Below are 46,605 nucleotides of genomic sequence, written 5' to 3'. Positions count from 1 at the left end.
GCTGGCGTACAGACGCGGCAGCTCGCGCAGGAAGGTGGTGTCGAAATACGACAGGCCGTTATTGACCTCGTCGATCACTGACAGCTTGGCGGTGCGCAGCATGCGCGTCTGCCACAGCGTGAGCACCGCGCGGCGCAGCGCCTCGTCGCTGGCTGCGGCCTCCTCGGGGGTGAGCTGCATACGGTCGCGCTCGTCGAGCAGGCGCGCGATCACGGTCTCGCAGTTGAGGATGCTCTTTCGTTGCACCTCGGTGGGGTGGGCGGTGAGCACCGGCGACACCAGCGCACCGTCGAAGAACGCGACCAGACCTGCAGCATCGGTCACGCCGCTGTCGAACACCGCCTGCAGCGCGTGCGGCAGGCTGCCCGCGCGCGGGGCCGAGCCCGCCACCAGGTGCGCGCGCGAGCGCCGGATGTGGTGCTGGTCCTCGGCGATGTTGGCCAGGTGCGAGAAGTAGCTGAAGGTGCGCACGACCTGGATCGTCTGGTCGCGCGACAGCACATCGAGGATGTCCTCGAGCTCGCGCCTGGCCGCAATGTCGTCGTCGCGGCGAAAGCGCACCGAGTTCTGGCGGATCTGTTCGATGCAGTCGAAGGTCGCATCGCCCTCCTGCTCGCGCACGGTGTCGCCCAGGACACGCCCGAGCAGGCGGATGTCCTCGCGCAATGGGTGGTCCTTGGTCAGCAGGGGGTCAGCGTGCATCGTGTTCTCCAGTGAATCAGGCAGATTCATGTTCAGGACTGGGCAAGGGCGCCCAGGCGCAGCACTGCCGCCACGTTACGCGCTGTCAGCTCGACGTTGGCGGCGGCTTCACCGAGCGCCTCATCCAGCGTGCATGGCCTGCTGAGCACGCTGAACACGGCATCGATGCCGTGTGCGTGGACCACACCGACATTGGCACCGAGCGAACCGGCGATGCCGATCACCGGCTTGCCGTGGCGCTTGGCGACGCGAGCGACCCCGATCGGGGTCTTGCCATGGACCGTCTGGAAGTCGATGCGGCCTTCGCCTGTGATCACCAGATCGGCATCGCGCACATGGGCATCGAGATCCACTGCGGCAGTGACGATCTCGATGCCGGGCTTCAGGCTGGCGCCGAAAAAGGCCAGCATCGCCGCCCCAGTGCCACCGGCTGCGCCCGCGCCAGGCACGCTATCGACCGCCACGCCGAGGTCGCGCTCGACGATGCGGGCCAGGTGGGCGAGGTTGGCGTCCAGGGTCTGCACCATCGCTGGCGTGGCGCCCTTCTGCGGGCCGAACACCGCCGAGGCACCGCGTGCACCGGTGAGCGGGTTATCCACGTCGCACGCAACCTCGATGCGGCACTCGGCCAGGCGGGGGTCGAGTGCGGAGACGTCGATGCGCGCGAGCGCGGCGAGCGCACCGCCGCCAGCGCCGATGTCCCGCCCCTGCGCATCGAGCAAGCGGGCGCCAAGCGCCTGCACCATGCCCGCACCACCGTCGTTGGTGGCACTGCCGCCGATGCCAAGGATGAAGCGGCGCGCGCCGGCGTCGAGCGCTGCGCGGATCAGCTCCCCGGTGCCGCGCGAGGTGGTGAGGCGGGGATCACGACGTGCCGGAGGCACCAGGGCGAGGCCGCTGGCCGCGGCCATCTCGATCACAGCGGTGTCGCCATCGCCGGTAAGGCCGTAAAAGGCTTCGACGCAATCACCGAGCGGCCCCGTGACGGTGACCTTCTCGCGGCGCCCATCGGTCGCGGCGACCATGGCATCGACCGTACCCTCACCGCCGTCGGCCACCGGCACCAGAACGTACTCGGCATCGGGAAAAACCTGGCGGAAGCCCGCCTCGACGGCGTGCGCCACTTCCAGCGCCGAAAGGCTCTCCTTGTACGAATCGGGGGCAATGACGATCTTGTTCATGGGCTGTCTCCGGTCACTGCGGCCTGGATGTCCGCTGACAGAGAGCTTAGTGGCTTTCACACACCCTCGCCTCCACTTAAATCACAATAAAAATGGTCTCATAAGAGTATAAATTGTGATTAATTACAAACTCAGGCTTCGATCGAGTTCGAGGCCGATGAACAGCAGCAGGCAATCGCCAAGGCGCGAGAGGTCTAGCCCAGTGAGCTCGCCAACCTTGCGCAGGCGGTAATCGAGCGTGTTTCGATGCACATGCAGCGCTGCCGCACTCGGTACTGCCTTCATGTCGTGGGCGAACCAGGTCGCGAGCGTGCGCCGCAGCTGGCCTTCGCGGTCATGTTCGGCCATCCTGCGCAGGGGTCGCTGCAGTTCCTCCGCGCGCCAGCCCTCGCCCAGGCCGGAAAGCAGGACGGGCAGTGTGAGCTCGTCGTAGCACAGTACGACGTCCTGCGGACGGTGGCGTCGACCTGCCTGAAGAGTGGCGCGCGCAGATTGCCAAGCGCGCGCCAAGCCCTCCCTACCGCCAAAATGGCCACCCAGGGCGAGGCGCACGGGGCCGCCAGCCTCATCCACCAGGCGCAGCTGTAGCTTATCGAGCAGCGCGCGTAACCCGTCCGGCTGCCTGTCGACGTCCGCCTGCGGCCACAGCACGGCCAGTTCGCGCAACGAGACGGCCGCACACAACAGCCCGGGCACGGCCGATGCCAGCACACGGCGAAGCCGCTGCTGACAGGCGAGCAAGCCATCCGCATCGAGCACTTCGTCGGCCAGCTCGACAAGTATTGCCGCCCGCGGCTGCGCAAGGTCGATGCGGAGCTGATGCGCCCACGCCTCCAGGCCTGCCGCAGCGGGTGCGACACCGATCAGTTGCAGCACGAGTTCGTCGCGCAAGCGCTCGTCACGCGCGAGCGTCTGCAGCCACTGCGCCTGTTCGAGCATGGTCTCGGCCGCCATGCGCACCAGCTCGGCATGCTCGCGCATTGCCGCCGGGTCACCGCTCAGGCCAACCACCCCGACGACCCGGCCTTCTGCGCGCAAGGGCAGGTTGATGCCTGCCCGTGCGTCCTGCAAGCGGCTCGCCATGGCCTCGTCGATCTCGATCGTGCGCGCCTGGGCGAGCACGAGCAGGGCGCCATCGTGGCGGGTACCGATTCGCGTGCGGTCGCCGCTGGCGATGATGAGGCCGCGCTCGTCCATCACATTGACGTTGGTGCGCAGGATCTGCATCGCGCGATCGACGATGGACTGCGCAAGTGACGCATCGAGCAGGAACATGGCTACAGGCCGGCAACTGATGAGCACCACATGCTGCCGCGCAGCGCGGGGACAGACAAGTAGCGATCGATCGCCTCAAGTCGGATCAACACACTTGCCTGGGACGCAGACATGAATCGGAATGTATTCCAGGCCGATGCACCGCGAAGCCATCCGGCGATGAGCCGAGATCCCGCCAGACATGCGTATCGGAGCCCATTCCAGAACGCCTCCCGCTGCCACCACGGGAAACAAATTGAAACGCTGCTCGGGAATTTCATGCGCTGCGGCTGTTCATACTGCTCGCATGAAACAGCATTCCGCCAAACGCCGTGCTGTTCTCCAACAACGCAAAGGAGGCAATCATGAAGATGCGAACCCTCATTCCCGCTGTACTGATCACCATTGCCGCAACCGGCTGTGCAACCTGGGATGGCATGTCCTCACGCGAGAAGAGCGCCGTGATCGGTGCAGGTGTGGGCGGTGTCGCCGGTGCGGTGGTCACCGACGGTGGCATCCTCGGCACGGTCGGTGGTGCCGCGATTGGCGGCGTGATCGGCGATCAGGTCGGCAAGCAGCGCTGAAGGACGAGGGCGGGCCATCGTGGTTCGCCCACCTGTACTTGATCTCCCTCGACCCCTCGCGGCTGGCGCCGCTCCCACACGGAAAGCCGCGCGGCGCGTAACCCTGCTGTAGTCGCGAGCTTCTGGGGCGGTGCCTCAGCCTCATCACCTTCAACTCGTCGCGGCTGGCGACACCCCATCTGCGTCGGAAGCTCCTGATTGCTTGGTAGAATTGCGCTTGTCCCGCCTCGCTCATCGCGCGCAGGCGGTTTTCTTTTCGCCGACGAGCCACGATGACCACCACCCCTTACCCGCCCGAGCTGCTGCGCGATGTCGAAAAGCGCCGCACCTTCGCCATCATTTCCCACCCCGACGCGGGCAAGACCACGCTGACCGAGAAGCTGCTGCTGTTCGGCGGCGCCATCCAGCTCGCCGGCACGGTGAAGGCGCGCAAGTCTGCCCGCCACGCCACATCGGACTGGATGGAGGTGGAGAAGCAGCGCGGCATCTCGGTGACCAGCTCGGTGATGCAGTTCGAGTACCAGGGCCATACCATCAACCTGCTCGACACCCCGGGCCACGAGGACTTCTCGGAAGACACCTACCGCGTGCTCACCGCGGTGGACGCCGCGGTGATGGTGATCGACGCCGCCAAGGGCGTCGAGGCGCAGACGATCAAGCTGCTCAACGTGTGCCGCCTGCGCAACACGCCGATCATCACCTTCGTAAATAAGCTCGACCGCGAAGTGCGCGAGCCCTTCGAGCTGCTCGCCGAGATCGAGGACGTGCTCAAGATCACCTGCGCGCCGGTGACCTGGCCGCTTGGCATGGGCAAGGCCTTCCGCGGCGTGTATCACCTGCTGCAGCAACAGGTGCTGACCTTCACCCCAGGCGAAGAGCGCCGCAGTGACGGCGAGATCATCAAGGGCCTGGACAATCCCGAACTCGACAAGCGCTTCCCGCTCGAGGTCGGCCAGTTGCGCGAGGACGTCGAGCTGATCGACGGCGCCTCGCCGCCCTTCGATCTCGACGACTTCCTTGCCGGCAAGCAGAGCCCGGTGTTCTTCGGCTCGGGCATCAACAACTTCGGCGTGCAGGAGATCCTGCAGTCGCTGATCGACTGGGCGCCGCCGCCGCAGGCGCGCGATGGTGGCACGCGCATGGTGCAGCCGGCCGAGCCCGCCTTCACCGGCTTCGTATTCAAGATCCAGGCCAACATGGATCCGAAACACCGCGACCGCATCGCCTTCTTCCGCATCTGCTCCGGCCGCTACAGCGCCGGCATGAAGGTCAAGCACGTGCGCGCAGGGCGCGACATGAAGCTCGCCAACGTGCTCACCTTCATGGCCAACGAGCGTGTGATCATGGAGGACGGCGTGGCCGGCGACATCGTCGGCATCCACAACCACGGCCAGCTGCAGATCGGCGACACCCTGACCGAAGGCGAGAACCTCGGCTTCAAGGGTATTCCGTACTTTTCCCCGGAAATGTTCCGTGCGGCCCGCCTGCGCGATCCGCTCAAGTCCAAGCAGCTGCAGAAGGGCCTGCAGGAGCTGGGCGAGGAGGGTGCGATCCAGGTCTTCGAACTCGAAGGAGGCCAGATGCTGCTCGGCGCGGTCGGCGTGCTGCAGTTCGAGATCGTCGCCCAGCGTCTGAAGGACGAGTACAAGGTCGATGCGATCTTCGAGCCCGCCGACATCCACACCGCGCGCTGGCTGACTTTCCCCGACGACGTCACCCGTCGCAACTTCGAGCGCGAGCAGGCGCTACGCCTGGGCAAGGACATCGACGGCAACCCGGTGTACCTCGCCACCAGCCGCTACAACCTGGAAGTGACCGCCGAGAAGTGGCCCAAGGTGATGTTCCACGCCACGCGCGAGCACGGCGAAGTGCTGGGCTGAAGCAACCGCCGCAGGGTGGCAGGCCAAGCCTGCCACCCCATCAGGCGATGAGCTTACGCGCGAAGCGCTCGACCTGCGCCCAGTCTGTGAAGTCGGTGACCGAGCGCGGGTCGGTCGGCCCGCCGGTCATCCACATGATCAGGCGAATCAGGCTGCGGTCGAATACCCCATAGCGCGGATACTCGATCTTGCCGCCGAACACCGCTACCCGTTGCGGCTTCCAGCCGATCTGGCGCAGGAACTTGCGCACATAGGGGTTGGTGTCTGCATCGCGCTTGTGCGGCTTGCGCGCCACCGCATTGACTGAGAAGAAGGCATTCGGCCGCCCCTCGAGCTCGGTTCGATAGCGCTCGATGAAGGTCTTCACTGCGGGACGGTGGGCGCCATAGCGGATGCTGGCACCGATCACGACGCAGTCGCAAGTCGCCACCTGCGTCGCCGACACCGACCCGATCTCGACCACCTCCGGCGTGTGGGCAGCCGCACGCGCGATGTCCGCGATGCGCTCGCAGATCTCGAGCGTATGGCCATCCACCGTCGAATAGGCTATCAGCAGCCGCATGGCCTTAGTTGCCGGCGATGATGCCCTCGACCACCTTCTTGCCCTCGGAATACAGCGCGACCTGGCCGTCCTCGAGCTCCACGTTCATGCAGCCGGTGTTGCCCTTGAGCTTGCCATCCAGCCATTCGCGGCAGTAGCGAGCCTCATCGTCGACCCACCAGCGCGCCTTGGCACCGGTGGTGTCGGTAAGCGTGCCATCGGTTCCGAACTTGAGTGTGTAGGCCGATTCGGTACGCAGATAGACGCCGATGAAGGTCGCTCCACTCAACAACTGCTCGACCTCTGCCTTGCTGGTGACGAAGTTCTGCGCCATCGCGCCGGCCGACATCGTCGATAACGCGAGAGCCATCGCCAGGGAGCGCCCCATCTTCAAGTGCTTGAGCTTCATGTCTGATCCTCAGGGTTTGTTCGGTTCTGCAAGAACCGGATTCTGCACCTTGCACGGCCACACACAATGAGCGGAATCAAACCTCGGTGAGTGAACAAACTGTGCACAGGCACTGGCGCGGATTGTGGATAACGATGGCTGTCATCGTTCGGGCGTTTTTCATCAACAAACCGTCCTAGCTTCACCGAGCGTCTGTGCACCTTCTTCTACATACTTCAAGCCATTGTTTAGTAAGTTTAAAAGTGGCTTATCAACAGAAAACGTCGGTACACTATGTTTACAGTCTTTATTTATATTTAAAAGCTGTGTACACCAACATCCGTATCCTCCATAAGCCCTTGAAGACCGCCTACAAACGAATCAGACCTGTTGTCTGCTTCGGAAACGACCAACCAGGCTCTTGAGGTTCTCGGCCTGTTGCAGCAACTCACCAGCCGCACCACTGCAGTCGCCGGCGTTGTCGTTGGTACGCCGCGTGACACCATCGATCTGCCCCAAGCCCACGTTGACCTCGTCAATCGACGATGACTGCTGCTGCGACGCGCCGGCAATACGGGAGATGAGTCCAGAAACGCGTTCTGCACTGAGCACGATATCGTTGAGCGTTGCTGCGGTGCGGGCGGCGATCTCGATACCGCGCTCGGTCTTGGCAGCCGACTCCCCGATCAGTGTTGCAGCCTGGCCAGCGGCTTCGGAACTGCGCGACGCGAGTTTGCGGACCTCGTCGGCGACCACTGCGAAGCCACGCCCCTGCTCGCCAGCCCGCGCCGCCTCGATTGCCGCGTTGAGGGCCAGCAGATTGGTCTGCATGGTGATCTCGTTGATGGCATTGATGATGTCGTTGATGCGCTCCCCCGCTGCACGAATCTCACTCATGGCCCCGGTCATCTCGGCCATGTGCTCGCTGCCTGCGCGCGCGGCAGCCTGGGATTCCTGAGAGTAGCGCTCGGCCTGCGTCGCATTCTGCGCATTAAGCTTGATCTGCTCGCTCATCTGCCCGATCGAGCCTGCGATCTCGGTTATCGATGCGGCCGAGCGAGCCGCTCCTTCGGACAGGGTCTTGCTGAGACCAGCCACCTTTCCTGCATTGCCGTTGATCCGCTCGGATCCTCCCTGCAACTCGAATACCAGGTTATTGAGGCCATTGAGCATCTGTCGCAAGGCCAAGCCCAGCTGGTCGCGCTCGGAGGCCAAGGGGACATTGAGGTCGAGATTGCCTTCACTGATCTGTTCCGCAAGCCTGGCCTTGGCGAGCAAACTCTGCGACATCTCGTCGAGCGCTGTCGCCAGTTGTCCGACTTCGTCCTTGGATTCATGCCTGAATCGGCGCGAGAAATCACCCGCCAGCACTGCGCGGGCAAAATCGGCAGCGGCGCGGATCGGGCGCGCGATGCTGCCGGCGACGAACCAGAGCAATGTGGTCGCCACCACGGTGACGACCAGCCCGACCATGATTTGCCAGATCGTGCTCGATTCGCCACGTTGCTGGATCTCCTGATCGAGCTGCTGGGCCTTGGCGAGCACTACCTCCTGCGGCACCGTCACCAGCACCGCCCAGGGCCGCTCAGTGCGCCCGAGCACGATCGGTGCAATGGCGCTCATGGTGCCGCCGCGTTCGTCGATCCAGCCCCTTGCACGGCCTTCCTTGACGTCCTTGAGCAGCCCGGCGTCGTCTGCATTGCTGCGCGCGAAGGCCTGGCCGATGCGATCCGGGTGTTCGCTGTCGGCAACGACAAGGCCGACATTGCTGATGATCGTGACTTCGCCCTGCCCGCCGAAGAGTTCGCGATCCGCCTGCTCGGCGAGTTTCTGCACAAAGTCGAGGTTGTAGTCGGTACCCGCAACGCCCATGAAGCGCTGGTCGACCATGATCGGGACCGATAGCGTCGTCAGCCAGACCGACTTGCCCTGCACGATGTAGGGGAAAGGATCGAGTACGCTTTCACGGTGGTTCTCGCGCGGTCCGATGTACCAGCCGCCCTTGAGCACGCCGTTCGGATGGCGGTCCATGGTGTCGTATTCGACCAGGGGCTGGACGGCGATCCGACCGTCCTGGCCACGGTTCCAGTACGGCGTGAAACGCCCGGTCTGGCGATTGTTGCCGTCCTCGCCGGTACGGAACATGGTATCCAGGCCATCGAGCGCGTCAGGCTCCCAGTTCGAGTAGGTGCCGTTGAACTCAGGGTTGTTGACGAGGACGTGGTACAGGACGGCGTTGATACCGTCACGATCCAGGGTGCCGGCCTTCTTGCCCACCTCGAAGACATGCGCCATGGTCCGCGCGGCGTCCAGCGCGAGGTCGAACTTGCTTTGAATGACGCCTGCGTGTGCCCAGGCCAGATTCTTGAGGCTTTCGGCAGTGTTTTCCTGGATCAGATCGCCAACGCGCGATGAGACCAGTTCGCGCGTATTGCGCTCTGAAACGACACCGTAGATCACCAGACTGATCGCCGTGCCCAACAGACAAGCGCTGCCGAGGGCGGCGATCCGCCCTTGTATCGATTTCATGAATTTGCTCCAAAACTGAGTTCCAGCTTGCCTGTGGCCCGAGCCCTGTTGCTCCTGCTGCTCCAGGAACGCGTCAGCGCTCGCCTTCAAGCTGCAGCAGCAGGAACCATGCCCAACTCACGCAAACCGGAGCCTCAGCCTGGAAGCGCCTTCATGAATCGTCCGGGGCAAGACTCAGAACGGAGGATCGTCTGCCGTCACGGCCGCCGGGGACGGAGCAGGAGCGAGGGAGGAATCGACCTGGGATTCGACCGCCATGTTCGCGAGTTCGCCGCCCAGGGCACGCACGACTGCAGGCAGCAGATGCACGAGCTCACCCGTCATGAGTGCGAACTCGGCGTTGAACAAGGCCTCGGCATCGTCAGCATCGCCATCGACCTGGTCGCGTACGATGTCCAGGAAATCCACGCGCTTGATCTCCAGCTTCTCGGTGAGCACGAAGCTGACGCGGTCATCGAAGGTCAGTGCAAGCCGGGTCGGCAGCTTGCCGGCTTCGAGGTGGCCCTTGACCTCGTCTCCCTCTAGGGTGTGGCGCACATAGCGCACTGCGGCCTTGTCCTCGCTGACCGAGCGCAGTTCGCAATCCTGGTCGATCGTGAACCCCTCGGGGGCTTCGCCGCCCGCCAGCCAGTCCGCCATCGCCGACATCGGCGAGAGCTCGGTGCGCAGGAGCGTGAGCGGGAAGCTGTCGAGGGTGTGGCGCAGTTGCTCGAGCATGTCTTCGGCCTTGCTCTGGCTGGCCGCATCGATGACCAGCCAGCCATTGACCGGGTCGATCCAGGCATACATGCGGCGGCGGCGGGTGAATGCGCGCGGCAACAGTTCCTGGGTGATCTGCTCGCGCAGTTCCTTCAGTTGCTTGCGGCCGAGCTTGTAGCCCTGCTGCTCGGCCAGTTCCTCTGCGCGCTCATCGGCCTCCTGCTTGACCACGGCCGAAGGCAGCAGGCGATGCTCGAAGCCCAGGCAGACCAGCCATTGCCCGCCCACGGCATGCACGAGGACTTCGTTGCCGAGCGGCGACAGCCAGCCGCGGCTTTCCATGTCCTGGCTGCCGCAGGGGTGGAAGGGCTTCTTGGCAAGCTGCGCTTCGAGGCGCTCGAGGCCAATGTCCCAGCCGGCAGGCAGGCGATAGATCTGCAGGTTCTTGAACCACATGAGGATGTTTCCTGTTGATGAGATGCAATGGAGTACCCGCTCCGGCCACGGCGCATGGCCATGGCGGAAGCGGATGGAAGTGAGGTCTGCGTGCAGCCGTGGTTCGGCTACTGCTCCAGGCCGCCCGACTCGGCGATCATGCGGATGACGCGCACGGTATCGACGTCGGAGCGGTGGTAGGCCGCACGTACGAATTCGGCGTAGCGTGCGTCCTCGCCGCCTTCGGGCAGGGTGGTCTGGTAGCGGAAACGCAGGAAGAGCGCGCCGGGCTGGGGCTCCTCGATGCTGATGGTGAGGCTGCCGCCGGCATGGTCCGCAGTGGCCTCGGACTCGAAGCAGATCCACTGCAGGGTCTCGAAGGTAACGCGGTCGCGGATGACGACCGCGCCGAAGTCGAGATCACGCACGAGCATGTCGTCGCGGCGCTCGACGATACGGCAGGCTTCCAGCCCGGGCAGGAAGGCACGCGCATCCTCGGCACGGCACAGCAGGCCGAACCACAGCGCTTCGCGCGTGAGCGGGTCCTGCAGGGGGTTGTTGAGGTCGTTGACCTCGATCAGGTGTTCGAACTTCACAGGCTTCTCCCGGGCGCCCGATTACATCGCGCGGGCAAGCCGGGAGTTTACCCGCTCGCGCCCCGAGCCGGGATACCATGCGCGCCATGCAACTCGAACGCCTACTCCATGCCCAGGGCTTCGGCAGCCGCAAGGAATGCCGCGCCCTCATCCGCGCCGGCCTAGTCAGTGTCGCCGGCACCCCGTGTGAAGACCCGCAGGCCGACTTCGACCCCGGCAGCCAGGATGGCTCGCCCGGACTCGAGTTCAGCGTCGATGAGGCGCCGTGGCGCTTTCGCGCCCAGGCCTACGTCGTGCTGCACAAGCCGGCCGGTTACGAATGCTCGCACAAGCCGACCTTCCACCCCTCGATCTTCACTCTGCTGCCACCGCAGCTGCTGACGCGCGGCGTGCAGTGCGTGGGCCGGCTGGACCAGGACACCACGGGCTTGCTGCTGCTGTCGGACGACGGCCAGTTCATCCACCAGTGGAGCTCGGGCAAGAAGCGCACGCCCAAGGTCTATGAGGTGACGCTCAAGCACGCGGTGGGCGAGGACTTTGTCGCGCAGCTGCTGGCTGGCGTCGAACTCCACGATGAACCCGCTCCCATTGCTGCCGCCGCCTGCGAACTCACCAGCCCGACCACGCTGCGGCTGACGATCTGCGAGGGCAAGTACCATCAGGTCAAGCGCATGATCGGCGCTGCCGGCAACAGGGTCGAAGCCTTGCACCGCAGCCGGGTCGGCGGCCTGGAGCTGGACGCGGCGCTGGCGCCCGGGCAGTGGCACTGGCTGGAAGCGGCCGACCTCGCGCAGCTCGCCGACTATGCCTGAAGGATCGCGGCCCGGGTCGTCGCGAGGACGATCCGGGCCGCTGCCGAATCCATGTGATCCGCGTGCAATGCCGGATCAGAAACGCATCTCGAGGTTGACGCCCGCCGCCCACGAGCGCTCGCGTTCGCGCTCCTCGCGCTGCGGCCAGAAATGGCCGACCAGAAACTCGCCGATCAGCCAGTCGCGATAGACCGGCTGTACCCACTTCATGCGTGCGCCGTATTCGCCGATGTTCTCCCGCTTGCCGGTCTCGCCGGTCACGAGCAGTTCGCCGGAAAGCATCCTGTCGTCACCGAAGCTACGGAACAGGCCGAGTGCGCTACCCCAGGCAAAGTCGTCGGTGATCTGAGAGATCGTCGCCGAGTTATTCCAGTGCAGCGACAACCTGGGGTTGAAGGCGTGTTCGTAATCAAGCGAAGTGGTGGAGCCAAACTTGTCGCGCGTGGTCCAGAACACGGTCTCGCGGAATTCGATCCTGTCGGCATCGCTCAGCGCCCACTGCTTGCGGTAACGCGCCTGCGCGTAGGCTTTCAGGCTGCCACGCACACCGACCCGAAAATCCAGGTTCTTGCGCAGTGCCACGCCCAATCCGGCAAAGCCCGTCTGGTCGTCTCGCCGACGCTCCAGCAGCAGCTGTTGCTCGCGCGTGAAGGTCTCGGACTGGTCGGTGACCAGCTCGCGCTCGTTCTGGCGACCGATGAACAGATAGGCGCGGTCCTTGAGGTTGGGCAATTCGAAGCGCGCACGGAAGCGTACCCCCGTATCCCAGCCATTGTCCTGGCGCCATAGCGTGCGCAGGCCCAGGCGGCCGTGTGTGACTTTGCCACCGTCCTCGAATGGCCGGTCACCAAACCAGTCGTTGACGGTTTCGCCCAGCCACAGTGAGAAGCCCCTGACGTGGTGACGACTGGTATCGAGCAACCCGTCCTCCGCATGCAGCGCGTCCGCGCCTGGCTTTATGCCGCTACCGGCAGCCTGGGCACCCGAGGAGAGCAGGCCGATCAGGAGCGGAATGGCGATTCGTTTGGTCAATGTCGGATCCTCTTGTGTTGCCTCCAGAACGGCGAAACCGTGCTGGGTACCTGCCTTGGCTGAATCGTTCCCGATTCTAACCGCAGGATGGTGCGAGGTCTGCATGCATTCCAACTGGATGGATTTCCGGGGGCCGGGACTTGCACGGTTGCTGGCGGCAGGGTGTAGGTTTGTTCTTTTGTTTTTATATTGATTTAAATAATAAAGAAGTTAACAGTAGAGCGAAATCTGTGGATAAATCGGCTGGTGCCAAGCACAGCAAGGGTGTTGCCGGTCTAACAAGGCGTTGAGAAATGCCTGTATGGGCTGTGGCTTCATTGTTCATCGATTCTGCTTGTTTTCCTTTTGCCCCGGTTGTTCACAAGCACGCCTCTTCTTACCCTCAGGATTGTTCAGCGCATGGATGTGAGATTGCAGCACGAGCGGCCGAAGTGGGAGATCTTCTGTCAGGTTGTGGATAACTTTGGGGATATCGGCGTTTGCCTGCGTCTTGCGCGCGATCTTGCCGATCGCGACGGCAAGCGGGTTCGTTTATGGGTGGATGATTGGGCCGTGCTCGGCCGGCTCTGCCCGGCTGCGGCCGCAGCCGATCCCGCGCGCGGAGTCGAAGTGGATGGGGTGGTGTTGCGCCACTGGGTGCAGCCTTTCCCGGACGTCGTGCCTGGCGAGATCGTCATCGAGGCGTTTGCCTGTGAGCTGCCCGAAGTACATCTGCAGGCGATGGCGAAACTCGCCGAGCGGCCGGCATGGATCAACCTCGAGTATCTGTCGGCCGAAGACTGGGTTGCGGGATGTCACGGCCTTGCCTCGCCGCATCCCCGCCTGCCTCTGGTCAAGCACTTCTTCTTCCCTGGTTTCGACGAGGCAAGCGGCGGCCTGCCGAGAGAGACCGGCCTGATCGGCCGCCGTGAGCGCTTCAGGTCCGATCCTGCGGGTATGGCGGCATGGCGCGCCGAGCGTGGATTGGGCAGCCTTGCGGATGACACGCTATGGATCTCGCTGTTCGCCTACGAGCAAGCTGCCCTGGCTGGCCTGCTCGAGGCCTGGCAACAGGGCACGCGCCCGGTCGCCCTGCTGGTGCCGGAGTCGCGCATCCTTGGCGATGTGGCCGCCGGCCTTGGGCTCGATGCGCTGCACGCCGGGCAGCGTATCGAGCGCGGCCGGCTCACGACATGTGTGCTGCCATTCACTGACCAGGCGGGTTACGACGCCTTGCTATGGAGCTGTGCGCTGAACTTCGTTCGCGGCGAGGACTCATTCGTACGCGCCCAATGGGCTGCAGTGCCGCTGGTGTGGCAGATCTATGCACAGCAGGATGACGCCCACCTCGTGAAGCTCGAGGCCTTCCTGGCGCGCTACTGTCATGGCCTGGAAGAAGGTGCAGCCGCTGCCCTCGGAGACTTCTGGCGGGCCTGGAACGGGGCTGACGACATCGCGCCTGGCCAAGCCTGGCACGCACTGGAGCAGGCCCTGCCCGTGATCGCAGGACATGCGCGGTGCTGGAGCGATCGGCTGGCATCGACAGCCGATCTCGCCAGCCGCTTGACAAAATTCTGTTTCCACATCCGCAGCGCCGCGAGGTAAAATCGCGGGCTAATTTTTTCAAGGACATGCGGCCGCGCGCCGCGTCGAACAATTCAGGAAACAGCATGAAAACCGCTCAGGAACTCCGCTCGGGCAACGTCATCATGGTCGGCAGCGACCCGCTGGTGGTGCAGAAGGCCGAATACAACAAGTCCGGCCGCAACGCCGCAGTCGTCAAGATGAAGCTCAAGAACCTGCTCACCGGCGCGCCGTCGGAGTCGGTTTACAAGGCTGACGACAAGTTCGAGGTGGTCGTGCTCGACCGCAAGGAAGTCACCTACTCCTACTTTGCCGACCCGATGTACGTGTTCATGGACGCCGAATACGAGCAGTACGAAGTCGAGGCCGAGAACATGACCGACGCCCTCAAGTACCTCGAGGACGGCCTGCAGTGCGAGGTGGTGTTCTACAACGGCAAGGCGATTTCGGTCGAGCTCCCCAACAGCGTGGTGCGCGAGGTCGTCTATACCGAACCCGCCGTCAAGGGCGATACCTCGGGCAAGGTCATGAAGCCGGCCAAGATCGGTACCGGTTTCGAGCTGCCCGTGCCTGCCTTCGTCGAGATCGGCGACAAGATCGAGATCGACACCCGTACCGACGAGTACAAGAACCGCGTCAAGTAAGCGCGTTTCATCGCTTCATCAAAATGGGCCCGCAAGGGCCCATTTTGCTTTCCGGATGTTGCAGTGTGCAATTTGCGCGTTGTCTTCCGTGTCGGAATGCGTAACCTCATCGATGCACCCTTCACTGTCCATCCTTGTCCTGCGAACACCATGAGCGTAATGCGTCCCCTCCTGTCCGTCCTTGGCATGAGCCTGCTGCTGGGCTGTGCCCCGGAACCTGTCGCACCTGAGGCTTCCAAGGCCCCTGAGGCGGTCGAGCCAGCTGCGGTTGCGGATCAGTCCAGGCCAGACGCCCGGGAGGCTGGGCGTGAAGCCGTCGAAGCTGCACGTGAGGCGGCTGCCAAGGCGGGAGAGGCGGCGAAGAAGCTCGGCGAAGCCGGTGCCGCGGCGGCCCAGGCCGTGGTCGAGTCCACCGAGGACAAGCTGCGCAAGGGGGCCGAGGCCGCGGCCGGCACTGAGCCGATGGTGCGCGATGCCAAGGAGGCTGCCGAGCAGGCGGCGCAGCGCATTGCCGACGCCACGCGAGATGCTGCGCAGCGCCTCAAGGAGGCTGGCAAGGGTGCGATCGACAGCGTGCGGCAGCGCTCCGGGACGGCTGCCGATGGCGAGGATAGCAACGCAGATGCCGTTACCGAACAGCAGCCGGCGCCCGTCGAGGAGCGCGATGTTGCGCGGCCTGTGGAGTCCGAAGCGCCGCGCTGAGCGGGGGCACGCCGGGTGGTAGGGAGCGCACCGAGTGGTCGCTTCCGTGCGATGAGTCGGCGGTCGTGTCGGGGTTCGACCTGGTATCGAGGATGACCTGTGCAGGGCTGAACCAGCGCGCCAGATGGCGGTCGTGGGTAACCAGCAGCACCGCGCTTTGTCGCGCTTCAGCGCTTCTCAGCAGCACCTCGAGGGTCTGCTGCTGGGTCAGCAGGTCGAGTCGGGAGGTCGGTTCGTCGGCGAAGATCAGTGACGGTTCGAGGAGCAGCGCGCGGGCAAGCGCCACACGCTGCAACTCGCCTCCGGAGACGCCGCCGGGCGGCCGTTCAAGCAGCCCGGCGCCCAGCCCCAGGTCTTCGAGCAGGCCGTCGAGCCGTGCCACGGGCTGGCGGTGCAGGGCGCACAGATCCCGCAGCGAGCGGCGCAGCGTCTGGCGCGGTGCAAAGGCGGCGACCGGGTCTTGATAGAGTTTCTGGAAACCGTGCGGCCGCATTTCGTGACGAATGATGCGCCCTTGGTCGGGCGGGAGCAGGCCCAGCAGCAGATTGCCCAGGGTGGTCTTGCCGCAGCCGCTGGGGCCGCTCACCGCGATGCGTTCGCCGGCTCGGATGGAAAGATCGAGGCCCTCGAAGAGGCGCTGGCCGCCGAGCGACTGCCCGAGGCCTTCGGCGGCCAGCAGCAGGCGAGCGGGCGCATTGGGCGGCAGCGGCGCCCAATGCTTGGGCTGGGCGGCGACCAGGGCTTGCGTGTAGGGGTGTCGTGGCTTGCTCAGGACCTGGGTACATGCGCCGGACTCCACCTGTTCGCCATTCTGCAGGACCTGAACCTGGCCGCCGAGGGCGGCGGCGACTTCGAGGTCGTGGGTAATGGTGAGCAGCGCGCAGCCTTCGAGCAGGGCTTCGCGCAGCAGGGTCACGACTTCATTGCGCATGGCCTCGTCGAGCCCCTTGGTGGGTTCGTCGGCGATCAGCAGGGGGGCGCCACCGGCGAGCACGGCAGCGAAGGCAACCCGTTGCGCCATGCCGCCGGAGAGCTGGTGGGGCAGGTGCCTTTCCTTGCCTTGCAGGCCGAGGCGGGCCAGCGCATCGCGGGCGAGGCGGGCCGGCGAGAGGGGGCCGGCGTCCTGGCGGACATAGCGGTAGGTCTCCTCGATCTGGCGCAGGACGGGCATGGTGGGGTCGAGGGCGAGCCAGGGTTCCTGGGGCAGCAGGCCAATGCGCCGGCCCCACAGGCCGCGCCGGGCGGCGACGTCCTCGGCGCGGCTGGACGCCGTGCCTATGGTGATCTCGCCGCCGGCACGCAAGGACGCAGGCAGGTTGCCCATGATGGCCTGGGCGATCAGCGACTTGCCGGCCCCGCTCTGGCCGATCAGGGTGAGCGCCTCACCCTCGTGCAGCGTGCAGCAGACATCGCGCAGCAGAGTCTGCCGGCCGGCATGGACGGAGAGGTCGCGAACGGTGAGCAAGGCACTCATGCAACTGCCTCCTGCGGGCGGATCAGCACCAGGCCGAGCAGAGTCAGCGTAAGGAGCAGCACCGGCGCGGCGATCAGCCAGGGCGCTTCCTGGTAGTAGGGCAGCAGTTCGATCATCATCACGCCGAGCTCGGGACGCGGTGGCTTGATGCCGACACCGACGAAGCCCAGCGCGGCCATCGCCAACACCGCCGCCGCCATGCCGAAGCTCGCCAGGGTGAGCAGCACGGGGCGCAGTTCCGGCCAGACGTGGCTGCGGACCAGGTAGAAGGTGCCGAATCCAAGCAGTCGCGAGGCCTCGACCGCAGGCGAGGCAAGGATGCTGCGCGCACTGGCACGCACGACACGGAAGTACTCGACCCAGAAAGCCAGGGCCAGACCCAGGTAGAGTGGCCAGAAGGCCCCTGGCGCGAGCGTCGCCAGGAGCAGCACTAGCAGCAGCCCTGGCAGGGCCAGCACGCTGTCGGCGAGGACCACGCAGGCCCGCTCCAGCCAGCCGCCGCGCCAGGCTGCGACGATACCGAGAAGGACACCGGGGATGGCGGCACTGAGCACGCTGAGTGCGGCCAACCCCAAGGACAGCTGCCCGGCATGGGCGAGACGGGCGACCATGCTGCGGCCCAGGTGGTCGGTACCCAGCCAGTGCTCCAGTCCGGGGGCGGAGAGGAAGTTCATCAGGTCCAGCACGCGCGGATCGCCGACCAGCGCCGGGCCGGCGGCGCAGAACAGCGCAATCGCAACGAGCAGGGCGGCGCCGATGCGCTGGCGCCGGGTCAGAGCGAGGTCTACGTTCATGTGCCCCGCCTCCGGCGCGGGTCGAGCAGCAGGCAGGCCAGGTCGACCGCTGCGTTGAGCAGCACGAAACACAGGCCCAGCATCAGGCAGGTGCCCTGAATCATCGGCACGTCGCGCCAGAACACCGCATGCACCAGGGCGTGGCCGATGCCCGGCCAGGCGAACAGGGTCTCCAGGATGACTACGCCCTCGATGACGAAGGCGAGCTGCACGCCCAGGTAGGCGATCACCGGCAGGGCGGCGTTGCGCACGCCGTGGCGCCACAGCGCAAGCCGGGGCGACAGACCCTTGGTCAGGGCGAAGGCATAGTAGTCGGAGGCCACCACCCGGGCCACCGACTCGCGCGCCACCCGCGAGGATGCCGCGGCCAGCCCGAGTGCCAGGGTCAGCGCCGGCAGCAGGAGGTTCCCCGCCTCGCCATGACCGGCTGCGGGGATGGCGTCGGACAGGTTGGCCGCGGCGATGACCAGCAGCAAACCGAGCAGGAAGGGCGGGAAGGCGCGCAGCGCGATCGCCGCGCCTTCGCCGAGGCGGTCCGCCCAGCCGCGTGGGCGCAGGCCGGCGGCGATCCCGAGCGGCAGGGCGATGACGACGGAGAGTGCGATTGCAGCGAAGGCCAGGCTCAGCGTGTGGCCGAGCTGGTGAGCGACCTCGTCGATGATGCGGTGGCCGGTGACCAGCGACTCACCCAGATCGAAACGCAGCAACTGCAGCCACCAGTCGGCCAGCGCCGTGTACCACGGCGCGTCCAGCCCCAGTTCGCGGCGCACTGCCTCAGCGGCTTCGGCGCTGACAAGATCGTAGCCGTAGCGACCGGCTGCGATGCGGTAGGCGAAGTCGCCGGGCAACCAGCGCATCATGAGGAAGCTCAGGGTGCTGACCAGCAGCGCCACCGCGCCGGCCTGGCCACTGCGGCGCAACGCGATGCCGAGCAACGCCCGGCTGTTGAAACGGGTGTCCTGCATCAGGCCTCTCCCCACGACAGGCGTTCGAGCCGGTAGGAGCGCTCCAGCGGGTCGAGCGTGAAGCCGCGCAGCGCCGGATGCACGGCTGCAGCCAGCAGATTCCAGGCAATCGGGATAACCGGCAACTCCTCGTGCAAGGTCCGGGTGACGGTACGCCGCAGGGCGTGGCGGTCGCGCTCGCGCAGCGGCCCTTGCAGGGCGGCCAGGGCGGCCGGCACGGTCTGGTTGCCCCAGTTCATCGCACCCCAGTCACCGCCTTCGGGCCCGAAATCCTGCAGCAGCGTCACCATCGGGTCGGCATAGATGCCGTAACCGCGCGCGCCGAGTGCGAGCTCCAGCGTACCCTGCCGGTGTGCAGCCGGCACATCGCTGGCGTTGCCGAGCAGCACTTCGACCGCGATGCCCACCTGGCGCAACTGTTCCTGGACGGCAGCGGCGATGATCGGCAGTTCCGGTCGATCCGGGAAGGTGCGCAGGGTCAGGGCCAGCCGCTCGCCCCCCTTGGCGCCCTGGCGCACGCGGATGCCGTCTGCTGCGGGCTGCCAGCCGGCGGCGGCCAGCAGCTGGCGGGCAACGGCGATGTCCTGCCCCATGGCGGGCAGATCCGCATCGTGCCACTGGGCCAGTGCGGGCGGCAGCAGCTGGCTGGCCGCGGCCTGCGGGTCGCGCAGGATCGCGTGGGCGATGCCGGCGCGGTCGATCGCCAGACTGATGGCCTGACGCAGCGGCAACTCGGCGAGCCAGCGATGTCCGGCATTGAGCTTGAGATAAATGGTGCGCGGCAGCGGCACGCTGTGCACCTGCAGGCGCGCGTGGCGCTTGAGGCGTTGCCAGCTGGCGGGATCGAGGCCATAGACGATGTCGGCCTGTCCGCTCTCGGCCAGCAGCGCACGGCTCTCACCGCGCCCCACCGCGAGGTAATCGACGGCGGCGATGGCCGGAGGAGGTCCATCCCAGTGGGGTGAGCGTGCCAGGCTGAAGCGTTGCGGCGGCTCGATGTCGGTCAGCTGATAGGGGCCGCTGCCGATCACCCGGCTGACACTGCCGCCCGTGCTGTAGCTCGCCGGCGCCAGGATCTGCGCACTGCTGTGGGCAAGCACCGCCGGCAGCGCGGCGAAGTCGGCGGCAAGGTGCACGTCCACGACGTCCGTGCCGGCGTCGATGGCTTCCAGCGGCACCAGCCCCATACCGCCCGGCTTGCGCCGGGCGAACTGCAGCGCGGCGGCGACGGCCTGCGGTGTAACCGGGCTGCCGTCGTGAAAGCGGGCTTGCGGGCGCAGATGGAAACGCCAGTGGCGCTGATCCGCCGAAACCTCCCAGTGCGTCGCCAGTGCGGGCGTCGGATTACCGTCCTCGGCGATGTCGAGCAGGGTTTCGCTCACGCCATGGCGTGAGAACAGATAACCGGCGCGCGACGGGTCGAGACCGGTTATTTCCCACGGGCTGACAACACGCAGCGCGCGCACGGACGGGCCGGCCTGCAGCCAGCGCGGCCATGCGGCGAGGCCGGACGAGACCAGCCCGGCCGCCAGCCAGCGCCGGCGCCCGGGCATGAAAAGGCTGCGGCCCATCAGAAGCGGGTCTGCATGCCGAGCGTGATGGTGCGCGGGTTGCCCGGCGTGATCCAGTACACGTCGTAGGAGCTGGCGTAGTAGGTCTTGTCGAACAGGTTGTCGATGTCGAGTGAGAAACGCAGCGTGTCGCTCGGTTTCCAGTACGCCATTGCACGTGCCACGGCGTATGCGGGCAGCTGGAAGCTGTCGGCGGCGTTGCCGCTGCGCCTGCCTACATAGGTGGCACCAGCTCCGATACCGAAACGGCTGCCGGCGAAGCTGTCTTCGTACATCAGCAGAGCGCTGCCGCTGTTGCGCGGCACGTTGAGTAGCGGGGCGCCGCGCAGGGCCGGGTTGTTGTCCTTGGTGATCTCGGCATCGATGAAGGCGTAGTTGGCGGTGATACGGATCCTGTCGGTCAGTTGTCCGGCCAGATCGATCTCCACGCCGCGGCTGCGCGCCGCTCCCGCTGCCACGGAGAAGTCTGGATTGCCCGGATCGCGGGTCAACACATTCTTCTTGTCGATCTCGAACACTGCGAGCGTCGCACCGAAGCCTTGGTCGGGTGCCTCGAACTTCAGCCCGATCTCCTTCGCACGCCCGCGCTCGGGCGAGAACGCAGCGCCGGCTGCATCGATGCCGCTGTTGGGGCGGAAGGACTCGCTCGCCAGCACGTAGGTGGAGAGCGTTGGCGCAAGCAGCCAGGTGAGTCCGACGCGCGGTGTCGTCACGCTGTGATCCTGGGTGGAGCGGGTATCCGTGCGTCGGTTGTGAACGCGCTGATGGAAGCGATCGTGGCGTACTCCGAGCAGCAGGCGCCAGTCTTCCGCGAGGCTGATCTGGTCCTGCATGAAGACGCCTGTGGCACGCTGCCTTTCCAAGGAGTCGGTGTTGGACACAGGCGTGGGCAGCGGCTGGCCGTAAACGGGATGATCGATGTTGATCGAGTAGTTGCCCGGTCGCACGCGCATCATCACCGAGTCGAGCGAGAAGCGGTAGCTATCGAGGCCTGCCAGCAACTCGTGCCCGACACCGCCAGTGGTGAATTTGCCGTGAATTTCGCCCTGGAAGGCAAGGTCCCTGGAGTCGTAGTTTCGGTAACGCCGCTCACGATTGATGTTGCGTGAACCTACCGGCACGAATAGCAGCGGGTTGCTCGGACGCACTTCGGTCGAGTAGCCCTCCAGTGCGGTGGTCCGCCAGGAGAGACCGGCCTTGGCACGCCAGTCGAGTGAGAAGGCGTGCTCCAGCGTCAGCTGATGGGTATGGTTGTCGATGGTGATGTCGCCGTCGCCGGGCTCGCCGAGGAAGACTTCGCGCGACATCGAGCCAGTTCGGCCGCCGACTGCGACCACCCCACGGTCGAAGGGCGCCTTGTGGCGCAGGACCTCGAGGTCGTAGTTGAGAAAGGTGTCGGGTGCCAGCAGCCAGCTGAATGAAGGTGCGAGCAGGTAGCGCTTGCTGCCGACATGGTCGCGAAAGCCGCCCTTGTCCTCGTGGGCGAGATTCAGGCGGTAGGCGAAGGTGTCGGTGATGGGGCCGGTGGAGTCGAACAGGGCGCGGTAGGTGTCGTAGCTGCCGGCGTAGAGTTCGACCGAGTGCCCAGGCTTGAACTGGGGTTTCTTGGTGACGACGTTGAGGACGCCGCCCGGTTCGCTGCCTCCGTAAAGAGCCGAGGCCGGTCCCTTCAGCACCTCGATGCGCTCGACGTTGGCGGTGTCGCGCGGCGCGTTGAAGCCGCGGTTGCCGGCAAAGCCGTTGCGCAGGAAGTTTGGCCCCGTATTGATGTCGCCCGAGAAGCCGCGGATGGAGAAGTTGTCCCACATGCCGCCGAAGCTGTTCTGGCGGCTGACCCCGCTGACGAAGTCATAGGCCTCCTCCAGACGGACGGCGCCGATGTCGTCGATGACCTGGCGCGGGACGATACGGATCGATTGCGGGACCTCGCGCAGGGGAGTGTCGGTGCGCCCGACCTCGCCTTCATCGGCATAGTAGGCCTGGCCTTCGCCACGGCCCACCACCTGGACGGCGTCGAGCACCTGCTCTTCGGCATGCACCGCCGGAACGGAAAGAACTGCGCAAAGCGCCAGCACGCCTTGCTGAATGGGTCTTGGGCGAAGGAAGTTCGGAACTGATTTCATGGGCGCGAAATGACGTTGATATTTTGTTAATGATAATCGATATTGATTGTAGTCATTGAGCCCGGCTCACCATGCCGCATCGAATGCAGCCAGCACGCGAGGCGGGCTGGACACGGCGGGCGAGCGGTGGACGATTCCGCGCCCGGTGTTGTCCTGCCAGAGGCTGCCCTTGAGCAGGGCAACGGCATAAAGCGGAATGGACTCGATGCAGTGGTCCGGACGCAGCACTCCAGAGTGCGTGTCTGCAAGTCCGGCAGATGCAGCGCTGCGTATTCCGATCGTTCGTGACCGGTCAGTCCAGTTCGACGTGATCACCAGTTCCGATTCGTACTGATCAGTCGTCCCGGTGCTCGTGAGCACCAGGACGGCACCGTGACCGCTAAGCTGACGTCACGCTCATCGTTCCAGCGACATGATCACGCTGGGGGCATCTTCCGCTTTGCCTGAAGCTTGCGCATGGATTCACCCTTGAGCGTAATCCGGTGCGCCTGATGCACCACGCGGTCAAGGATTGCGTCTGCCAAGGTCGGATCGGGGAAGAACCCATGCCACTGGTCTGTTGGGAACTGGCTTGTGATCAGCAAGGATCCGGTACGCATCCGCCGATCCACCACATCCAGCAACACCTGCGCAGCTTGCGAAGAAATCTCGCTCAGACCGAAGTCGTCGATGATAAGCAAACTCGGTTTAATCAGACCGGCCTTGAGCTTAGGCAACGAACCGTCATGGCTGGCAACTGCGATCTCTTGATAAAGATCGCTCGCCCGGAAGAACGTAGCGGGTAAACGCTGTCGGCAAGCCTGAGAACCGAAGGCACATGCAAGCCATGTCTTTCCGACCCCCGTTGCGCCAAGGACGATCAAGTTAAGCTGCTGTCGAATCCATTCGCAACTGGCCAGCGAGGCGATGAACCCTTTGTCGATATCTCGCGAAGCTCGGTAATCGGCGTCTTCGAGCGATGCGGATTCAGGGAATCCTGCACTCCGCACGAGCCGCTTCAATTTCTTCGAGTCACGTTCAGAGGCTTCATGCTCGACGAGCAACCCGAATCGGTCATCGAAAGAGAGTTGGTGAAGCTTCGGCTGCTGCAACTGGACCGAATACGCTTCGGCCATCGACGTCAATCGCAATTCACGTAGGCGGGAGATGGTTTGATGGACGCCGCTCATGTGTTTTCTCCAAAGTAGCTCGCACCCCGCACATTGTCGTGGGCTGGCCTCGGCGCCGTGCCGCTGACAGAGTGGGTGCGTTTGTCGGGTGCCTGCTTGAGAATGGAATCGAGGCTGCGCAATGCCGTAATGTTGAGCGATAGCGCATATGCACACGCCTCTTCGAAGCGTTGGTCGCCGTGGATACGAGCCAGATCGCGCATCCGCCGGGCTGCTTTCAGACCATTGACGGCATCGGATCGGTTTTCCAGGTGATGGCGAATCATTGCCGCCGAGCCTTCCCCTACCGACTCGGCCCATAGCATGAGTGCCCTCGGTTCGCCCTCAAGCACGCGGACATGCGCTATCGGACGATGCTCAGGCAACGTCTGGACTGTGCCTTCGCATTGTGCCAATGCGTGCAAGGCAACGCGCTGGCCGCGATGCATGACCTCGAGCATCGATCCGGTGTAACGCAGATCGACACGCTGTCCGCGCAACTCCGACGGCACGGAGTAGAAGCTCCGCGCATGTTCGACATGGTAATCGTCGCCAGCCCGCACCCCATATCGCCAATCGCATAACTCGAAGGGAATGGGCGGCAGGCGCTTCAAAGTCGAACGCTCGGTTTTCTCAAATCGTTCGATGCGGGAGCCTGACATCTTCTTGAAGGGATGAGCGTTCAGCGTTACCACGAGCCTCCTGAGGGCGTCATTCAGTTCATCGAGGCTAAAGAATGTTCGGTCGCGAAGTGCGAACAACACCCAACGCTGTGCGATCTGCACACCGACCTCGGCCTTCGCCTTGTCTTTCGCCTTCCTGACACGAGCTGGTAGTGCAGCGGTGTTGTAGTGCTGCAGGCACTCCCGGTAGGCCGGGTTGATAACGACGCGATCCTTCTCACGCCGCCAGACAGCCGCCTTCAGGTTGTCCGGCACAACCCAGGCCGGCACGCCCCCCATTGCCGCAAAGCAATCGACATGGCATCTCACCCAATCAGGGGTTTTCTGCGAGGCGACTGCCTGCAGGTAGGTCAGGTTCGAGTAGCCAAGCACGGCAACGAAGATTTGCGCATAGATCGAGGGACCGCCGCTTCGATCCCTGATCTCGACTGTACGGCCGGCGAAATCGACGAACAACTTCTCACCCGGGCGATGGGCCTGACGCATCACGATATGTTGTCGCTTCGCCCACGCCCGGTAACCGGCAGTGAATTGCGAGTAGGCGATTCCCTCCGGGCACTGACTGCGCCACTCCCGCCACAGCTGCTCGAGTGTGGCGTCGGGGCGCTGCATCTCGGCGTGCACCCAATCCCAATCTGGCGCTCTCTTGCGTTGCGCGATGCTCTTGTTGCCAGTACCCAGAACCGCGTACCAGGCGTCGTCATCCAATGAATGAAGATCGGCACCAAAGGTGTCGCTTTTTCTGAGAATTCGGCGCATTTCGCGCACGGTGTTTGCGGAAACACCAACTGACCGTGCGATGGCTCGGTTGGACTGTGAGGTATCGTAGAAGTGCAAACGCGCGATCTCGCGCTGTAGGTGGATAGGCAGACGCAAGGGGGTAACTCCTCATGGGATGGCACCGGCGGTGCTGACCGGGCCAGACAAAATCACCCCGTCCGCGCAAGTTCGTCGCATGATTGACGAACGTGAACGCGCAGCTCATACTGATCGGACAAGATCCCACTTGTACCGGCAGCGATGCTGGCGCGACGCCCGAGGCAGCCCCCTCGGGCGTTCGCGTCTACGAGGTGGAGAATCGAGTTAACTGGGAGAGATTCGTCCTCCTGCGGATGCGCCCATTCGGGTCGCAGAAAGCCAATCCGCGACATCCAGCGTCAAGGCAAACCACCCTCGGCGATTGGGTACAGTGAAGAGCGGCACCATTACTTGACCACGTCGCCGTGCCTGTCTAAGTGATGCAACGCTTCGATGTCCTAGTGCCGCCGCGAGGGGCTCGCCGCCCAGCAGAGGACCGTGAAGGCGCAGGAGTGTCTCGCGCAATTCCTTGCGCAAGTGGGCCAGTGCTTCGGTCTGTTCAGGCAGCGAGTTCATCGAATACCTCAATGCGTTTGTCACGCAGTGTTCGTGACTGTCCACATTTTCTCCACCCGAACCGATAATTCGATTTTCTGTACTCCAGATAAGCCTTGTGCACACAATCATCAGACCAAAGGGGCGCGGTCGCCCGACCACCCAGCCTGTCGATCGCCTTCGGACACGACTTTGGTTTCGCGCGCTGCGGGACATATCTGGCCTGTCGTCCGCATACGCCATTGAGATGGCGCTCGACGGGGACCGCGTCCGCAAACGCGACACAGACGTCGCTCGCCCCAGGAAGTGGGACGCTTACGAGAAAGGGACACGGGTCCCCAATGACCGGCCCGGACCGCGCAACGCTGTCGAGCAGGCGCAAGCCCGATTCCCGGGCACGTCGCGCTGGTTCCGTAGCCCGTTGTGGCGCTACCTGAAGAAGGAGCCGCTCGATGCAATGCAGTTTGAGGAGGCGCTACGCACCCTCGAACCGCCGGTTACGGCATTACTGTTTGAGGCGGAGCCGCGCGAACACGAGCAAGTGCCCCGTCAGCGTCCCTTTGACGATGAAAGTGCTCGACAACTCATCGCGCTCGGTAGCTTCGATGCGCTAGTTGCAGCTGTGCTGATGGCAGGTCTGTCGGAAGTCATCGCCTCGCCCGATCTTCGAGAACGGGCGTTGCACGTTTACGTTGGGATTCAGGCGAAGCTGCGAGAAACGCCCCTCTTGGAAGGCATCTATCCTGAGCTGTTCTCGCTGATCGACTCGCGTTGCAAGCACTGGATCTACTTAGCGCCCAATCAGCGAATGGATGTCGTGATCTTCTGGCAGGGAGTCGAGGCGGAGGATGAACAGAGGATCTTTGGCGACGTCGGTGAGGATGGGATTGACTATTAAAACGGCTATCAGTCCTGACTAGCTGTTCGCGCCACTAAAAGTTCAACGGCAGCTTGCCGATTTGGCGAATTCACACTTCCGACCCCGAGCGGTCGTTGCGACTTCCGCAAAGCTGCCGGTCAGGTACCCAGGGATTCCACGAGTTTCGCTGCTCCGAAGCTGCCGTTCGTGACCTCACGCACCCGGCCATCACCGGCCGTTGGAGATCCGGCCAGGATTTCCCTCGCTGGATCGCCTTGGGTGACCGGTTTACGGCGGCCAACTTGAACCCCGCCTTGGCTCGACCCGGCCATTTGCTGCCACACATGGTAGTAGCAGAGTCGTCATTCGAGCGACCGGTGAGATCCGAAACCAGCCCTAGAGCGAGCTGAGGCCAGCGTGGTTCGTAAGTCGGCCGGCACTGCGCTCATAAAGTCGATACTCACCAGCTCTGCCGTCAGTGTCGGGCAAAAACCCTCGCGCTTCCGTCAAGCCCGACCAGAAGCGTCTCATAGGGTTGCGGGGTCGAGGTCTCCATGCCGGGCGACCCCTGCGGCATGCCTGGCGTAGCCAGTCCGATTGCCTTTGGGGACTCGGCGAGAAGCCGTCGGATGTCGTCCGCAGGGACGTGCCCCTCGACGGAATAGGAACCTACCTTGGCCGTGTGACACGAGCCGTATTGGTCCGGCATGCCCAGTGCCTTGCGGGCTGCGGGGACATCATCGACGTCTTTCGTCACGACATCGAAGCCGTTCTTTCTCAGGTGCTCGACCCATTTCCCGCAGCACCCGCAGTAAGCGCTCTTGTAGACCTCTACGCGTACGGGCCCCTGCGCAAACGCTGCGCCGCTCACGATCATCAGGCTTGCCACGAGCCCGCCGAGCAAAGTTTTCGTCTTCATGTTCGTCTTCCGGTTGATGGCGTCGAGGCATAGTTTGGCACTTTGAGCCCAACGGGAAGCTGACCTCAAAATTACATTTCCGTCAGACAGCCGGGACCCCGGTCGACTTTGCAGGATCAGGAAGGCGATGAGGCTTCATTGCGAGGCAAGGTGATCGTGAAGCAGGTGACACCTTCAGCGGAGCGCGCAGTGATGTGACCCCCGTGGGCCTGGACGATGGAACGCGTGATCGCAAGTCCGAGCCCTGCGCCTTCACCGCGAGATTCGCGCTGGGCGCTACCGCGATGGAAGCGTTCGAAGATCCGTTCGATCTGATCGGCGGGTATCGGGTCGCCGACATTAGAGACGGCGAGACGGACGCCGGCTGCGTCCGCGTCAATCCTGATCGTGATCTGCCCCTCTTTCGGTGTGTGACGAAGCGCATTCGAGATCAGGTTCGACAGCGCGCGCCGCAGCATCAGGCGATCACCCTGAACGCTCGCTTGGCCCTGGCGCACGATGCGGACCTGGCGCTCGTCGGCCAGCGCCTCGTAGAAGTCGATCAGTGCGTCTGCCTCGCGGGCCAGGTCGATCGCCTCGCCCGCGTGCGCGAGGGTGTTCTCCTCAGCCTTGGCGAGGAACAGCATGTCGCTGACCATGCGCGCGATGCGCTCATATTCCTCGAGGTTCGAGGCCAGGATGTCCTGATATTCGTCGTTCGTGCGTGGTCGCGACAGCGCGACCTGGGTCTGGGTCATCAGGTTCGAGATCGGCGTACGCAGTTCGTGGGCGATGTCCGCCGAATAGTCGCCGAGGCGCTGGAAAGCGGCTTCGAGCCGAGCGAGCATGCCATTGAAGGCGTCGACGTGCTCGCGCACCTCCAGCGGGGCATCATCGATGGTGAGACGCTCGGCGAGTTGCCGTGCAGACAGCTTACGGGCGGTCTCGGTGACCTGGCGCAGGGGGGCGAGGCCTCGGTGCGCGGCAAACCAGCCCAATAGCGCCGCCGCCAAGGCCGCCACGACGACGCCCGCCCACGTCGCATTTCGCACCGACGCGAGGAAGTGGACGTGATGCGATAGATCGAGTGCGACCAGCGCCTCGATCGATTGGTCCCTCGACCCGAGGGTCGGTAGCGCGATGCTGACCTCAATCCCTCGATGGGGGCGCTCATCCACTGTCCAGTCGGCCAACGCGCCAGAGAGGCGTTCGCCTGCCCGCTGGGCAGCGGTGAAATGCTCGGGATGGATGATGTACAGGACGCGTCCCTCGCCGTCGCGAAACAGGACACCGACACTTTCATGGCCAACGAAGGAGCGTTCGAGCGCCTCAATGCGTTCCGATCGCCCCCCAGTCGCATCAACACTTTGCAGCGCGTTGCGGATGAGCGTGACCTTGCCCTGCAACTCGTGCATGTCCAGCTCCTGGAAATGCATGTCCAACATGCGCCCAAAGAGCATCGCTGCCAGCACAAGCAGGCTCGCAGCGAGGACGGCAAATAGTGTTGCCAGTCTCGCCGTCAGCGAGTGAATGCGGATCATCGTCAGATCGGCTCCATCGCCTCAAGCACGTAGCCCATACCCCGCACGGTGTGGATCAGCTTCGGCTCAAAGGGGTCGTCGACCTTTACGCGCAACCTGCGCACGGCAACTTCGATCACGTTCGTGTCGCTGTCGAAGTTCATGTCCCACACCTGCGAAGCGATGAGTGAGCGGGGCAATACTTCACCCTTGCGTCGCAGGAGCAGTTCAAGCAAGGCAAACTCCTTGGCGGTCAGATCGATGCGCTGCCCGCATCGGTTCACCCGGCGGCGAAGCAAATCGAGCTCCAGGTTCGCTGAGCGCAGGGTCTCCGGTTCGTGGTTTCTTCCCCTGCGCAGCAGCGTGCGAACGCGCGCGAGAAACTCGGAAAACGCGAAGGGCTTGACCAGGTAATCGTCGGCGCCGAGCTCAAGACCACGGACCCGATCCTCAACTTGGTCACGGGCAGTCAGGAACAACACGGGGGTCTCACGACTGCTGCGACGCAGTGTTTGCAGGATGCCCCAGCCGTCCAGCCTTGGCAGCATCACGTCGAGCACGACCAGGTCGTAGTCACCGTTAAGGGCGAGGTGGAGCCCATCGAGGCCATCTCTTGCAAGGTCGACGACGAACCCGGCTTCGGTGAGCCCCTGGCGGAGGTAGTCGCCGGTCTTCACTTCGTCTTCGACGATCAGAATTTTCATTGTTTTGCTCCTACGCGCTTCGTGCGGCCTGTGACCGATTTTGCTCCCGGGGTGCTGGATAACGCCCGGGCTTACAGAAATGTAATTTCCGGGTCAGGCCGACGACAGGCAAGCGGGCGCAAGATGCTCTGCGTGGCACAGCGTTCCGTACCGCGACGGAACCCCGCAAACAATGGGAGATCGACCATGAAACTGCGTTTGTACCGTCTCGCCGGGCTCATGCCCGTCGTCGCTCTGGCTGCAGCCCTGCATGGCAGCCCGGTCGTCGCTCAGACGACCGATCCGGCGCAGGCCTGGCCGCCCGCAGCGAGTGTCCCCGCGCTTCAGGAACGTATGAAGTCGATCCGTGCCGAGACCAACCCGGAACGTCGCATGGCCCTGATGGAAGAGCAGGTCAAGGCCCTGGAGGCTGCATCGCAGGGCACCCCCGCTGGTTGCCCGATGATGGGGGGGCAGATGGGGGCTGGTCCGATGATGAAGGGTAGTGGCCCTGGACCCGGGGCTGGACCCATGGGCGGCATGATGATGGATCCCAAGCTCATGCAGGAGCACATGAAGATGATGCAAGAGCACATGGGCATGATGCAGAACATGATGAAGATGCACCCGGCCGCCAAGCCGGCGATGCCCAACTGAGCATTGAGACGCGGAGCGGCGAGTTCGTCGGTCGCTCTGCGTCCGGTTCAACACAAGACCAACAAAGAGACATTCCCCATGCAGAGACGAATCATCCACCTCGGTGGAGGATTGGCCGTCGCCGTGGCGCTCGTGTCGGGCGCGCAGGCCGAGTCCTCCTCGCCATCAAGCCCCGCTGACCCCGCGCTCGGCGCGACCCAGACTGCCCCAGCGAGTGAGCAACCCAAGCCTCAGCCCCTTCCGGTCTATCGCTCGCCCCTGAACGAATATCGGCCCTACCGTGTCGATGAGCCCCTGCGGTCGTGGAAGGATGCCAACGACGAGGCCAGACGCCTGGGCGGGCACATGGGCCACCTCGCGCCGTCGTCGAAAGGGGGCGAGCGATGAGAGGCAGTCTCCCCATATCCTTGCTGGCTGCTACCGTGCTGACCGGGTGTGCCAGCGTTGCGATCGATGAGAACTTCGCCGAGGTTGAGCGCTTTGCGCGCGAGCAGACGGGCAGCGAGGTGCGCTGGCTGCGCTCGGACCCCGAGCGCGAGGCGATGCGCACCGAGGTCGATCGGCTGCTGGCCCAGCCGCTCGCAATTGACGACGCGGTGCGCATCGCGCTGGGCTACAGCCCGGCCTTCCAGTCCCTGCTGGCGGAAGCCGCCGTGGCCTCGGCGGATGCGACCGGTTCCGCTCGCATCGGCAATCCGGTGTTCACCTTCGAGCGGTTGTTTCGCTCGGGCGCCGAGGGGCGCGAACTCGACATCGGCCGTTCGCTCGGCATCTCGCTGTTCGACCTGCTGTTCCTGCCTGCACGGCTGGAGCAGGCCGAGTTCCGCCAGCAGCAGACCCGGCTGCAGTCTTCGATTGCGCTGTTGAGCACCGTCACGGAGGTGCGCCAGGCCTGGGTCGATGCGGTCGCGGCGCGACAGGTCGCGCACTACCGGGAGGAAGTGGCCACGGCCGCTGGTACCGCTGCCGAACTCGCGCGTCGGATGCAGGCCACGGGCAACTTCAGCCGCCTGCAGCGCGCCCGCGAGCAGGCGCTGGCCGCCGAGGAGACGGCCAACCTGATCCGCGCCCGTCAGAACGCCACCGCCGCGCGCGAGGCGCTGATCCAGCGCTTGGGGCTGACCCCGAGCCAGGCGCAGGCGCTACGCCTACCGGATCAGTTGCCGGCCTTGCCCGAGGCGCCGATCGATGAAGCGACCGCCGGCGCGGCGCTGCTCGACAACCGGCTCGATGTGCGCATCGCCCGCACCGACCTCGAGCGTACGGCGAAGAGCCTGGGCCTCACGCAGGTGACCAGCGTGGTCAACGGCCTGCATGTGGCCGGCGTGCGCAACAGCGAGACCGGCGAGTCGTCGCAGCGCGGCTTCGAAGTCGAACTGCCGCTGCCCCTGTTCGACTTCGGCGATGCGGCCCGCGCCGGCAGTGAGGCCCGCTATCTCTCAGCCTTCAACCGCACCCTCGAGGTTGCCAATAACGCCAGCTCCCAGGTCCGCGTGGCCTACGAGGGCTACCGCAGTGCATACGACCTCGCGCGCCACTACCGCAGCGAGGTGGTTCCACTGCGTCAGAACATTACCGAAGAGTCGGTGCTCCAGTACAACGGGATGCTGATCGGCGTGTTCGAGCTGCTTGCCGCTGCGCGGTCCCAATCGGCCAGCGCGGTGCAGGCGATCGAGGCCGAGCGCGACTTTTGGCGCGCCGAGGCGGCGCTCAAGGCCAGCCTGCTCGGCCAGCCGATCGCGCCGCTCAGCCTTCAATCGGGCGCATCGCCGGCAGAAGCCGGCGGTGGCCACTGACATCTCCGGAGACGTTCATGACCACCCGACGCAGCTTTCTCGCCGGGGCGGGCCTCTTGGCCGCCGCCGGAACCGTCAACCGCGCCGCGCTCGCCGCGCTGCCCGAACCCGTGATTCAGACCAGCGCCGCGACGGCCGCGCCGCTGACACCACCCAATGGCCGCCCCTATGATCCGGTCGTCACCTTGAACGGCTGGACCGCGCCCTGGCGCATGCGGAACGGAGTGAAGGAATTCCACCTCGTCGCCGAGCCGGTCGAGCGCGAGATCGCGCCCGGCATGGTGGCGCGGCTGTGGGGCTACAACGGCCAGTCGCCCGGCCCGACGATCGAGGTCGTCGAGGGCGACCGTGTGCGTATCTTCGTCACCAACCGCCTGCCCGAGCACACCACCATCCACTGGCACGGCCAGCGCCTGCCCAACGGCATGGACGGGGTCGGCGGCCTCAACCAGCCGCAGATCCCGCCCGGCAAGACTTTCGTCTATGAGTTCATCGCCCGTCGCCCTGGTACCTTCATGTACCACCCGCACGCCGACGAGATGGTGCAGATGGCGATGGGCATGATGGGTTTCTGGGTCACGCACCCGCGCGAGGCGCACCCGCACATCGCGCGCGTTGACCGCGACTTCTGCTTCCTGCTCAACGCCTACGACATCGAGCCGGGCAGCTACGTGCCCAAGATCAACACCATGCTCGACTTCAACCTGTGGACCTGGAACAGCCGCGCCTTTCCCGGTATCGACTCGCTCAACGTCAGGAAGGGCGACCGCGTGCGGGTGCGCATCGGCAACCTGACCATGACCAACCACCCCATCCACATCCACGGTCACGAGTTCGAGGTCACCGGCACCGACGGCGGGCCGACGCGCCCTGAGTCGCGCTGGCCCGAGGTCACCACCGACGTTGCGGTCGGCCAGATGCGCCAGATCGAGTTCATCGCCGACGAGGAGGGCGATTGGGCGATGCACTGCCACAAGTCGCACCACACCATGAACGCGATGGGGCACGACGTGCCGACCATGATCGGCGTCGACCATCGCGGCCTGGTCGAGGGCATCCAGAAGCTGGTGCCCGATTACATGCTGATGGGCGAGCGCGGCATGGCCGACATGGGCGAGATGGAGATGCCCCTGCCCGACAACACCCTGCCGATGATGACCGGGCAGGGGCCGTTCGGCGCCGTCGAGATGGGCGGCATGTTCACCGTGCTCAAGGTGCGCCGCGAGCAGAAGCGGGGGGACTACCGCGACCCGGGCTGGTTCAGGCATCCCAAGGGGACGGTGGCCTACGAGTGGGCGGGCGCGGCGCTACCCGAACCGGCGCGCAGTGCTGCAGCCGGACCCTCGAGCATGCCGCGCACCGAGCCTGCGCGATCGGTCGAGATGACGGTTCGCAAGCCTGCCGGCCATCAGGGGCATTGAAGTCGATCGCCTCGTAATCAGCCCCCACGACAACACCAACAAGATTCAACCCACAGAGAAGGAGATTCCCATGAAAAGTCGTCGTCGATTTCTGGCCACCAGCCTTGCCGCCGGTGTGCTTGCCGTTCACCGCAGCACGTTCGCCCATGGCAATGCCGAACATGCCGACAAAGCAGCGTCCGATACCCCCAAGGAGCAGCAGCAATGGGGGATTGCGGGGGACGCGAAAGCCGTCTCGCGCGCGATCGCCATCGTGATGACCGATGAGATGCGCTTCGTTCCGGACCGCATCGAGGTGCGTCTGGGCGAGACGATCCGATTCACCCACGAAAATCGAGGCGCGGTGATGCACGAGATGGTGGTCGGTACGCCCAAGACGCTTGCCGAGCACGCGGAGATGATGCAGCGCTTCCCGGAGATGGAACATGACGAACCGTGGATGTCGCATGTCGCGCCAGGTGGGCGCGGAGAAATGATCTGGCACTTCAACCGTGCGGGGGACTTCCAGTTCGCCTGCCTGATTCCCGGCCACTTCCAGGCCGGCATGATCGGCACGATCAAGGTCGGCTGACAGAAATGTAATCCGTGCGTCAGCGTCCCGTTGGTGAGCGCTTCGCATAATCGTGCTCACTCTCGAACTCACACAGAATTTGAACCCTTGGAGAAGCCCATCATGAAAAAGACCCTCATCACCACTGCGCTCCTGGCCTTGCTCGGCGGCGGCGCCCCGCTTGCGTTCGCACAGGCCGATCACGATGCACATCACGGCGGGGCGAGTGCCCCGGCCGAAGCCAACGCCAAGCTGGCCGAGGGCACGGTCAAGAAGATCGACAAGTCGGCTGGCAAGCTGACCATTGCCCATGGCCCCCTGGAGTCGCTCGGCATGCCGGCGATGACCATGGTGTTCCGCGCGTCCGAGCCGGGCATGCTTGATCAGGTCAAGGCGGGCGACAAGATCCGGTTCGCGGTCGAGAAGGTCGGCGGTGCGCTGACCGTGACGTCTCTCGAGCCCGCCCAGTGACGCCTATCCCGCAGGTGCGTCGCGTTCCACTCTGACCGGCCAGCCGTGGGGATGCCCCACTGAGTGGCTGAACGACGAGGCGGGTGGCGAAGGGCCTGCGCATGCACTTGACCGCCTGCCGGAATCGTTTCTCGATGAAATCCCCGTTCGCAGTACCCTCATCTCACCTGCTACGTCCTGCAGCGCTTGCACTGGTGGTCGCGCTCACGCTGGGAAGTGGCAGTGCCTGGACACAGGGTTCGCCCGACACTCCAACGCTCGGCTCGAGCCCCCAGGCGCTGATTGAATATGCGCGCCACAGCAACCCCGGCTTTGCCGCTGCCCGCGCGGAAGCGTCCGCAGCGCAGGAGCGCGTGACGCCCGCCGGTGCGCTGCCCGACCCGACGTTCGAGGTCGAGCTGATGGACGCCACCAACACCATGAGCGGGCGCTCGGCGTCGTTGCTGCCCGGCCAGGTGGGCGAGACCCGCTACCGCATCACCCAGCCGCTACCCGGGTGGGGTAAGCGCGAGCTGGCGGTGAAGGCCGCCGAAGCCCAGGCGACCCAGGCTGATGCGATGCGCGATACCTCCTGGGCTGAGCTCGCGGCAAAGATCGAGACGCTGTGGTTGCGCTACTACGCCGCCGACCGCGAACTCGTCCTCAACCGCGAGGGCTTGACCCTGCTGCAAAGCCTGGAGGCGCTGAGCCTCACCCGTTACGAGCTGGGTCTGCTGCCGCAGCAGGCGGTGCTGCGCATGCAGCGCGAAATCACTGCCCAGCGCCTCGCGCTCGTGGAGGTCGAACAGCGGCGCAAGGGGCTGGCAGCGGGGCTCAACGGCCTGCTCGGCCGGGCGCATGATGCGCCGCTCGCCACACCCGCAGATCCAGCCCCCTTGCCCGAGCAGCTGGAGGCGGGCGCCCTTTTTGAGTCGGCGGCGAGCGCTAATCCGGAAGTGAATGCCGCGACCTACGGCATCGATGTGGCGCGTGCCGAGCGCGAACGAACGTATCAGGAACGCTTGCCGGACTTCGCTGTTGGCGTGCGCAACAACCGTCCTGATGAAGGTAAGTCGTCCTGGGACGTGATGTTCGAGGTGATGATCCCGCTGCAACAGTCCAGCCGTCGCGCCAAGGAGCGCGAAGCCGAATACATGCTGATGGCGGCCGAGGCGCGGCGGGAGGATGCCAAGGCGCGCGCATCCGGCGAACTGGGTATCGCCTGGTCGATGTACGCGCAGGGCCGCGAGACCTTGCGCCTGCTCGAACATACGCTGCTGCCGCAGGCCCAGGCCACCCGGGATGCAAGTCAGGCCGCGCTCAGCAGCGGCAAGGTCGACTTCGACAGCGTGATCGAAGCCGAGCGCCAGCTCATCGACATCCGGACTCAACGCTTGAAGACCGAGCTCGACACGCGCCTGGCGCTGACAGAAATCAAGAAACTGACAGGGGATCTGAAGTGAGCTCAGCCATTCGAATGACGGCGATCGCTGCGGGCGTGGCGATTGCCATAGGTGCGGGGTACTGGATTGCGCACCTGCAAAATGCTGGAAATCCAGTTCCGCTGATCACCGAAAGCCAGGCGCAAAGCGATAGCGCAGCCCCGGCCGACGGCGAACGCAAGATCCTCTACTACCGCAACCCGATGGGCCTGCCCGACACCTCGCCCGTGCCGAAGAAGGATTCGATGGGCATGGACTACATCCCCGTCTATGCCGACGACCAGCCGGACGACAGTGGCGCAGTGGTGGTCAGCCCCGCGCGCATCCAGACCCTGGGGGTGAAGACTGCCGAGGTTGAACTGCGCGCCGTGGATTCGGCGGTGCGCGCGAGCGGCCGGATTGAGCTCGACGAGCGCAGGCAGGTGGTGGTGGCACCGCGCTTCGAGGGCTGGATCGAGCGCCTGCATGTGAATGCGGTCGGCGACCCGGTGAAGAAGGGCCAGCCACTGTTCACCGCCTACAGCCCGGAACTGCAATCCACCGGCGAGGAACTGCGCATTGCCGAGCGCCTGGCCAGCCAGAACGCGGCCCATGATCCGCTGGCGAGCGAATCCGCCCGTCGGCTGGCCGAGGCGACCCGTGCGCGCCTGCGCAACCTGCAGGTGGCCGGCCAGGCCGGCGCGCGCCAGGTGTTCCACGCCCCGGCGAGCGGCGTGGTGCTGGAGAAGGAGGCCATCGAAGGCGGACGCTTCATGCCGGGCGAGGCACTGTTCCGCATCGCAGACCTGTCGAAGGTGTGGATCATCGCCGACGTCTTCGAGCAGGATCTCGCCCGCGTGCAGGTCGGCCAGAGCGCGCAGGTGACGCTCGAGGCCTATCCCGGTCGCGGCTTCGCGGCGCGGGTCGATTACCTCTATCCAACCCTCGACGCCGCCACGCGCAGCACCCGCGTGCGTCTGGAACTGGACAATCCGGAGGGCCTGTTGCGCCCAGGCATGTTCGCCCAGATCGCGCTGGCGGCAGGTGATGCCACCCCGAGGGTCGCCGTGCCGACCTCGGCGATCATCGACGATGGCGAACGGCGGGTCGTGCTGATTGCGCTCGGCGAAGGCCGCTTCAAGCCGCAGCCAGTGAAGCTCGGCCAGCGCGGCCGGGATGTGGTCGAGGTGCTCGACGGCGTGACTGCGGGTGATCGCGTGGTGGTTTCGGCCAACTTCCTGATCGACTCGGAGAGCCAGCTCAAGGCGGCACTCTCCAACCTGGTTGAGCCCGATGCCCGCGATCAGGCTCAAGCGAGCCCGACCCGTTACGAAGCGCAAGGGACGTTCGATGCGCTCGACGCCGAAGGCGGCAGCGTGACGATGACTCATGGCGAGATCCCGGCCCTCCAGTGGCCGGCGATGACCATGGACTTCAAGATTGCCGATCCGGCGCTGGTGAAGAGCATCGCCCCAGGCTCGCCGGTGCGGTTCGTCTTCGAGGCGGGTGAGCCAGGCGAGTACATCATCACAGGCATCGAGCCGGTTGCAGGCACTGCGCCTGCACCGAGCGCCGGCGGTCACGGGGGGCACTGAGATGCATGCCCCTGTGACAGACTCTTCGAACGTCGTGCCAACCGACGCGGCAGCCAGACCGGCAGCACCCGGCCTGCTCGACCGCGTCATCGACTGGTCGGCACGCAACGTCTTCCTCGTCCTGCTGGCCACGCTGTTCCTGATTGGCGGTGGCCTCTACGCGGTCAAGCACACGCCGCTCGACGCGCTGCCCGACCTGTCCGACGTGCAGGTGATCGTCTACACCGATTACCCCGGCCAGGCGCCGCAGGTGGTCGAGGATCAGGTCACCTATCCGCTCACCACCTCCATGCTGGCGGTGCCGCGCGCGAAGGTGGTGCGCGGCTTCTCGATGTTCGGCGCGTCCTACGTGTATGTGATCTTCGAGGACGGCACCGACATCTACTGGGCGCGCTCGCGCGTGCTCGAGTACCTGAGTTCGGCCGCCGGCCGCCTGCCGCAGGGCGTGGCGCCGCAGATCGGGCCGGACGCGACCGGCGTGGGCTGGGTCTACCAATATGCCGTGCTCGGCAAGGACATGAGCCTGGCCGAAACGCGCAGCCTGCAGGACTGGTACGTGCGCTACCAGCTCACCAAGGCGCAGGGCGTGTCGGAAGTCGCCAGCATCGGTGGCTTCGTGCGCGAGTACCAGGTCACCGTCGATCCGCTGCGCCTGGCCGGCTACGGCATCACGCTCGACCAGGTCACGCAAGCCATCCGCGCCTCCAACCGCGACGTCGGCGGCCGCGTGCTGGAACTCGCCGAGAAGGAGTACATGGTGCGCGGGCGCGGCTACCTGCGCAGCGTGGATGACATCTCCGACATCGTGTTGAAGGCCGAGCGCGGCACGCCGGTGCGGGTGGGCGACGTCGCCCGCGTCGAACTGGTGCCGGCCGAGCGGCGCGGCATCGCCGAGTTGAACGGCGAGGGCGAGGTCGCCTCCGGCATCGTCATGGCGCGCTTCGGCCAGAACGCGCTCGACGTGATCGCCAACGTCAAGGCCAAGATCGCCGAGATCACGCCCGGGCTGCCGGCGGGCGCCGAGATCGTGCCGGTCTATGACCGCTCCGAGCTCATCGAGCGCGCGATCGGCAACCTCAAGTGGACGCTCTTCGAGGAGAGTCTGATCGTCGCCGTCGTGTGCGTGGTCTTCCTGCTGCATGTGCGCAGCGCGCTGGTGGCGATCATCACGTTGCCGCTGGGCATCCTGATCGCCTTCATTGCCATGCGCAGCCTCGGGCTGGGCTCGAACATCATGAGCCTGGGCGGCATCGCAATCGCGATCGGCGCGATGGTGGACGCCGGCATCGTGATGATCGAGAACGCGCACAAGCGGTTGGAACACCTGCCGGCGCAGGCCTCGCAGGCGCAGCGCGCCGAGGTCATCCTGAAAGCGTGCAAGGAGGTCGGCCCGGCGCTGTTCTTCTCCCTGCTGATCATCACCGTGTCCTTCCTGCCGGTGTTCGCCCTCGAGGGGCAGGAGGGCCGGCTGTTCGCGCCGTTGGCCTACACCAAGACCTTCGCCATGGCCGGGGCCGCGCTGCTGTCGGTCACCCTGGTGCCGGTGCTGATGCTGCTCTTCGTGCGCGGACGCATCCTGCCCGAGAACAGGAATCCGGTGAATCGCGTGCTCACCTGGCTGTACCGGCCGGTCATCCGCGCGGTGCTGCGCTTCAAGTTCATCACGCTGCTGCTGGCGCTGGCTGCGATGGCGGTGACCCTGGTGCCGGCGCGCCAGATCGGCTCGGAGTTCATGCCGACGCTCAACGAAGGCACGCTGTTCTACATGCCGGCGGCGCTTCCCGGCATGTCGGTGACCGAAGCTGGGCGCCTGCTCGCCACCACCAACCGCATCATCAAGACCTTCCCCGAGGTGGAGTCGGTCTACGGCAAGGCCGGCCGCGCCAACACCGCTACCGACCCGGCGCCGCTGGAGATGTTCGAGACTGTCATCAATCTCAAGCCGCAGGACCAGTGGCGCCCCGGCATGACCACCGACAAGCTCATCGCCGAGATGGACGCCGCGCTCAAGTTTCCCGGCCTGGCCAACTCGTGGACGATGCCGATCAAGGCCCGCATCGACATGCTCAGCACCGGCATCCGCACGCCGGTGGGGGTCAAGGTCTTCGGTAACGATCTGGAGACGCTGGAGAAGGTGGCGCAGGCGGTGGAGGCCGCCGTGCGCAAGGTGCCGGGCGCGAGCAGCGCCTACGCCGAGCGCGTGGCCGGCGGCTACTACGTGGACATCGTGCCGCGCCGCGAACAGCTCGCGCGCTACGGGCTCACCATCGACATGGTGCAGGACGTGATCGCCACTGCGCTCGGCGGCGAGATGGTGACGACCACGGTCGAGGGCCTGGAGCGCTACGGCGTGTCGGTGCGCTACGCACGCGGCCTGCGCGACGACCCGGCGCGGCTCGCCTCGGACGTCTTCGTGCCGACCATGAACGGCCCGATCCCGCTCGGCCAGGTGGCCGAGGTGAAGCTGACGCGCGGTGCGCCCGCCATCCGTACCGAGAACGCGCTGCTTGCGGCCTATGTGTATGTCGACACCCGGGAGTCCGACCTCGGCGCCTTCGTCAAGCGCGCGCAGCAGGCGGTGGCCGAAGAGGTCGAATTCCCGCAGGGCTACTACGCCACCTGGAGCGGCCAGTTCGAGAACATGGAGCGCGCCAAGGAGAAGATGAAGATCGTCGTGCCGGTGACCCTCGCACTGATCTTCGTGCTGCTCTACCTCAACTTCCGGCGGCTTGCCGAGACGCTGATCGTGATGCTGTCGGTGCCCTTCGCGCTGGTGGGCGGGGTGTGGCTGATGTGGTGGCTCGACTACCAGATGAGCGTGGCGGTGGCGGTGGGCTTCATTGCGCTCGCCGGGGTGGCGGCCGAGACCGGAGTGATCATGCTGATCTACCTCGATCAGGCGTGGAAGGAGGTCTGCGACCGCAGGCGGGCCGAAGGCCGCGAGGCCGGCGTCGCCGATCTCTACCAGGCGATCATGGAGGGTGCGGCCGGACGCGTGCGACCGAAGATGATGACGGTGGTGACGATCATGGCCGGCCTGCTGCCGATCATGTGGAGCACCGGCACCGGGAGCGAAGTCATGAGCCGCATCGCTGCACCGATGGTGGGCGGCATGGTGTCCTCGACGGTGCTGACGCTGGCGGTGATTCCGGCGCTGTATGCGCTGGTCAAGCAGTGGGAGTTGCGCCGCAGCGCCAAGACAGCACCCGCGCAGGCGCTGGTCACGGTGTCGAATTTGTAATGCACCGGTCAGCGGCGCGACAGCATCGGGGGCGTAGCCTGTTTCCAAGGCCCCGTTCCCGAGGCTGCCGCTGAACGTGACGAGGAGCATTGCGATGCTTACCTGGATCAAATCCCTCTGGCAATCCTTCAAGAACTGGTGTCGCGAGAACGAGCGGGCCCACCGGGATGCCCCGCTCTCGCCGTGCTGCTCGAAGCCGCCCGCAGCCGTTCACCGTTCGCCGACCCGCAAGGTATGAAGCCATGAACACGAAGCCTGCTCATGATCCTGGACACCCTCGATCTGTCGCCTGGTATCGCTCCCCCGGCGTCATCGCTGGCCTGATGCTGGCGGCGATCGCACTGTTCTTCCTGCTGCGCGAACACTGGGCGCATGTGTCGGGCAACTGGGTGTATCTGATCCTGTTGCTGTGTCCCCTGATGCACTTGTTTGGCCATGGCGGACATCACGGCGGGCACCACAGTAACGACACCGACTCGGAGAAGCGCTGAGATGCCGATGACAGAGGCGTGCCTAGGCCGTGGCGTCGTCATTGCGGCGCTTTCGGGCGTCTTGATTTCGAGCGCAGCGGCGCAAGGCTGGACGATCCCGCAGCCCTCTCCGGGGCTGATGCCCAATCCGGGGCAGGGAAAGGGACTCTACGCACAGCACTGTGCCGCTTGCCATGGGACCGACCTCAAGGGCTCGGACAAGGGGCCGCCCATGCTCCATAAGGTCTACGAACCCAGTCATCACGCCGATATCGCCTTTCAGCTGGCGGTGGCGAACGGTGTGCGCGCCCACCACTGGCAGTTCGGCGACATGGCACCTGTTCCCGGCCTGACGCCGGACGAGGTCGCTCATGTCACGGCATTCATCCGGGGGGAACAGCGCAAGGTCGGCATTCGATAACAACAATCGCCGGGGAGAGGCATCATGACCCACGAGCATTCGCAGGGCGGCCATTCTGGCCACATTCATCGCCACGATCATGCATCACCAGGCCAGGATACCGATCCGGTCTGCGGCATGACCGTCAAGCCCGACTCTCCGTATCGGGTCATTCACGCCGGACACGAATACCGGTTCTGCAGTGCGAAGTGCCAAGGCAAGTTCGAGACCGATCCGGCGCGGTATCTGGCACCGGAGACAAGTCAGCCTTCAACGGAGCCCGCACCGGTGCCCGGCACGGAGTACACCTGCCCGATGCATCCGGAGATCCGCCAGATCGGGCCCGGTACCTGCCCGAAATGCGGCATGACGCTCGAGCCGGTGATGCCGGGTCTTGAAGATGAGGACAATCCCGAGCTCGCCGATTTCCGCCGCCGCTTCTGGTGGACCCTGCCGCTGACGGTGATCGTCACCGCGATCGCCATGTCCGGTGGGTTCTTCGATCCGATGCTGGGTGCGGCGCGCCCCTGGGTCGAGCTGGCCCTGGCGACACCGGTCGTGCTCTGGTCCGGTTGGCCGTTCTTCGTGCGCTGCGCCCAATCGATCGGCAACCGCAGCCCGAACATGTGGACGCTGATTGGACTGGGAGTTGGGGCCGCCTATCTGTACAGCGTCGTCGCCACGTTTGCGCCGGAGGTGTTTCCGGATTCGTTCCGGATGGGCGAACACGTCGCGGTGTACTTCGAAGCAGCAGCGGTGATCATCTCGCTGACGCTGCTCGGCCAGGTGCTGGAGCTCAAGGCGCGCTCGGAGACGGGCGCCGCGATCAAGGCGCTGCTCGGCCTCGCGCCCAAGACCGCGCGGCGCATTCGCGCGGATGGCACCGAAGAGGACATCCCGCTGACCCACGTCCATCCCGGCGACCGGTTGCGCATCCGTCCGGGCGAAAAGGTGCCGGTCGATGGTTCCGTTGCCGAAGGCGAAAGCGCGGTCGATGAATCGATGCTGACCGGCGAGCCGATCCCGGTCACCAAGCGCCCCGGCGACAAGGTGATCGGCGCGACGCTCAACACCAGTGGGGCGCTGGTCATGGTCGCCGAGAAGATCGGCGCACAGACCATGCTGTCGCAGATCGTGCAGATGGTCGCGCAGGCCCAGCGCTCGCGCGCGCCGATGCAACGCCTGGCGGATGTCGTCGCGGGCTGGTTCGTCATCGTCGTCGTGCTCATCGCCCTCACCACGTTCGTGGTGTGGGGGCTCTTCGGACCCCAGCCGAGCTGGGCCTATGGCCTCATCAACGCGGTGGCGGTGCTGATCATCGCCTGCCCCTGCGCACTGGGCCTAGCCACGCCGATGTCGGTGATGGTGGCGACCGGCAAGGCCGCCACCCAGGGCGTGCTGTTTCGCGATGCGGCGGCGATCGAGTCGCTGCGCAAGGTCGACACCCTGATCGTCGACAAGACCGGCACCCTGACCGAAGGACGCCCCGCCTTCCATAGTGTGGTGGCGGCGCCGGGCGGGACGGAGGCCGACGTGCTTCGCATCGCAGCCAGCCTCGATCAGGGTAGCGAGCACCCACTCGCCCAGGCCATCGTGAGCGAGGCTCGCGAGCGCGGTCTCGCGCTCAGCACACCGGACACCTTCGAATCCTCTTCCGGCATCGGCGTGCGCGGCACAGTCGATGGCCAACGTGTGGTTCTGGGGAACACCGCCCTGATGGACGATGAGCGCATCGATTGGCGCGGGCTCGCGGAACGCGCCGAGGCTCTGCGCCTTGAGGGCGCAAGCGTGATGTACCTCGCCGCAGAGGGCGTGCTCGTCGGCCTCATCGCCGTTGCAGATCCGATCAAGGCTTCGACCCCGGAAGCGCTCGATGCGCTGCGGGCGAGCGGGCTCAGGATCATCATGGCCACGGGCGATGGGCTCACCACGGCGCGTGCGGTCGGTGCCCGCCTGGGCATCGACGAGGTCTATGGCGAAGTGAAGCCCGCCGACAAGAATGAGCTCGTCGGCAAACTGCAGGCCGAGGGGCACATCGTCGCCATGGCCGGCGACGGCATCAACGACGCGCCGGCGCTCGCGCGCGCGAATGTGGGTATCGCGATGGGCACGGGGACCGACGTCGCGATGAACAGTGCCCATCTGACTTTGGTCAAGGGTGATCTCCGGGGCATCGCCACCGCACGCAGCATCTCCGTCGCCACCGTGCGCAACATGCACCAGAACCTCGTGTTCGCCTTCCTGTACAACGCAGCGGGTGTGCCGATCGCAGCCGGGGTGCTCTATCCAGCGTTCGGGCTGCTTCTTTCACCGCTGATTGCCGCCCTGGCGATGAGCTTCAGTTCGGCGTCCGTGGTCGGCAACGCGTTGCGCCTCGGACGGAAAAGGATCTGATCGACCTCAATCCGCCCGCACGGAAAGCTGGGCAGACGAACTGCGTGACGGGTACTTCGTTCGTTGGGAGGCATGCCGGCGTCAGCGTGTCGATGTTTGCGCACAAGGAGCTGTCTCATGAAAGCCGAGACGGAAGCCGAGCCCCGTCCATCCGGTCGGGCTGAATCGAACTTAAGGGTTCGCCGCGTATTTCCGGTCTTCGTCGTACTGGCGGCCGTTCTCCTTATCGCCGAGCACCGGCTCCATGTGCTCGGCTACCTACCGTGGCTCATCTTGCTTGCGTGCCCCCTGATGCACGTCTTCATGCATCACGGTCACGGCCACAAGGGAAAACACACGCCGACTGAAGACCAAGGTAACCATGATGCGTAATGCCACGGGAGATCGAGATGAATGAGACGTCGAGTTACGGCTTGTGGTCACTGGTCATCATCAACTCGCTGTTCTTCATCGCCTTCGCCTTCAGCTTCACGCGTCCCCGCACAAGCCGGGACTGGCGATCCTTGGGCGCTTACTCGGCCTTCATCCTGGCGCTCTTCACCGAGATGTACGGCTTTCCGTTGACGATCTACCTGCTCTCGGGGTGGCTGTCTTCGAAATTTCCGGGAATCGATTTTTTTGCCCACGACTCAGGGCACCTCTTGGAGGTCATGTTCGGATGGAGCAGTAACCCGCACTTCGGCCCGTTTCACCTCTTGAGCACCTTGTTCATCGTCGGTGGCTTCTGGCTCCTGGCAAAGGCCTGGCCCGTACTCCTCGAGGCTCAGCGCACCCGCCGCGTCGCCGACAGCGGCCCCTACGCCCGCATTCGACACCCGCAATACGTCGCGTTCGTTCTGGTCATGTTCGGCTTCTTGCTGCAGTGGCCGACCTTGATCACGCTGATCATGTTCCCGGTTCTGTTGATCGTGTACGCCAGGCTTGCCCGCCGGGAAGAGCTCGACGCGATCGAGGCGTTCGGGGACGCCTATCGCTCATACCGCGAGCGCACGCCGGCGTTCATTCCTCGCCTGCGGTAGTTCGATGGACCGTTTGGTGCCGAGCGCAGCTTGCGAAGTAGAGGGAGATGCCGCCGCGCAGATTGCTCATTGTCTGCAAGCAAGGCGCCTTTGAGCTTGGGGCTCCACGCATGCGTGCAGGGCAGAGTGAGTTTGATCAATCACACCCGCCGATCCTGAGAAAGGTAGACAGAAAAAGCCCCCGGGATCGACACCGGGGGCAAGTTCATCCTGAAACGCGCGAATCAGTTACGGGTGTCGTGGCGAAGGATGCTGTCGAGACGCATGACCTCGTCGCCGTGCATCATGATCTTCTGTCCATCCTTGGTCTCCATCACTTCGCCGTGTTTCATCCTCACCGCACGGCCCATCTTGTCCTCCATGCCCATTTTCCCATCCTTGAAGATGTGGACCGTCGAGCCATCCTTCATGGGGATGGACTTTTCGACCCGCTCGACATCGACCGCGAAGGCCGATGTGGTGGCAATCCCAAGTGCCGCGACCATCAGTGCTTTCTTCAACATGCTCGTCTCCTTGAATCAACTACAAATAATTGCTGAACATTGCATCAGGCCTCTTCCATAGAAGATTGCCCGATGCCTTACCCGCCTTGGTTCCTGGGGAAGCTTGGTGCTATCAGGAGCCGCTGCGGTAAAGGGGGCTTTCTTCGAGATAGACAGTCACCTTGTCGCCCCCTTGGACCACCTTCGAAAGCGGAAAGCTGTTTGTGCCGAGGGTGTCGAAGGTCCAGTTGACCGTCTTGTCACCGACCTTCAGGGCAACCGTCTCGAGCCGCGTGACGTTGATGTAGCGCGTGTCCGCATTGACGATCACGGTGCGGGAGGGCGTGGCGTTGCTCGCGTAGCCATATGTGGCCAGCTCTCGCTCAGTCGGGCTCGAAGCGCGTGCCTGGACATGCTCGAGCCAGTGCAGCGCACCGCCCTCGGAATAGTCTTCGTGTGCGAACGCAGCGGAAGATCCAAGGGTGCTGATGGCCGAGACGGCGAGAACGGCGATGATCGACTTTTTCATGATGGGCTCCTTGTCCAGATTGGCTGCTCATGCTTGAGCAACCATGGACTCGATCATAGGAGCCAGCGACTGACAGGGCAGTGACCCTGCAATTACGTTTAAGTCATAAGAATGAAAGGGTACGGTCAGGGTTGGCGGGCCGGGTTTCGTCAGTCCAAGGCCTTGACCGAACGGCAGACGCGTGAACGAAGCACCAATTTCACGTCCCCCAACATGTCATGCGAGGTGACGGCTTCACTCGGTTACTTGCCGTTCGCACCACGAAGAGCCCGACGGCTGGATTGGGTCGGCTGCACTCGATGGCGTCCGGCAGCTTTCGGGATGCGAAACTTGAGCGGCCGGTTTCCGGCGCCGAACTAAGAAGGTTGCTCGTCGCGTCCCGACCCACAAGAGACACTCATGGCGTAGCTGGTCCTGTGGCAGGTCTCTGCGTGAAGCAGGCAGCCCAACGCACATAGGCCACGGGCCGCTACTGGCCGTTATGAACAGCGTAAGCGGTAACCGAGCGGCGTTCTTGCCTACTTCGAGCGCGGGTGGAGATCGGATCGAAGCGGATTGGCCGCGAAG

At 64.8% G+C, this 46,605-nt stretch carries 43 protein-coding genes; 21 read left to right on the top strand and 22 right to left on the bottom strand.

All coding sequences use genetic code 11. From position 1 onward, the window contains the following. From B447_RS17395 to B447_RS17385, 3 genes are all read right to left on the bottom strand, one after another. Positions 1 to 702: phosphoenolpyruvate carboxylase (locus B447_RS17395; RefSeq protein ID WP_002943490.1), on the bottom strand; the 702-nt coding region annotated here is incomplete at its 3' end. A gap of 32 nt (positions 703 to 734) precedes the next feature. Further along, positions 735 to 1,883, bottom strand: a complete 1,149-nt coding sequence (locus tag B447_RS17390) for a glycerate kinase (protein ID WP_002943487.1) — start codon at positions 1,881 to 1,883, stop codon at positions 735 to 737. 123 nt (positions 1,884 to 2,006) lie between these two features. Next, the gene (locus B447_RS17385; RefSeq protein ID WP_002943484.1) at positions 2,007 to 3,158 is read right to left on the bottom strand and encodes a sugar diacid recognition domain-containing protein; all 1,152 of its coding nucleotides are present in this window, start codon (positions 3,156 to 3,158) and stop codon (positions 2,007 to 2,009) included. 344 nt (positions 3,159 to 3,502) lie between these two features. Here B447_RS17385 and B447_RS17380 point away from each other — a divergent pair, with 344 nt between their 5' ends. Both B447_RS17380 and B447_RS17375 read left to right on the top strand, forming a co-directional pair. Further along, positions 3,503 to 3,721 (top strand): glycine zipper 2TM domain-containing protein, encoded by a 219-nt coding sequence (locus tag B447_RS17380; protein WP_037983081.1) that lies wholly within the window; start codon positions 3,503 to 3,505, stop codon positions 3,719 to 3,721. Positions 3,722 to 3,993: 272 nt separating this feature from the next. Next, positions 3,994 to 5,601 carry a peptide chain release factor 3 gene (locus B447_RS17375; protein ID WP_002943480.1) on the top strand — a complete coding sequence of 536 codons (1,608 nt, stop codon included), beginning with the start codon at positions 3,994 to 3,996 and terminating at the stop codon, positions 5,599 to 5,601. Between the two features lie 40 nt (positions 5,602 to 5,641). On the opposite strand, the gene hemG is transcribed toward B447_RS17375, so the two are convergent. The 5 genes from hemG to B447_RS17350 all read right to left on the bottom strand — a co-directional run bounded on the left by hemG (position 5,642) and on the right by B447_RS17350 (position 10,789). Next, entirely contained in the window at positions 5,642 to 6,163 is a 522-nt protein-coding gene (gene hemG / locus B447_RS17370; RefSeq protein WP_002943477.1) for a menaquinone-dependent protoporphyrinogen IX dehydrogenase, read from the bottom strand. 4 nt (positions 6,164 to 6,167) lie between these two features. After that, positions 6,168 to 6,551, bottom strand: coding sequence for a hypothetical protein (locus B447_RS17365; RefSeq protein WP_002932170.1), 384 nt, complete (start codon positions 6,549 to 6,551; stop codon positions 6,168 to 6,170). A gap of 360 nt (positions 6,552 to 6,911) precedes the next feature. Next, positions 6,912 to 9,059, bottom strand: coding sequence for a methyl-accepting chemotaxis protein (locus B447_RS17360; RefSeq protein WP_002932171.1), 2,148 nt, complete (start codon positions 9,057 to 9,059; stop codon positions 6,912 to 6,914). A 174-nt stretch (positions 9,060 to 9,233) separates the two neighbouring features. Further along, positions 9,234 to 10,214 carry a recombination-associated protein RdgC gene (locus B447_RS17355; RefSeq protein WP_002932174.1) on the bottom strand — a complete coding sequence of 327 codons (981 nt, stop codon included), beginning with the start codon at positions 10,212 to 10,214 and terminating at the stop codon, positions 9,234 to 9,236. Between the two features lie 107 nt (positions 10,215 to 10,321). Next, positions 10,322 to 10,789 carry an SRPBCC family protein gene (locus tag B447_RS17350; protein ID WP_002932175.1) on the bottom strand — a complete coding sequence of 156 codons (468 nt, stop codon included), beginning with the start codon at positions 10,787 to 10,789 and terminating at the stop codon, positions 10,322 to 10,324. A 77-nt stretch (positions 10,790 to 10,866) separates the two neighbouring features. Between B447_RS17350 and B447_RS17345 the strand changes: the two genes are divergently transcribed. Next, on the top strand, positions 10,867 to 11,601 hold the full coding sequence (locus B447_RS17345; protein ID WP_002943464.1) for a 16S rRNA pseudouridine(516) synthase: 735 nt from the start codon (positions 10,867 to 10,869) through the stop codon (positions 11,599 to 11,601). A 75-nt stretch (positions 11,602 to 11,676) separates the two neighbouring features. Here B447_RS17345 and B447_RS17340 read toward each other — a convergent pair whose 3' ends face one another. Beyond that, positions 11,677 to 12,633, bottom strand: a complete 957-nt coding sequence (locus B447_RS17340; protein WP_002943462.1) for a hypothetical protein — start codon at positions 12,631 to 12,633, stop codon at positions 11,677 to 11,679. 399 nt (positions 12,634 to 13,032) lie between these two features. On the opposite strand from B447_RS17340, the gene earP reads away from it, so the two are divergent. The 3 genes from earP (at position 13,033) to B447_RS17325 (ending at position 15,542) form a co-directional block, all read left to right on the top strand. Next, positions 13,033 to 14,217 (top strand): elongation factor P maturation arginine rhamnosyltransferase EarP, encoded by a 1,185-nt coding sequence (gene earP / locus B447_RS17335; RefSeq protein ID WP_002943460.1) that lies wholly within the window; start codon positions 13,033 to 13,035, stop codon positions 14,215 to 14,217. A gap of 65 nt (positions 14,218 to 14,282) precedes the next feature. Continuing rightward, entirely contained in the window at positions 14,283 to 14,840 is a 558-nt protein-coding gene (efp, locus tag B447_RS17330) for an elongation factor P (protein WP_002943459.1), read from the top strand. Positions 14,841 to 14,990: 150 nt separating this feature from the next. Beyond that, positions 14,991 to 15,542, top strand: coding sequence for a hypothetical protein (locus tag B447_RS17325; protein ID WP_232431666.1), 552 nt, complete (start codon positions 14,991 to 14,993; stop codon positions 15,540 to 15,542). On the opposite strand, the gene B447_RS17320 is transcribed toward B447_RS17325, so the two are convergent. From B447_RS17320 to istA, 8 genes are all read right to left on the bottom strand, one after another. Further along, positions 15,469 to 17,016 carry an ABC transporter ATP-binding protein gene (locus B447_RS17320; RefSeq protein ID WP_002943455.1) on the bottom strand — a complete coding sequence of 516 codons (1,548 nt, stop codon included), beginning with the start codon at positions 17,014 to 17,016 and terminating at the stop codon, positions 15,469 to 15,471. The two genes, B447_RS17325 and B447_RS17320, sit on opposite strands and share 74 nt — an antisense overlap. Next, positions 17,013 to 17,810 carry an ABC transporter permease gene (locus B447_RS17315; protein WP_002943453.1) on the bottom strand — a complete coding sequence of 266 codons (798 nt, stop codon included), beginning with the start codon at positions 17,808 to 17,810 and terminating at the stop codon, positions 17,013 to 17,015. Before B447_RS17315 ends, B447_RS17320 begins: the two co-directional genes overlap by 4 nt. Then, a complete protein-coding gene (locus B447_RS17310) occupies positions 17,807 to 18,775 on the bottom strand; it encodes an ABC transporter permease (protein ID WP_002943451.1) in 969 nt (322 codons plus the stop codon). Before B447_RS17310 ends, B447_RS17315 begins: the two co-directional genes overlap by 4 nt. Next, positions 18,775 to 20,346, bottom strand: a complete 1,572-nt coding sequence (locus tag B447_RS17305) for an ABC transporter substrate-binding protein (RefSeq protein ID WP_002943449.1) — start codon at positions 20,344 to 20,346, stop codon at positions 18,775 to 18,777. Before B447_RS17305 ends, B447_RS17310 begins: the two co-directional genes overlap by 1 nt. Beyond that, positions 20,346 to 22,469 (bottom strand): TonB-dependent siderophore receptor, encoded by a 2,124-nt coding sequence (locus B447_RS17300; protein WP_083491490.1) that lies wholly within the window; start codon positions 22,467 to 22,469, stop codon positions 20,346 to 20,348. The genes B447_RS17305 and B447_RS17300 overlap by 1 nt, the downstream gene beginning before the upstream one ends. Positions 22,470 to 22,535: 66 nt before the next feature. Then, the gene (locus tag B447_RS22325) at positions 22,536 to 22,829 is read right to left on the bottom strand and encodes a DUF1826 domain-containing protein (RefSeq protein WP_232431665.1); all 294 of its coding nucleotides are present in this window, start codon (positions 22,827 to 22,829) and stop codon (positions 22,536 to 22,538) included. 56 nt (positions 22,830 to 22,885) lie between these two features. Beyond that, positions 22,886 to 23,638 (bottom strand): IS21-like element helper ATPase IstB, encoded by a 753-nt coding sequence (gene istB / locus B447_RS17290; RefSeq protein ID WP_002943443.1) that lies wholly within the window; start codon positions 23,636 to 23,638, stop codon positions 22,886 to 22,888. Next, a complete protein-coding gene (gene istA, locus B447_RS17285) occupies positions 23,635 to 25,176 on the bottom strand; it encodes an IS21 family transposase (protein ID WP_002943442.1) in 1,542 nt (513 codons plus the stop codon). Before istA ends, istB begins: the two co-directional genes overlap by 4 nt. Positions 25,177 to 25,900: 724 nt before the next feature. Here istA and B447_RS17280 point away from each other — a divergent pair. After that, the gene (locus B447_RS17280) at positions 25,901 to 26,551 is read left to right on the top strand and encodes a hypothetical protein (protein ID WP_002943440.1); all 651 of its coding nucleotides are present in this window, start codon (positions 25,901 to 25,903) and stop codon (positions 26,549 to 26,551) included. Positions 26,552 to 26,987: 436 nt separating this feature from the next. Here B447_RS17280 and B447_RS17275 read toward each other — a convergent pair whose 3' ends face one another. From B447_RS17275 to B447_RS17265, 3 genes are all read right to left on the bottom strand, one after another. Further along, a complete protein-coding gene (locus B447_RS17275) occupies positions 26,988 to 27,431 on the bottom strand; it encodes a DUF411 domain-containing protein (RefSeq protein ID WP_002943438.1) in 444 nt (147 codons plus the stop codon). Between the two features lie 116 nt (positions 27,432 to 27,547). Beyond that, a complete protein-coding gene (locus tag B447_RS17270) occupies positions 27,548 to 28,951 on the bottom strand; it encodes a heavy metal sensor histidine kinase (RefSeq protein WP_002943436.1) in 1,404 nt (467 codons plus the stop codon). A 2-nt stretch (positions 28,952 to 28,953) separates the two neighbouring features. Beyond that, on the bottom strand, positions 28,954 to 29,634 hold the full coding sequence (locus tag B447_RS17265) for a heavy metal response regulator transcription factor (protein ID WP_002943434.1): 681 nt from the start codon (positions 29,632 to 29,634) through the stop codon (positions 28,954 to 28,956). 186 nt (positions 29,635 to 29,820) lie between these two features. On the opposite strand from B447_RS17265, the gene B447_RS17260 reads away from it, so the two are divergent. The 14 genes from B447_RS17260 (at position 29,821) to B447_RS17200 (ending at position 45,027) form a co-directional block, all read left to right on the top strand. After that, the gene (locus B447_RS17260; protein ID WP_002943433.1) at positions 29,821 to 30,270 is read left to right on the top strand and encodes a hypothetical protein; all 450 of its coding nucleotides are present in this window, start codon (positions 29,821 to 29,823) and stop codon (positions 30,268 to 30,270) included. A 78-nt stretch (positions 30,271 to 30,348) separates the two neighbouring features. After that, positions 30,349 to 30,657 (top strand): hypothetical protein, encoded by a 309-nt coding sequence (locus B447_RS17255; protein ID WP_002943428.1) that lies wholly within the window; start codon positions 30,349 to 30,351, stop codon positions 30,655 to 30,657. After that, positions 30,654 to 32,066 carry a TolC family protein gene (locus B447_RS17250; RefSeq protein ID WP_037983064.1) on the top strand — a complete coding sequence of 471 codons (1,413 nt, stop codon included), beginning with the start codon at positions 30,654 to 30,656 and terminating at the stop codon, positions 32,064 to 32,066. Before B447_RS17255 ends, B447_RS17250 begins: the two co-directional genes overlap by 4 nt. Positions 32,067 to 32,083: 17 nt before the next feature. Further along, positions 32,084 to 33,487, top strand: a complete 1,404-nt coding sequence (locus B447_RS17245) for a multicopper oxidase family protein (protein WP_002943421.1) — start codon at positions 32,084 to 32,086, stop codon at positions 33,485 to 33,487. 70 nt (positions 33,488 to 33,557) lie between these two features. Further along, complete coding sequence (locus B447_RS17240) at positions 33,558 to 34,058, top strand: cupredoxin domain-containing protein (RefSeq protein ID WP_002943419.1); 501 nt, start codon at positions 33,558 to 33,560, stop codon at positions 34,056 to 34,058. 102 nt (positions 34,059 to 34,160) lie between these two features. Continuing rightward, positions 34,161 to 34,508: a copper-binding protein gene (locus tag B447_RS17235; protein WP_002943417.1), complete on the top strand. Its 348-nt coding sequence runs from the start codon at positions 34,161 to 34,163 to the stop codon at positions 34,506 to 34,508. 134 nt (positions 34,509 to 34,642) lie between these two features. Continuing rightward, the gene (locus B447_RS17230; RefSeq protein ID WP_232431664.1) at positions 34,643 to 35,950 is read left to right on the top strand and encodes a TolC family protein; all 1,308 of its coding nucleotides are present in this window, start codon (positions 34,643 to 34,645) and stop codon (positions 35,948 to 35,950) included. A 14-nt stretch (positions 35,951 to 35,964) separates the two neighbouring features. Then, positions 35,965 to 37,503: an efflux RND transporter periplasmic adaptor subunit gene (locus tag B447_RS17225; RefSeq protein ID WP_002943415.1), complete on the top strand. Its 1,539-nt coding sequence runs from the start codon at positions 35,965 to 35,967 to the stop codon at positions 37,501 to 37,503. Position 37,504: 1 nt separating this feature from the next. Next, the gene (locus B447_RS17220; RefSeq protein ID WP_269745259.1) at positions 37,505 to 40,744 is read left to right on the top strand and encodes an efflux RND transporter permease subunit; all 3,240 of its coding nucleotides are present in this window, start codon (positions 37,505 to 37,507) and stop codon (positions 40,742 to 40,744) included. Between the two features lie 242 nt (positions 40,745 to 40,986). After that, the gene (locus B447_RS22315; protein WP_141020262.1) at positions 40,987 to 41,235 is read left to right on the top strand and encodes a DUF2933 domain-containing protein; all 249 of its coding nucleotides are present in this window, start codon (positions 40,987 to 40,989) and stop codon (positions 41,233 to 41,235) included. Position 41,236: 1 nt separating this feature from the next. After that, entirely contained in the window at positions 41,237 to 41,635 is a 399-nt protein-coding gene (locus B447_RS17215) for a c-type cytochrome (protein ID WP_002943401.1), read from the top strand. 24 nt (positions 41,636 to 41,659) lie between these two features. Beyond that, a complete protein-coding gene (locus B447_RS17210; protein WP_002943400.1) occupies positions 41,660 to 44,008 on the top strand; it encodes a heavy metal translocating P-type ATPase in 2,349 nt (782 codons plus the stop codon). A gap of 117 nt (positions 44,009 to 44,125) precedes the next feature. After that, the gene (locus B447_RS17205; protein WP_002943399.1) at positions 44,126 to 44,380 is read left to right on the top strand and encodes a DUF2933 domain-containing protein; all 255 of its coding nucleotides are present in this window, start codon (positions 44,126 to 44,128) and stop codon (positions 44,378 to 44,380) included. Between the two features lie 17 nt (positions 44,381 to 44,397). Then, the gene (locus B447_RS17200) at positions 44,398 to 45,027 is read left to right on the top strand and encodes a methyltransferase family protein (RefSeq protein WP_174202309.1); all 630 of its coding nucleotides are present in this window, start codon (positions 44,398 to 44,400) and stop codon (positions 45,025 to 45,027) included. Positions 45,028 to 45,251: 224 nt separating this feature from the next. Here B447_RS17200 and copK read toward each other — a convergent pair whose 3' ends face one another. Beyond that, a complete protein-coding gene (copK, locus tag B447_RS17195; protein ID WP_002943396.1) occupies positions 45,252 to 45,530 on the bottom strand; it encodes a periplasmic Cu(I)/Cu(II)-binding protein CopK in 279 nt (92 codons plus the stop codon). Between the two features lie 112 nt (positions 45,531 to 45,642). Continuing rightward, positions 45,643 to 46,038: a CzcE family metal-binding protein gene (locus B447_RS17190; RefSeq protein WP_002943394.1), complete on the bottom strand. Its 396-nt coding sequence runs from the start codon at positions 46,036 to 46,038 to the stop codon at positions 45,643 to 45,645. Positions 46,039 to 46,605: the final 567 nt, after the last annotated feature.

Origin of the sequence: Thauera sp. 27 (genome assembly GCF_000310125.2) — a bacterium.
GTDB classification, from domain to species: domain Bacteria; phylum Pseudomonadota; class Gammaproteobacteria; order Burkholderiales; family Rhodocyclaceae; genus Thauera; species Thauera mechernichensis.
This window is presented reverse-complemented; position numbering and strand designations above follow the sequence as displayed.

Bases quoted from the DNA above. Each gene is read 5' to 3' on its own strand.
- B447_RS17390 (WP_002943487.1), bottom strand. From the start codon at position 1,883: ATGAACAAGATCGTCATTGCCCCCGATTCGTACAAGGAGAGCCTTTCG.
- B447_RS17385 (WP_002943484.1), bottom strand. From the start codon at position 3,158: ATGTTCCTGCTCGATGCGTCACTTGCGCAGTCCATCGTCGATCGCGCG.
- B447_RS17380 (WP_037983081.1), top strand. From the start codon at position 3,503: ATGAAGATGCGAACCCTCATTCCCGCTGTACTGATCACCATTGCCGCA.
- B447_RS17375 (WP_002943480.1), top strand. From the start codon at position 3,994: ATGACCACCACCCCTTACCCGCCCGAGCTGCTGCGCGATGTCGAAAAG.
- hemG (WP_002943477.1), bottom strand. From the start codon at position 6,163: ATGCGGCTGCTGATAGCCTATTCGACGGTGGATGGCCATACGCTCGAG.
- B447_RS17365 (WP_002932170.1), bottom strand. From the start codon at position 6,551: ATGAAGCTCAAGCACTTGAAGATGGGGCGCTCCCTGGCGATGGCTCTC.
- B447_RS17360 (WP_002932171.1), bottom strand. From the start codon at position 9,059: ATGAAATCGATACAAGGGCGGATCGCCGCCCTCGGCAGCGCTTGTCTG.
- B447_RS17355 (WP_002932174.1), bottom strand. From the start codon at position 10,214: ATGTGGTTCAAGAACCTGCAGATCTATCGCCTGCCTGCCGGCTGGGAC.
- B447_RS17345 (WP_002943464.1), top strand. From the start codon at position 10,867: ATGCGCGCCATGCAACTCGAACGCCTACTCCATGCCCAGGGCTTCGGC.
- earP (WP_002943460.1), top strand. From the start codon at position 13,033: ATGGATGTGAGATTGCAGCACGAGCGGCCGAAGTGGGAGATCTTCTGT.
- efp (WP_002943459.1), top strand. From the start codon at position 14,283: ATGAAAACCGCTCAGGAACTCCGCTCGGGCAACGTCATCATGGTCGGC.
- B447_RS17325 (WP_232431666.1), top strand. From the start codon at position 14,991: ATGAGCGTAATGCGTCCCCTCCTGTCCGTCCTTGGCATGAGCCTGCTG.
- B447_RS17320 (WP_002943455.1), bottom strand. From the start codon at position 17,016: ATGAGTGCCTTGCTCACCGTTCGCGACCTCTCCGTCCATGCCGGCCGG.
- B447_RS17315 (WP_002943453.1), bottom strand. From the start codon at position 17,810: ATGAACGTAGACCTCGCTCTGACCCGGCGCCAGCGCATCGGCGCCGCC.
- B447_RS17310 (WP_002943451.1), bottom strand. From the start codon at position 18,775: ATGCAGGACACCCGTTTCAACAGCCGGGCGTTGCTCGGCATCGCGTTG.
- B447_RS17305 (WP_002943449.1), bottom strand. From the start codon at position 20,346: ATGGGCCGCAGCCTTTTCATGCCCGGGCGCCGGCGCTGGCTGGCGGCC.
- B447_RS17300 (WP_083491490.1), bottom strand. From the start codon at position 22,469: ATGAAATCAGTTCCGAACTTCCTTCGCCCAAGACCCATTCAGCAAGGC.
- istB (WP_002943443.1), bottom strand. From the start codon at position 23,638: ATGAGCGGCGTCCATCAAACCATCTCCCGCCTACGTGAATTGCGATTG.
- B447_RS17280 (WP_002943440.1), top strand. From the start codon at position 25,901: ATGGCGCTCGACGGGGACCGCGTCCGCAAACGCGACACAGACGTCGCT.
- B447_RS17275 (WP_002943438.1), bottom strand. From the start codon at position 27,431: ATGAAGACGAAAACTTTGCTCGGCGGGCTCGTGGCAAGCCTGATGATC.
- B447_RS17270 (WP_002943436.1), bottom strand. From the start codon at position 28,951: ATGATCCGCATTCACTCGCTGACGGCGAGACTGGCAACACTATTTGCC.
- B447_RS17265 (WP_002943434.1), bottom strand. From the start codon at position 29,634: ATGAAAATTCTGATCGTCGAAGACGAAGTGAAGACCGGCGACTACCTC.
- B447_RS17260 (WP_002943433.1), top strand. From the start codon at position 29,821: ATGAAACTGCGTTTGTACCGTCTCGCCGGGCTCATGCCCGTCGTCGCT.
- B447_RS17255 (WP_002943428.1), top strand. From the start codon at position 30,349: ATGCAGAGACGAATCATCCACCTCGGTGGAGGATTGGCCGTCGCCGTG.
- B447_RS17250 (WP_037983064.1), top strand. From the start codon at position 30,654: ATGAGAGGCAGTCTCCCCATATCCTTGCTGGCTGCTACCGTGCTGACC.
- B447_RS17245 (WP_002943421.1), top strand. From the start codon at position 32,084: ATGACCACCCGACGCAGCTTTCTCGCCGGGGCGGGCCTCTTGGCCGCC.
- B447_RS17240 (WP_002943419.1), top strand. From the start codon at position 33,558: ATGAAAAGTCGTCGTCGATTTCTGGCCACCAGCCTTGCCGCCGGTGTG.
- B447_RS17235 (WP_002943417.1), top strand. From the start codon at position 34,161: ATGAAAAAGACCCTCATCACCACTGCGCTCCTGGCCTTGCTCGGCGGC.
- B447_RS17230 (WP_232431664.1), top strand. From the start codon at position 34,643: ATGAAATCCCCGTTCGCAGTACCCTCATCTCACCTGCTACGTCCTGCA.
- B447_RS17225 (WP_002943415.1), top strand. From the start codon at position 35,965: ATGACGGCGATCGCTGCGGGCGTGGCGATTGCCATAGGTGCGGGGTAC.
- B447_RS17220 (WP_269745259.1), top strand. From the start codon at position 37,505: ATGCATGCCCCTGTGACAGACTCTTCGAACGTCGTGCCAACCGACGCG.
- B447_RS22315 (WP_141020262.1), top strand. From the start codon at position 40,987: ATGAACACGAAGCCTGCTCATGATCCTGGACACCCTCGATCTGTCGCC.
- B447_RS17215 (WP_002943401.1), top strand. From the start codon at position 41,237: ATGCCGATGACAGAGGCGTGCCTAGGCCGTGGCGTCGTCATTGCGGCG.
- B447_RS17210 (WP_002943400.1), top strand. From the start codon at position 41,660: ATGACCCACGAGCATTCGCAGGGCGGCCATTCTGGCCACATTCATCGC.
- B447_RS17205 (WP_002943399.1), top strand. From the start codon at position 44,126: ATGAAAGCCGAGACGGAAGCCGAGCCCCGTCCATCCGGTCGGGCTGAA.
- B447_RS17200 (WP_174202309.1), top strand. From the start codon at position 44,398: ATGAATGAGACGTCGAGTTACGGCTTGTGGTCACTGGTCATCATCAAC.
- copK (WP_002943396.1), bottom strand. From the start codon at position 45,530: ATGTTGAAGAAAGCACTGATGGTCGCGGCACTTGGGATTGCCACCACA.
- B447_RS17190 (WP_002943394.1), bottom strand. From the start codon at position 46,038: ATGAAAAAGTCGATCATCGCCGTTCTCGCCGTCTCGGCCATCAGCACC.